49 protein-coding genes and 4 pseudogenes (1 of these 53 running past the window's edge) are annotated in these 55841 nt (G+C 68.7%); 24 read left to right on the top strand and 29 right to left on the bottom strand.

All coding sequences use genetic code 11. The features are described 5' to 3' along the window. Positions 1–20, bottom strand: the start of a protein-coding gene (locus tag FVE89_RS11285) for a hypothetical protein (protein ID WP_116655296.1). It extends 502 nt beyond the left edge of the window; the window shows 20 of its 522 coding nt (coding positions 1–20); the start codon lies at positions 18–20; the stop codon falls past the left edge of the window. A gap of 206 nt (positions 21–226) precedes the next feature. On the opposite strand from FVE89_RS11285, the gene FVE89_RS11280 reads away from it, so the two are divergent. The 4 genes from FVE89_RS11280 (at position 227) to FVE89_RS31090 (ending at position 3989) form a co-directional block, all read left to right on the top strand. Further along, positions 227–1378: a nucleoside triphosphate pyrophosphohydrolase family protein gene (locus tag FVE89_RS11280; RefSeq protein ID WP_116655295.1), complete on the top strand. Its 1152-nt coding sequence runs from the start codon at positions 227–229 to the stop codon at positions 1376–1378. Further along, the gene (locus FVE89_RS11275; RefSeq protein ID WP_116655294.1) at positions 1375–2043 is read left to right on the top strand and encodes a uracil-DNA glycosylase; all 669 of its coding nucleotides are present in this window, start codon (positions 1375–1377) and stop codon (positions 2041–2043) included. The genes FVE89_RS11280 and FVE89_RS11275 overlap by 4 nt, the downstream gene beginning before the upstream one ends. Before the next feature lie 738 nt (positions 2044–2781). Next, complete coding sequence (locus FVE89_RS31095; RefSeq protein WP_246730634.1) at positions 2782–3255, top strand: hypothetical protein; 474 nt, start codon at positions 2782–2784, stop codon at positions 3253–3255. Continuing rightward, positions 3207–3989: a hypothetical protein gene (locus FVE89_RS31090; RefSeq protein WP_246730632.1), complete on the top strand. Its 783-nt coding sequence runs from the start codon at positions 3207–3209 to the stop codon at positions 3987–3989. Before FVE89_RS31095 ends, FVE89_RS31090 begins: the two co-directional genes overlap by 49 nt. Before the next feature lie 16 nt (positions 3990–4005). Here the strand turns inward: FVE89_RS31090 and FVE89_RS11265 are convergent, their stop codons facing one another. Beyond that, complete coding sequence (locus FVE89_RS11265) at positions 4006–4290, bottom strand: hypothetical protein (RefSeq protein ID WP_160534101.1); 285 nt, start codon at positions 4288–4290, stop codon at positions 4006–4008. A gap of 112 nt (positions 4291–4402) precedes the next feature. After that, entirely contained in the window at positions 4403–4645 is a 243-nt protein-coding gene (locus FVE89_RS11260) for a hypothetical protein (RefSeq protein ID WP_116655291.1), read from the bottom strand. A 140-nt stretch (positions 4646–4785) separates the two neighbouring features. Here FVE89_RS11260 and FVE89_RS11255 point away from each other — a divergent pair, with 140 nt between their 5' ends. After that, a complete protein-coding gene (locus FVE89_RS11255) occupies positions 4786–5331 on the top strand; it encodes a PAS domain-containing protein (RefSeq protein ID WP_116655290.1) in 546 nt (181 codons plus the stop codon). A gap of 49 nt (positions 5332–5380) precedes the next feature. On the opposite strand, the gene FVE89_RS11250 is transcribed toward FVE89_RS11255, so the two are convergent. The 4 genes and pseudogenes from FVE89_RS11250 to FVE89_RS11235 form a co-directional block, all read right to left on the bottom strand. After that, the gene (locus FVE89_RS11250; protein WP_116655289.1) at positions 5381–5959 is read right to left on the bottom strand and encodes an SAM-dependent methyltransferase; all 579 of its coding nucleotides are present in this window, start codon (positions 5957–5959) and stop codon (positions 5381–5383) included. 38 nt (positions 5960–5997) lie between these two features. Continuing rightward, positions 5998–6480 (bottom strand): annotated as a pseudogene (locus FVE89_RS11245) (acyl-CoA dehydrogenase family protein); the annotation flags it as partial. A gap of 162 nt (positions 6481–6642) precedes the next feature. Continuing rightward, a complete protein-coding gene (locus FVE89_RS11240) occupies positions 6643–8958 on the bottom strand; it encodes a PAS domain S-box protein (protein ID WP_160534100.1) in 2316 nt (771 codons plus the stop codon). Positions 8959–9083: 125 nt separating this feature from the next. After that, the gene (locus FVE89_RS11235) at positions 9084–9968 is read right to left on the bottom strand and encodes an NAD(P)H-hydrate dehydratase (RefSeq protein ID WP_116655287.1); all 885 of its coding nucleotides are present in this window, start codon (positions 9966–9968) and stop codon (positions 9084–9086) included. 443 nt (positions 9969–10411) lie between these two features. Here FVE89_RS11235 and FVE89_RS11230 point away from each other — a divergent pair, with 443 nt between their 5' ends. The 5 genes and pseudogenes from FVE89_RS11230 to FVE89_RS11200 all read left to right on the top strand — a co-directional run bounded on the left by FVE89_RS11230 (position 10412) and on the right by FVE89_RS11200 (position 18879). Beyond that, entirely contained in the window at positions 10412–11584 is a 1173-nt protein-coding gene (locus tag FVE89_RS11230) for a YihY/virulence factor BrkB family protein (RefSeq protein ID WP_116655286.1), read from the top strand. Between the two features lie 169 nt (positions 11585–11753). Next, positions 11754–15707, top strand: coding sequence for a PAS domain S-box protein (locus FVE89_RS11225; protein ID WP_116655285.1), 3954 nt, complete (start codon positions 11754–11756; stop codon positions 15705–15707). 203 nt (positions 15708–15910) lie between these two features. After that, positions 15911–17326 (top strand): annotated as a pseudogene (locus tag FVE89_RS31085) (GAF domain-containing protein); the annotation flags it as partial. Next, complete coding sequence (locus tag FVE89_RS11205; protein ID WP_116655282.1) at positions 17223–18404, top strand: HWE histidine kinase domain-containing protein; 1182 nt, start codon at positions 17223–17225, stop codon at positions 18402–18404. The pseudogene FVE89_RS31085 and the gene FVE89_RS11205, both read left to right, overlap by 104 nt. A 100-nt stretch (positions 18405–18504) precedes the next feature. Then, complete coding sequence (locus FVE89_RS11200; RefSeq protein ID WP_116655281.1) at positions 18505–18879, top strand: response regulator; 375 nt, start codon at positions 18505–18507, stop codon at positions 18877–18879. A gap of 32 nt (positions 18880–18911) precedes the next feature. On the opposite strand, the gene FVE89_RS11195 is transcribed toward FVE89_RS11200, so the two are convergent. The 4 genes from FVE89_RS11195 to FVE89_RS11180 all read right to left on the bottom strand — a co-directional run bounded on the left by FVE89_RS11195 (position 18912) and on the right by FVE89_RS11180 (position 24351). Beyond that, on the bottom strand, positions 18912–19064 hold the full coding sequence (locus tag FVE89_RS11195) for a hypothetical protein (RefSeq protein ID WP_160534098.1): 153 nt from the start codon (positions 19062–19064) through the stop codon (positions 18912–18914). A 118-nt stretch (positions 19065–19182) separates the two neighbouring features. After that, positions 19183–21408, bottom strand: a complete 2226-nt coding sequence (locus FVE89_RS11190; protein WP_116655279.1) for a CHASE3 domain-containing protein — start codon at positions 21406–21408, stop codon at positions 19183–19185. A 152-nt stretch (positions 21409–21560) separates the two neighbouring features. Beyond that, positions 21561–23396: a sodium:proton antiporter gene (locus FVE89_RS11185; RefSeq protein ID WP_160534097.1), complete on the bottom strand. Its 1836-nt coding sequence runs from the start codon at positions 23394–23396 to the stop codon at positions 21561–21563. A 484-nt stretch (positions 23397–23880) separates the two neighbouring features. Further along, the gene (locus FVE89_RS11180) at positions 23881–24351 is read right to left on the bottom strand and encodes a DUF3597 domain-containing protein (protein ID WP_160534096.1); all 471 of its coding nucleotides are present in this window, start codon (positions 24349–24351) and stop codon (positions 23881–23883) included. A 248-nt stretch (positions 24352–24599) separates the two neighbouring features. Here FVE89_RS11180 and FVE89_RS11175 point away from each other — a divergent pair, with 248 nt between their 5' ends. Next, positions 24600–25595, top strand: a complete 996-nt coding sequence (locus FVE89_RS11175; RefSeq protein WP_116655276.1) for an HWE histidine kinase domain-containing protein — start codon at positions 24600–24602, stop codon at positions 25593–25595. Here the strand turns inward: FVE89_RS11175 and FVE89_RS11170 are convergent. Both FVE89_RS11170 and FVE89_RS11165 read right to left on the bottom strand, forming a co-directional pair. Further along, positions 25592–26041: a low affinity iron permease family protein gene (locus FVE89_RS11170; protein WP_116655275.1), complete on the bottom strand. Its 450-nt coding sequence runs from the start codon at positions 26039–26041 to the stop codon at positions 25592–25594. The genes FVE89_RS11175 and FVE89_RS11170 overlap by 4 nt on opposite strands. Positions 26042–26227: 186 nt before the next feature. After that, positions 26228–27760: a sensor domain-containing diguanylate cyclase gene (locus FVE89_RS11165; protein WP_116655274.1), complete on the bottom strand. Its 1533-nt coding sequence runs from the start codon at positions 27758–27760 to the stop codon at positions 26228–26230. Between the two features lie 230 nt (positions 27761–27990). Here FVE89_RS11165 and FVE89_RS11160 point away from each other — a divergent pair, with 230 nt between their 5' ends. Continuing rightward, complete coding sequence (locus FVE89_RS11160) at positions 27991–28236, top strand: hypothetical protein (protein WP_116655273.1); 246 nt, start codon at positions 27991–27993, stop codon at positions 28234–28236. 453 nt (positions 28237–28689) lie between these two features. Here FVE89_RS11160 and FVE89_RS11155 read toward each other — a convergent pair whose 3' ends face one another. Then, entirely contained in the window at positions 28690–29094 is a 405-nt protein-coding gene (locus FVE89_RS11155) for a CsbD family protein (protein WP_116655272.1), read from the bottom strand. 153 nt (positions 29095–29247) lie between these two features. Here FVE89_RS11155 and FVE89_RS11150 point away from each other — a divergent pair, with 153 nt between their 5' ends. From FVE89_RS11150 to FVE89_RS11145, 4 genes are all read left to right on the top strand, one after another. Continuing rightward, positions 29248–29703, top strand: coding sequence for a hypothetical protein (locus FVE89_RS11150; RefSeq protein WP_133250858.1), 456 nt, complete (start codon positions 29248–29250; stop codon positions 29701–29703). A gap of 67 nt (positions 29704–29770) precedes the next feature. Beyond that, positions 29771–30187, top strand: a complete 417-nt coding sequence (locus tag FVE89_RS30500; protein WP_116655270.1) for a hypothetical protein — start codon at positions 29771–29773, stop codon at positions 30185–30187. A 207-nt stretch (positions 30188–30394) separates the two neighbouring features. Next, complete coding sequence (locus FVE89_RS31080) at positions 30395–30685, top strand: hypothetical protein (RefSeq protein ID WP_246730628.1); 291 nt, start codon at positions 30395–30397, stop codon at positions 30683–30685. After that, positions 30686–31315 (top strand): alpha/beta hydrolase, encoded by a 630-nt coding sequence (locus FVE89_RS11145; RefSeq protein WP_318268979.1) that lies wholly within the window; start codon positions 30686–30688, stop codon positions 31313–31315. It abuts the gene before it with no gap. A gap of 223 nt (positions 31316–31538) precedes the next feature. On the opposite strand, the gene FVE89_RS11140 is transcribed toward FVE89_RS11145, so the two are convergent. The 5 genes from FVE89_RS11140 to FVE89_RS11120 form a co-directional block, all read right to left on the bottom strand. Further along, the gene (locus tag FVE89_RS11140) at positions 31539–31796 is read right to left on the bottom strand and encodes a hypothetical protein (protein ID WP_116655269.1); all 258 of its coding nucleotides are present in this window, start codon (positions 31794–31796) and stop codon (positions 31539–31541) included. A 184-nt stretch (positions 31797–31980) separates the two neighbouring features. Further along, positions 31981–32526: a ferritin-like domain-containing protein gene (locus FVE89_RS11135; RefSeq protein ID WP_116655268.1), complete on the bottom strand. Its 546-nt coding sequence runs from the start codon at positions 32524–32526 to the stop codon at positions 31981–31983. A gap of 144 nt (positions 32527–32670) precedes the next feature. Then, positions 32671–33048, bottom strand: a complete 378-nt coding sequence (locus FVE89_RS11130; RefSeq protein WP_116655267.1) for a response regulator — start codon at positions 33046–33048, stop codon at positions 32671–32673. 74 nt (positions 33049–33122) lie between these two features. Next, positions 33123–35360, bottom strand: coding sequence for a PAS domain S-box protein (locus tag FVE89_RS11125; protein ID WP_116655266.1), 2238 nt, complete (start codon positions 35358–35360; stop codon positions 33123–33125). Between the two features lie 33 nt (positions 35361–35393). Beyond that, positions 35394–36185: a Crp/Fnr family transcriptional regulator gene (locus FVE89_RS11120; RefSeq protein WP_116655265.1), complete on the bottom strand. Its 792-nt coding sequence runs from the start codon at positions 36183–36185 to the stop codon at positions 35394–35396. 217 nt (positions 36186–36402) lie between these two features. Here FVE89_RS11120 and FVE89_RS11115 point away from each other — a divergent pair, with 217 nt between their 5' ends. Then, positions 36403–36675, top strand: a complete 273-nt coding sequence (locus tag FVE89_RS11115; RefSeq protein WP_116655264.1) for a hypothetical protein — start codon at positions 36403–36405, stop codon at positions 36673–36675. A 129-nt stretch (positions 36676–36804) separates the two neighbouring features. Here the strand turns inward: FVE89_RS11115 and FVE89_RS11110 are convergent, their stop codons facing one another. Both FVE89_RS11110 and FVE89_RS11100 read right to left on the bottom strand, forming a co-directional pair. Then, positions 36805–37116, bottom strand: coding sequence for a hypothetical protein (locus tag FVE89_RS11110; RefSeq protein WP_133250856.1), 312 nt, complete (start codon positions 37114–37116; stop codon positions 36805–36807). Between the two features lie 1406 nt (positions 37117–38522). Continuing rightward, a complete protein-coding gene (locus tag FVE89_RS11100) occupies positions 38523–38741 on the bottom strand; it encodes a hypothetical protein (protein WP_160534094.1) in 219 nt (72 codons plus the stop codon). Between FVE89_RS11100 and FVE89_RS11095 the strand changes: the two genes are divergently transcribed. Continuing rightward, positions 38740–40407 carry a methyl-accepting chemotaxis protein gene (locus tag FVE89_RS11095; RefSeq protein ID WP_160534093.1) on the top strand — a complete coding sequence of 556 codons (1668 nt, stop codon included), beginning with the start codon at positions 38740–38742 and terminating at the stop codon, positions 40405–40407. The two genes, FVE89_RS11100 and FVE89_RS11095, sit on opposite strands and share 2 nt — an antisense overlap. 15 nt (positions 40408–40422) lie before the next feature. Here FVE89_RS11095 and asd read toward each other — a convergent pair whose 3' ends face one another. Beyond that, positions 40423–41334: an archaetidylserine decarboxylase gene (asd, locus tag FVE89_RS11090; RefSeq protein WP_160534092.1), complete on the bottom strand. Its 912-nt coding sequence runs from the start codon at positions 41332–41334 to the stop codon at positions 40423–40425. 32 nt (positions 41335–41366) lie between these two features. Here asd and FVE89_RS11085 point away from each other — a divergent pair, with 32 nt between their 5' ends. Continuing rightward, a complete protein-coding gene (locus tag FVE89_RS11085; protein ID WP_160534091.1) occupies positions 41367–43058 on the top strand; it encodes an aminotransferase class III-fold pyridoxal phosphate-dependent enzyme in 1692 nt (563 codons plus the stop codon). Between the two features lie 116 nt (positions 43059–43174). Here the strand turns inward: FVE89_RS11085 and FVE89_RS11080 are convergent, their stop codons facing one another. Both FVE89_RS11080 and FVE89_RS11075 read right to left on the bottom strand, forming a co-directional pair. Continuing rightward, positions 43175–43786: a hypothetical protein gene (locus FVE89_RS11080; RefSeq protein ID WP_160534090.1), complete on the bottom strand. Its 612-nt coding sequence runs from the start codon at positions 43784–43786 to the stop codon at positions 43175–43177. Between the two features lie 50 nt (positions 43787–43836). After that, entirely contained in the window at positions 43837–44523 is a 687-nt protein-coding gene (locus tag FVE89_RS11075; RefSeq protein ID WP_160534089.1) for a methyltransferase domain-containing protein, read from the bottom strand. A gap of 712 nt (positions 44524–45235) precedes the next feature. On the opposite strand from FVE89_RS11075, the gene FVE89_RS11070 reads away from it, so the two are divergent. From FVE89_RS11070 to mqo, 4 genes are all read left to right on the top strand, one after another. Then, positions 45236–46021, top strand: a complete 786-nt coding sequence (locus tag FVE89_RS11070) for a lytic transglycosylase domain-containing protein (RefSeq protein ID WP_202130756.1) — start codon at positions 45236–45238, stop codon at positions 46019–46021. A 358-nt stretch (positions 46022–46379) separates the two neighbouring features. Continuing rightward, complete coding sequence (locus FVE89_RS11065; RefSeq protein ID WP_160534087.1) at positions 46380–47486, top strand: tlde1 domain-containing protein; 1107 nt, start codon at positions 46380–46382, stop codon at positions 47484–47486. 104 nt (positions 47487–47590) lie between these two features. Continuing rightward, positions 47591–47896 (top strand): lipocalin-like domain-containing protein, encoded by a 306-nt coding sequence (locus FVE89_RS11060; protein WP_342389913.1) that lies wholly within the window; start codon positions 47591–47593, stop codon positions 47894–47896. Between the two features lie 581 nt (positions 47897–48477). Then, positions 48478–50205 (top strand): malate dehydrogenase (quinone), encoded by a 1728-nt coding sequence (gene mqo, locus FVE89_RS11055; protein WP_160534086.1) that lies wholly within the window; start codon positions 48478–48480, stop codon positions 50203–50205. Between the two features lie 67 nt (positions 50206–50272). Here the strand turns inward: mqo and FVE89_RS11050 are convergent, their stop codons facing one another. From FVE89_RS11050 to FVE89_RS11040, 3 genes and pseudogenes are all read right to left on the bottom strand, one after another. Continuing rightward, the gene (locus FVE89_RS11050; protein ID WP_160534085.1) at positions 50273–51007 is read right to left on the bottom strand and encodes a DUF3750 domain-containing protein; all 735 of its coding nucleotides are present in this window, start codon (positions 51005–51007) and stop codon (positions 50273–50275) included. A gap of 106 nt (positions 51008–51113) precedes the next feature. Beyond that, positions 51114–51968: pseudogene (mdcB, locus tag FVE89_RS11045) on the bottom strand (triphosphoribosyl-dephospho-CoA synthase MdcB); the annotation flags it as partial. A 102-nt stretch (positions 51969–52070) separates the two neighbouring features. Further along, positions 52071–54053, bottom strand: coding sequence for a malonate decarboxylase subunit alpha (locus tag FVE89_RS11040; protein WP_160534084.1), 1983 nt, complete (start codon positions 54051–54053; stop codon positions 52071–52073). A gap of 472 nt (positions 54054–54525) precedes the next feature. Here FVE89_RS11040 and FVE89_RS11035 point away from each other — a divergent pair, with 472 nt between their 5' ends. After that, the gene (locus FVE89_RS11035; RefSeq protein ID WP_160534083.1) at positions 54526–54792 is read left to right on the top strand and encodes a hypothetical protein; all 267 of its coding nucleotides are present in this window, start codon (positions 54526–54528) and stop codon (positions 54790–54792) included. 484 nt (positions 54793–55276) lie between these two features. On the opposite strand, the gene FVE89_RS11030 is transcribed toward FVE89_RS11035, so the two are convergent. Both FVE89_RS11030 and FVE89_RS31075 read right to left on the bottom strand, forming a co-directional pair. Continuing rightward, positions 55277–55660: a CsbD family protein gene (locus tag FVE89_RS11030; RefSeq protein WP_160534082.1), complete on the bottom strand. Its 384-nt coding sequence runs from the start codon at positions 55658–55660 to the stop codon at positions 55277–55279. An 83-nt stretch (positions 55661–55743) separates the two neighbouring features. After that, positions 55744–55841, bottom strand: a pseudogene (locus FVE89_RS31075) (CsbD family protein); the annotation flags it as partial.

Raw genomic sequence — 55841 nt, 5'->3', positions numbered from 1 at the left:
AGCACGCGAACCTTCGGCATGTGCGGCTTCTCCCCAATGCCCAGGTCCTTCCGTCGCGCATTTCGCCCGGGAGCCTGGCTTACTAAAGTTTAGGTGGTCAGCCGCGGCCGGTATGGCAAGGGTGATTCCGCCGCGGCGTGTGTGGGCACCGGCACCCTGGACTGAGCGCCGAAAAGGTCCGACGATGGCAACCTGAGGATATGCCAACCCGGAGCGGGGAGGGGACATGGATACGGCGCCGCTTAGCCTGAACGGTTATCAAGCCGGGGCGATCCGGACGGACCGGACGCGCGGGAAGGGCACCGGCCTCGACCTGGCCGTGCTCGGCCTCTTCGGCGAGACGGGCAGCCTGCTGAGCGAGACCAAGAAGAAGCAGCGCGACGCGCGGTCCTATCTCGGCTACGAGGCGAGCGTCGTCGAGGAGATGGGCGACGCGCTCTGGTACCTGGCGGTGATCGCCGATCACGCCGGGCTGCGCTTGGGGGATCTCGCCGGCCGCGACGTCGCCGGGGGACCCGAGCCGACCTTCGCGGACGTGCAGCCGCAGCGCGCCTTGCCTTTGCACGTCCCGACCGTCGCCTTCGAGCACACCCTGCTACAGCTGGCCGGGGCCGTGGGCCGGCTGGCCGCGCTAGGGGCGCGGGGCGACCTCGCGGGAAGCCCGGACCTCCCGGAGCGTCTCTCCGCGGTGTTCGGCCTTCTCGTCGCGGCCGCGAACGAGGCCGGCGTCACCCTGGAGCAGGCCGCCATGCGCAACCTCGCGAAGGCCGAGGACCGTTGGCCGGCGACGCGCGTGGCCCCGCCGCTGTTCGACGAGGCGTTCCCGGACGAGGAACGCCTGCCCCGCGCGTTGACCATCGACATCTTCGAGCGCACCGGCGGCAACGACAGGCGGTACGTCGTGCAGCGATGCAACGGCATCTTCATCGGCGATCGCCTGACCGACAACATCATGAAGCCGGACGATTACCGGTTCCACGACGCCTTCCACTATGCCTACGCCGCCGTCCTCGGCTGGTCGCCGGTGACGCGCGCGCTGTTCCGCCTGAAGAGGAAAAGCGAGGCCCGCGTCGACGAGGGGCAGGACGGGGCGCGCGCGATCCTGATCGAGGAGGGCGTGGCGACCTTCGTCTTCGGTGAGGCGAAGCAGCTCGGCTTCTTCGAAGGTCAGCGCCCGGGCGACCTAGGCTTCGCCTTCCTGAAATCGGTGAGGCAATTCGTGCGCGGCTACGAGGTCGAGGCCTGCCCGCTCTGGCTTTGGGAAGAGGCCATCCTCGCCGGTAACGAAGCGTTTCGTTTCTTGCGGGAGAAGCGCCGCGGGCGCCTTCGTCTCGATCTGGTCGGGCGGAAGATGCTGGTCGAGGACCTGCCGACATGACACCTGGCGCCTTCATCGAGGCCCTCGCGGCGCTTCGCTTCAGCGACACCTTCAACCCCTACGCCGAGGCCTGCCCGGACCACGACGGCGTCGATGCGCCTCAGGTCCGGCGGGAGAACCTGCGCCTCGTCCTGGAGGCGGCGCTCGCCGGAGGTGTCGACTCGATCTGGATCGCGCGCGACCTCGGGTACCGCGGCGGGCGGCGCACGGGGCTGGCGCTCACGGACGAGGCCCACCTCTCCGCCCATGCCGGTCTCTACGGACAGCTGCCGCTCGCGCGCGCCACCCGCGGGCCCGCGATGACCGAGCGCACGGCGACGGTGATCTGGCAGGTTCTCCGGGACCTGCGGCGTCCGATCTTCCTCTGGAACGTCTTCCCGCTCCATCCGCACGCGTCGGGCGACCCGCTGTCCAATCGCTGCCACACCCGTCGGGAACGGCAGGCGTCCCGCCACCTCCTCGAATGGCTCGTGTCGGAACTGCGGCCCAGAGCCTTGGTCGCCATTGGCAGGGACGCGGAGGCGGCCCTGGCGGACTTGGGCATGAAGGCCGAGCGGGTCCGCCACCCCAGCTACGGAGGGCAGACCGAGTTCATCGCCCGAATGGGCGAGTTGTACGGCCTACCCGCCAGAGCTCCGCACGCGGTGCAACTCACGCTGCCGTAAGGAAACCGCAGCCGGATCTTCCCGGCGTTGGTCTGGCGGCCCTCCAGGTCAGGCATGATGCACCAGCACGTGTTCGTATGCTGGCCCGGGATGAGACGCCTCGAACCTTCCCATCGCCCCGGCGGTCACGCGCACCTATGCCGGCGAGACTTCCAGGGTGCGACGCACCGGTGAACCCTAGGGGCGGGCAACGGGAAGCCGGATCACCTTGCTTTACCTCAGGCGTGCCTTCGGTCTATCGCCTTGGCGAAGATCCGGCGGACGAAGGGGGCGGTTTGGACGCGGCGGTTCGTGCGCGATTGCTGCCTCCATGAAAGCCGGGCGCCTCGTCTTCCCCTGCGGCGCCGGCCTATCGATGGCGCCGCCGAGTTCCCTGCCGTCGGCCTGAACCGTGGCCGCCAGGTTTCACGACCGCTATGTCATGAGCATCGATCCAGCGTGCCCGCAGGAAGCGCTCCCTAGCGAAAGGGGGCTTACCGGCCGTTGGATTTGCAGGCTTGGCAGGACCGCATCGGGGCTAGGCTTGCCAAACTCACGGGGAAACCCGGTCAACTCGCCCGGTGGCCTTCTGACGAACGAATCGGTACCTTCATCAGGAGCGTTGCCCCTGTTTCCTGCGGGAGGGTGGCGCATACCGGCGGCGAGGGTGCGGGATACTCACAGGCCCACATAAGTCACTCCGAGCCGGCAGGCGCACCACCGCACGCCGGCGTCCCGTCCCGACGCCAGGTGCCTGTCATGTTCGATATGACGAAGGTCGTGGCCAACGCCCTGGGCGAGCACCCCGCGCTCACCTACCGACACACCTTCGGCAGCCGTGACCCGCGCTACGCCGAAATCATCGAGGCTTCCGCGCGCCTCATGATCGAGGGCACCGTCGGCAGCGACGCGCTCTACCACGACGGCGACCATACGACCCTCGTCACCCTCGTCGCCCAGGATAAACTGCGCGGGCGCTTCCTGCAGCAGGGCGTCACGCCGGAGGACTGGCTGCACATGATCGTGGCCGCCCTCTACCACGACATCGGCTACGTGCGCGGGGTCTGCTCGGGCGACCGGGCGAACGCCTTCGTCATCGACGCGCAGGGCACGACCGTGAGCCGTCGCGCGGCGCCTCGGAAGCGGCGTGGGCGCCCTACCACATCGAACGTTCGAAGCTGGCGGTGCGGGAACGCTTCGGCACGCACGACCTCGTCGACGCGGGACGGGTGATCCGTGCCATCGAGCTGACCCGCTTTCCCGTGCCGGAGGACGACGAGCACCGCGAGACCGGCACGGAAGCGGGCCGGCTGCGAGCCGCGGACCTGATCGGGCAACTCGGCGACCCGCTCTACCCGCGCAAGCTGAACGCCTTGTTCCACGAGTTCGCCGAAGTCGGCCTCGACCGCCAGCTGGGATACGGCAGCCCGGCCGACCTGGCAGAGCGTTACCCGGCGTTCTTCTGGGCGAAGGTCGAGCCGGTCATCAGGGACGCGGCCTGCTTCTCAGACCTGACGGTCGAGGGGCGCGGCTGGTTGGCCAACCTCTACGCCCACGTGTTCGCCATCGAGCACGACCGACGCCGCATGGGCCCGCATGCCGGCGGATCACGGAAAGACCGCCCGTGGCCCGCGACGCCAGGGCCGCCCGGCGGCGCTGAGGCCTCTGCCTCGTGCCCCGGACATGTAACGCGTTCCGGGGAACGCTACGCGGCACCCGCTACCCTCGAAATCTTACTCAACCAACTCCCGGCTGTCCCCTGCACTCCCCGGCGAAGCCGCCAATCCGAACCGCCCTGCGTGGGCCGGGGAGGTCCAGAACAGCCAGGCGTCAACAAGGCCCACCGGCCCGACCCATTAGGCCGGGGGTCTGCTCGGACCGGGCCGGCGGGTGTCCCTCGTGAGGACGGTTCAGAGTGCCGCCTTGGCCGGGCGACGTCAAAGGCGGACGCCGCGCCATCGTCATGATGCAGGGCGCTCTAGGCTACTTGCCGCTCGGCGCCGCGCCACTGCCGGTCGCCCCGTTCCCCATGCTGCTGCCGGCCGGGGCGCCGGGCGTGCTGACGCGAGGGCCGCCACTGGTGCCCGGAGCCATTCCCGAACCCGTCGAGCCCGTCCGTTCCGCGGCCTTTTCGGAATTGCTCTTCACGCTGCCGGGATTGTTCATATTGACTTCCGTACGACCGCCGCCGGCGGGCGTCTGCGCAAAGACAGACCCTGAAAGAGCAAGCGAAAACAGCGTTGCGAGGCTGAGTGTCCGCGTCAACATGGGCGTTTCTCCAGGATATAAAGCGTTCTACGTCGATCAACGCCGGGACACGTGAAATCGTTCATCGGCATTCATGGTGTGCGCCGCAATAATCCCCGTCACCGGGGTCTCATCATCGCTCCAGTCGTTTCCGCACGAAATCGAGGCATTCGCCTCGTACCTTCGGGTCGTCGATCCTTTTGAAGAGGTCGGCCAAGACCAGGAGCTGCTCGGCGAGCGTGCTGCCGGCTTGCTCCGTCGGCCCCCCCTCGGGCTCGACGTCGAGGAACATGCCCACCGGGAGATCGAGCGCAGCCGCGATCCGCTCCAGTAGAAGGCGACCGGTTTCGGTGCCGGATAGCGGACGCGAAGTCATCGGCTCAAGCTTGGCGTTGGTCTTCCTGTAAAAGAAAATTCTCCAAATGCGGGCAATCTGAGGCGCGCCGGACTACCGGCTTCCGGGATGGACAGCCTCCTCCGGCAGGTTAATTCTGCCACCGGAAGGGAGACGTCGCCATGATCTGGGCCGCGGAACTCGATAGATGCGTCACTTACATTTGCGAGGAATGGTCCGCCGTCACGGGCCAGCCGCCATCGGAAAGCTTAGGCCTCGGATGGTTGGAGGCGGTGCATCCCGAAGAGCGGGACATGATATGTGGCGCGTTCCTGCAAGCCTTCGAGCACCGATGCACCTTCACGCTGCGCTACCGGCTGCGGCGATACACCGGCGACCACATGTGGGTGGCAGGTGCGGCCGCCCCCTCGTTCGCCCCGAAAGGCGCGGCGTTCATCGGCTTTCTCGGCATCGTCAGCAGGCTGGAGAGCGGGCAGGACCTCATAGCGGGCGCGGAGCTGCGCCATTACCGGGTGGTGCAACCGACAGGCGAGTTCGCACCCATGTCGAAGCTCGACCTGCTCGCGGACCACCTGTTGAGAGCCCGCTCGTCGGCCGTCGATGCCGCCGAATGGCTCCTGCCCCAGATCGATGATGCCCTGTGCGACGTCGGGCGCGAGATTGCGCGTCAGGAAGCCCAGAGGGATGCATCTGGCCTCCTACATTGACCGGTCGCACTCAAGACCTGTTCCGAGCGTCCCGCCGTCAAGCTGAAGCCTAGGGCCGCGCGTCTTCGTGGCGAGCCGGCACATCGAGCCGGTACTTGTCCGTCCTGGACTGGCCGAAGACACGCAGGAACGCTCGCGTGCCATCGATGAAGCGTTCAGCGGCCTCGTCTCCGGTGAGCGGATAATGCGTTTCACCCGTCCGATGAACCAACACCACGTCACCGCCTGGCCGAAGACAGCCTTGGACACGGTCCACCAAGCGCGTTAGGTCCCCTGCATCGAGGTAGTAGACGACCTCCGACAGCAGGATCAGGTCGAACGAGTTCCCCGGCCATTGTCCGGGCACCTGCGCGAGCTCGAAACGTACATGCGACAAGTCCCGGCACCGCTCGCGCGCCCGCGACAGGGCGCGCTCGGCCAGGTCGAGGCTCACGAGGGCATCGCACCGCTCGCCAGACGCCTCGGTCAGTACGCCGATGGAGCAGCCGACCTCCAGCGCGGAAGCGTACCGAGCCTGTGGCAGCGCGGCGCGAGTGGCCGCGTACTTCGCCCGCTCGTAGTCGCTGGTCTCGAACTCCCAGGGGTCCGGGTTTTCGGCGTAGCGCTCGTCGAAGTAGCTCGCCGGCAGGGAATGGACGTACCGGGTCGTCGCGCGGCTCCCGCCTCGAACAGATCTCCCGCAGCGCCGCGGGCTTCCAGGATCTCGGCGGCCGCCGTCGTGAGCGCCCGGTCCGGCGCGGGCTGGCGCAGGTAGGTGGTGAGGTCGCGCGAGAGCCGCTCCAGGGGGTGCTCGCGCAGGAAGCCCTGTAAGCCGACGGAGCGGTGGGCGAGTTGCAGAACTTCTATGCCAGCTCGATCGATGGCCAACCTGGCCAAGTTGACGAAGGCGACAATGCGCTCGGGGGTGAGTTCGTCCTCGGTAACGGTCCGGGCCGCACGCTCGACCCAGCCTCGCGCGCTCTCGACCGCGATGGCACCCTCGCCGAGGCGTGCGAGCTGGTGCGGGTCACTGCCTCGGCCGGTCTCGGCGAGATGCCTCCGCCATGCGTAGAACACCGCCTCGATGCCGCCGAGCTGCACCGCCGCGAAGCGCGAAGCACCGCCCGAGAACGTCGGCTGGCGGTGGTAGTCGTCCCAAGCGCCCAGGATTGGCGCCTGCTCGTTGCAGCCAGCGCTTCACCTCCATGGCGATGAGGTATTCGTCCTCGATGATGAGGACGCGACGGCCATCGAGCGGCAGGGCAGGGTCGGGCGTAAACACTCCTCGCGCAGGCATCTCCCTGAGGCCAACCGAGCTGCACAGATCCCCGTTCACTCAGGTTGGCCGACCGGCATCTCGATCCGGCAGCGCACGCCGTCTGAGCTCAGTTCGTACTCGACATCAGCCTCTAGCACGTAAGCGAGCGCCTCCTGGATCAGCTCGGTGCCGTAGCCGCGCCGCGTCACCGCCTGCGGCCCCACGGCCACCCCGCTCTCAGTCCAGCTCAGCGTCAGGCGCGTCCGCCCACGCCTGTCCTGCACCTCATCCCAAGTGACCGAGAGCCAGCCGTGGTCGTCCTTGAGCGCCCCGTACTTCACGGCGTTGGTGGTCAGCTCATGCAGGGCCAGGGCGAAGTTCTGCACCTGCCGCGCCGTGAGCTTCACCTCCGGACCACCGACGCGTACCCGCACCGATCCTTCCTGTGCATGCGCGGCGAGCTCGGCGCGGACAAGGGCTCCGACTTCGACGGTGTCGCTGCCCTGCTGGCTGAGCAGGCCTTGAGCCCGGCTGAGCGCCTGCAGACGCTCCTCGAACGCCTCGACTGCGCCGCCCTGCTTCATCGTGCGGCTCGCCACGGCACTGACCACGCCGAGCAGGTTGCGAGCACGGTGCTGCAGCTCGTTGACCAGCACTTCCTGACGCTGGGCGGACACTTTCTCCTCAGTGATGTCGCGCCCGACGCCGCCGAGCCAGCACACCCGCCCGGCCGCATCGCGCATCGGGAAGTCGGTGTTGCGCACCCAGCGGACTGCGCCGTCGCCCGGGCGGCGGATGCGGTACTCGAAGGCAACGCGCTGCCCCATGCGCACGCTTTCGATGGCATCGAGAGCGGTCTGACGGTCCTCGGGTACGATCAGGTCGAGCCAGCCCGTTATGTTGTCGCCGCGCAGCGCCGTGTCTCGGTCGAGGCCGTAGATCGTCTCGAAGGCTGGCGTCAGGTAGATCCACCGCAGGGTCTCGGCATCGCGGATCCAGAGGACGTCGGACGAGGCATCACCGAACATTCGCAGCCGCTCCTCGCCCGCACGCATCGCCGCTTCGGCGCGGGCACGCTCCGCCGCTGCCCAGGTGCGTTCGGCCACCTCTCGAACAAGCGATAGCTCGTGGTCGGTCCACGCACGCGGCATCGCGCTGTGCACGCCGAACTCGGCCACCAGTCGCCCGCCCTTGACGAGCGGCGCAACGATGGCGGCCCGCACGTTGGCCGCAGCCCAAGCAGCCCGCTCGCACACGTCAAAGCCAGGGACGGCGTCGATGTCGGCGACCACCAGGAGGTCACCGCGATAGCGCCCCGGCATCGTGCGCTCGCCGTAGGGGCGATAGGCGAACCGCTCCGGGAACGGGGTGACCGACGGCAGGCCGCCATTGGCAGGCCGCACGTACTGACCGCGGATCGTTCCGGACTCGTTGCCGAGTTCGCCATCGACCTCGGCGTACATCGCCCGGTCGAGGTTAAGGTGCGTGCCGAGCAGCCGGGTCGTGGTGGACTGGATCTCGACCGCATCCGCGAGCGGCCGGAGGGCGTCGCTCAGCTTGAGCAGGAACGCCTGCCGCTCCTCACTCTCGCGCAGCGCCGTCTCGGCCTTCTTGCGTGCGGTGATGTCGGTGAAGACAATCGAGACGCGCGGTTTGGTCGTGTCGCCCAGTCGACCGACGTGGACGTCGTACCAACGGCCCGTAGGTTCGTGATAATCCTGAAGCCGCCTGCTCTCGCCAGTTCGCGCGACCTCAGCATAGAGTTCGATCCACCGCGGCTCGGTTCCTGCGATTTCCGAGTCGAGCCGGCCCGTCACGTCCGTGAGGCCCGTCTGCCGCTCGAACGCCGGGTTCACCTCGATGATGCGGTAGTCCGTCGCGTTTCCGTCCGCGTCATGGATCGGCTCGACGACGCAGAAGCCCTCGTCGATCACTTCGAATACCGTCCGGTAGCGCTCCTCGCTCTCGCGCAACCGCGCCTCGGCGCCCTTACTGGCGTCGATGTCGATGTTCATGCCGGCCCACTTCTCGATGTTTCCTCCCGCGTCGAACACGGGAGCGGCGCGGACATTGGTCCAGCGCCACCCTCCGTCGGGCGCGCGAAGGCGGAACTCGGCGTTGACAAGGCCATGCGCGGCGACCGCCTCCCGCCATTGCCGCTCGGCGTAGGCGCGGTCCTCCGGATGGATCGCGTCCAACCAGCCGTAGCCGAGCCACTCCTCCAGAGCCTGCCCTGTATAGGCGCGCCAGCTCAGGCTGTCGGCGACGACGACGCCCTGGGCATCCGTCTCCCACACTGCCTGCACCCAGCTCTCGATCAGGAGGCGGTGCCGCGTCTCGCTCTCTGTGAGCCGACGTTCGAGATCGGCGATGGTCGTACGCTCATCCATCCGTCGAGTGAGCATGGCGCTGCGCCGATGCGCAACCCGAGGTCGGCTTTCGGGCGACAGCCCCAAAACCGCTTGCCACCCTGAACGGCCTCCACGAGTGGGTACCAGGGATCGGATTCGGGCCCCTAGGCCGCCGTCTCGCGGAGCAGGTGCGGCACCTCGCCGGGGAGCTCCCGGGCGAGGAACCCGACCGGGCCGACGGAGGCTGCCAGGCGCCTGCCGGCCTCCCCGTGGAGGAACACGCCCCACAGCGCCGCGGCCAACGGCTCCAGACCGCGCGCGAGCATCCCGACGACGATGCCGGCCAGGGCGTCCCCCGAACCGGACGTCGCGAGGCCGAGGCCGCCGCCCTCATAGAGCCAACGCGCGCCCTGCGGGTCCACGATCCAGGTCTTGGCGCCCTTCATCACCACCACGGCTCCCAGCAGGTCGGCCGCCTTCAACGCAGCGTCGAGTGGGTCCGCCTCGACCTCCTCCCGACCGCGGCCCAGCAGTTGCGCCATCTCGCCGGCATGCGGCGTGATCACCATACGGCCCTCGTGCCGGCGGACGGCTTCAGCATAAGCGCCCAGGCCACAGACCGCGGCGGCGTCGAGGATGGAGGACGCATCCGGCAGCGCCTCCAGCAGGTCCACGGCCAGCTTCGTGGTCGGTTCGTCCTCGACCAGCCCGGGGCCGACCAAGAGCGCGTCACAGCCCTTCGTCACCTTGAGCAGGCAGTCCGTGCCGCGCGCGCCGTCGACGCCGCCCGCCGGTGTCTCGGGAAGATCGATGACCATGGCCTCGGGCACCACCAGCCCCATGCGGCCGGCCCTGCTTTCGACGGTGGCGATCTTGAGCTTGCCCGCGCCCGCCCGCAGGGCGGCGACGCCGGCCAGCAGGGCGGCACCCGGGGCCGACCTGGAGCCCCCAAGCACAAGTGCGCTGCCGCGCTCGTCCTTGCTGCCCTCGTGCGGCACCGGAAGCGGGAACGCCTTGAGGCTCTCCGCGGTGAGGACCTCGTGCGTCATCGGGCGGCCACGTTCGCGTCGGGTTCGGAGGTGACCGGCGCCCCGGCCTCGGCGACGGGCGCCACGAAGTTGTAGCGCACGAGCGCCAGCTTGCCGGTGCTGCCCTCGCGCGGCCAAGTTCACGGGTGGTGACGGCCGCGTTCCCGCCCGGTCATCGCAGCGCCCCGTGCACGGGCCTGCCTGCGTCATGCCTCCATCATGTGCCGGATGCGTGAGGTCAGGTCGTCCATCGCGCAGGCACAGTCGTCGGGGCGGCCGGGCCCCTGGCCTGCCGCGGCTGAACGGTCCGGGCCCTGGATATTGCGGCCCCGTGCGAACGACCGCTTCCCCCCGGAGGCCGCATCGGGAAGCAGAATTTCGGCGACCGACTGGCACCAAAGCGTGTCCATTCCCGTTGTGACGATGCCCCAGGGCCGCCCGCGTGCCCTGCGTCTCGATGAGCCATGACGGACCAGCCCGCTCCACCTCCTTCCCCTGCAGCCACAACGCCGACCTCCCCGACCTTGTGGACCGCCTTCCTGGGCGTTGCGCTTGTCGGCCTGGTCGCCCTCCCGAGGCGACGCGGAGGCCCCTCTCGCATTGCGAGCGGATCCGGAAAGGGCGACCGCAAACTCGGCTCTGAGGACGAACCCGTCTCGCACGAGGGCGCGGCGGCCGAGCACGTGGCCGAGCGTGAGCCGGAACGCGGCCGCCAGGCGGACACGCCGTCCGAGATCCCGGCCAAGGGCTGGAAGGACATCGCCCTGCGCCTCTACCGGGAGTTCTCAAACGACCGCATCCTGCTGGTCGCGGCCGGCGTCACCTTCTACGCCATCCTGGCCCTGTTCCCGGCCATCGCGGCGCTCGTCTCCATCTACGGCGCGGTGTCCGACCCCAGCACGATCAACGCGCACCTGAACGAGTTGCGCGGCATCCTGCCGGACGGGGCCATCGACATCGTCGGCGGCCAGGTGAAGCGGCTGGTGGACAAGGGCGACACGGCGCTCGGCCTCACCGCCATCGTCAGCATCCTGATCTCGCTCTGGAGTGCGAACGGCGGGATGAAGGCGGTCTTCGACGCGCTCAACATCGCCTACGAGGAGGAGGAGAAGCGCTCCTTCGTCATGCTGAACCTGCAGTCGCTGGCCTTCACGCTCGGCGCGCTGGTGTTCGTCGTTCTGGCGCTCACCGGCATCGTCGTGGTGCCGGCCGCGCTGCAGATGCTCGGGCTCGACCAAAAGGCTTGGTACATCGCCCTGCTTCGATTCCCGGCCCTGCTGCTCCTCGTGATCGGCAGCCTGGCGGTGCTCTACCGCTTCGGCCCCAGCCGCCGGAAGCCGAAATGGCGCTGGGTGACCTGGGGCAGCGCAGTGGCCGGCACGCTGTGGCTCGTCGCGTCGGGCCTGTTCTCCTGGTACGTGGCCCACTTCGGCAGCTACAACGAGACCTACGGCTCGCTGGGCGCTGCCATCGGGTTCATGACCTGGATCTGGCTGTCCACGACGGTGGTGCTGCTGGGGGCCGAACTCAACGCCGAGATGGAGCATCAGACAGCCCGCGACACCACGGTCGGCGGCGGGAAGCCTCTCGGCGCGCGGCAGGCCCGCATGGCGGATACCGTCGCTGCGTCCGCTTGACTGCGGACGCCAGCCCGGGACGCGGTCCGGCCCATGGCAACTGCGTAACCGGATGGGTTGGCCTACGGCTCGCCTCAAATAACAGGCAAGCGGCTTCCACCTTCGCCGGTCGCCCGCCTTCTCCTCGAACACTCCGCGTAACCTTGCCTTGAACACCTCCTCTCGACCCATGCGCGGCGAGCCGACCCCGGCCATATGCCAGGCGATCTTCAACAGCGCCGTCGACCTCGCCATCATCACCACCGACCACGAAGGGCGCGTCACCGCCTGGAACCCGGGCGCCGAGCGCATCCTGGGCTGGTCGTCCGAAGAGATGGTCGGGCAGCCGGCGGCGAGCTTCTTCACCCCCGAGGACCAGGCAGCTGATCGGCCCGCTACCGAGATGCGATGCGCCTTGCAGACGGGGCGCGTGGCCGACGAGCGCTGGCACATGCGCAAGGACGGCTCGCACTTTTGGGCCAACGGCGAGATGATGCCCCTGCGTTCGCCGGCCGGTGGCGACCTGGGCTTCCTCAAGATCCTGCGCGACCGCACCGAGGCCACAGACACGGAGGGGGCGACGCGGCGGAGCCGCGACGAACTTCAGGTCGTGACCGACGCGCTGCCGGTGCTGATCTCCTTCATCGACAAGGACCACGTCTACCGTTTCGTGAACCGTCACTATGAGACTTGGTTCGGTCTCCCGGCCGGCGAGATCCTCGACCGCCCCATGCGCGACGTCGTCGGCGAGGAGGTCTACCGGGCGCGGCTGCCCTTCATGGCACGGGCCCTGGCCGGGGAGGAGGTCACCTTCGACGCGCTGATGCCGTACCGGGACGGCGCCACCCGCCAATCGGAGATCCGCTACATCCCGCGCCGGACCGCGGATGGGGTCCTCGACGGCATCTTCGTCATGGTCACCGACATCGCCGAGCGCCACCGCGCAAGGGCCGACCTGCAGGTGGCGGAGGACCGGCTCCGGCTCGCCCTGGAGGCGGCTGGCACCGGCACCTACGATTACGACCTCGTCACCGGCACGCTGACCTGGGACGCGCGTACCCGCGCCCTGTTTGGGCTCTCGGACGACGACCCGGTCTCCTACGAAGGCGCCTTCCTGCCCGGGGTGCATCCGGACGACCGAGAGAGGACCGACCGAGCCGTCCGGGCCGCCATCGGCTCGCCCGAGGGTTTCGACATCGAGTACCGCGTCGTCGGCCGGCGCGGCGGTGTGGAACGCACCCTTGCCGCACGGGGCAACACCGTCTTCCGGGATGGCGCGCCCATGCGCTTCGTCGGAACCGTGCTCGACATCACCGAGGCCCGGGTTGCCGAAGCGCAGGCACGCCAGCTTGCTGCCCTCGTCGAGCAATCGAGCGACTTCATCGGCATAGCGGACCTGGGAGGGAAGGCCGAGTTCCTGAATGAGGCCGGTCGCAGGCTCGTGGGGTTGGAGAGCCTGGAGGAGGTGCGCCGCTATGCCATAAAGGACTACTTCGAGCCCGGGGACAGGCCGACGGTGGCGGACGAGGTCCTGCCCGCCGTGGGCGAGGCCGGCTTCTGGGAAGGCGACCTTTCGTTCCGCAACTTCTCGACCGGCGCCGCCGTCCCGGTCCACTACACCATCTTCCCGGTCCGTGACGCGGCGGGCACCGTCACCGGCTACGGCACCGTCACGCGCGACCTGACGGAGCGCCGCAGGCAGGAATCCTTCCGTACGGCCCTCATCGCCATAGGCGACCGCCTCCAGGGATGCCGGGACACCGCCGAGATGGCAGCGGCCGGGGCCGAGATCATGGCGCGCACGCTGGGTCTCGACCGCGCCGGATACGGCACGGTCGACGAGACGCTGGAGCACGTCGAGATCGAGCGCGACTGGACGGCGCCGGGCATTCCGAGCGTCGCCGGTCGCCATCGTTTCGCCGATTACGGCGATGTCCGCGCGGGCCTGGAACTAGGACAGGAGGTCGTAATCCGGGACGTCACCGCCGACCCGCGGACCGCCGGCAACCCGGGTCCCCTCCTCGCCATCGGCGCCCGGGCCCTGATCAACGTGCCCGTGATGGAGCGTGGGCGCATCGTGGCGGTGTTCTTCCTGCACGACCGGCAGGTCCGCGACTGGCGCACCGACAAGCTCGCCTTCGTCCGCGACGTCGCCGAGCGCACCCGCGCCGCCATCGAGCGCTTCCGCGCCGAGGCGCGCCGGCGCGAGAGCGAGGAGCAGTTCCGGGTCTTCGCGCAGGCTATTCCGAACCAGGTCTGGGCCGCATACCCGGACGGGTCGCTGTACTGGTTCAACGACCAGTTCTACGCCTATTGCGGCGAGCCGAAGGGCAGCCTGCTCGGCACCGATGCCTGGGCCCGCATCGTCCATCCGGACGACGTGGGACCGGTCACGGCCGCCTGGGCCCAGGCTCGCGCCGCCGAGTTCGTCTACGAGACCGAGTACCGGGTGCGCCGCGCCGATGGCGCCTACCGCTGGTTCCTGGTCCGGGGCGAGCCGGTGCGCGACGATGCCGGCCGGATCCTGCGCTGGGTCGGCACCAACACCGACATCGACGACCGGAAGCGGGCCACCGCCGAGTTGGAGCACTTGGCCGCCACGCTGGAGGAGCAGGTCGAGGAACGCACGCGCGACCGCGACCGAATGTGGCGCCTCTCGACCGACGTCATGCTGGTGGCCCGCTTCGACGGGACCATCGTCGCGGTGAACCCGGCTTGGACCGTTCTGTTCGGCTGGAGCGAAGCCGAACTCATCGGGCGCTCCTTCATGGACCTGGTGCACCCGGACGACGCGGCCTCCACCGCGGCTGCGGCCGGCGACCTCTCCGTCGGCTCTGTCATCCCGCGCTTCGAGAACCGCTACCGGCATAAGGACGGCAGCTACCGCTGGCTATCCTGGACGGCGGTGCCGGACGAGAGCTTCATCCACGCGGTCGGTCGCGACGTGCAGGCCGAGAAGGAGGCCGCCGAGGCGCTCGCCAGGACCGAGGAGGCTCTGCGGCAATCGCAGAAGATGGAGGCGGTGGGCCAGCTCACAGGCGGCATCGCCCACGACTTCAACAACCTGCTTACCGGCATCTCCGGCTCACTGGAGCTGATGCAGACCCGCATGAGCCAGGGCCGCCTGACCGACCTCGACCGCTACATGACGGCGGCCCAAGGTGCGGCCAAGCGCGCGGCCGCACTCACCCACCGGCTGCTGGCGTTCTCGCGGCGGCAGACGCTCGACCCTAAGCCGACCAGCGTGAACGCCCTCGTCCACGGCATGGAGGAGCTGATCCGCCGGACTGTCGGGCCCGCCATCCACATCGAGGTGGTTGGGGCGGCGGGCCTCTGGCCGGCGCTCGTTGACCCGCCGCAGCTTGAGAACGCGCTGCTGAACCTGTGCATCAACGCGCGCGACGCCATGCCGGCGGGGGGTCGCATCACCATCGAGACCGCCAACAAGTGGCTCGACGACCGTGCGGCGCGAGAGCGCGACCTGCCGCCGGGCCAGTACCTGTCCTTGTGCGTCACCGACACCGGCACCGGCATGACCCCGGAGGTCGTCGCGCGCGCCTTCGACCCCTTCTTCACGACCAAGCCCATCGGAGAGGGGACCGGCCTGGGCCTGTCCATGATCTACGGGTTCGCCCGGCAGTCGGGCGGGCAGGTGCGGATCTACTCGGAGGTCGGCCAGGGCACGACCATGTGCATCTACCTGCCGCGCCACTACGGCAACGCGGAGGACATCGAGGGAATGCCGGACCTCGCTTCGGCCCCGCGCGCCGAGCAGGGCGAGACGGTGCTCATCGTCGACGACGAGCCGAGCATCCGCATGCTGGTCACCGAGGTGCTGGAGGATCTCGGCTACACGGCCATCGAGGCGGCGGACGCGGCCGCCGGGCTGAAGGTGCTGCAGTCGGACGTGCGCATCGACCTGCTGGTCACCGATGTCGGCCTGCCCGGCGGCATGAACGGCCGGCAGATGGCCGATGCCGGGCGCGTGAACCGCCCGAGCCTGAAGGTGCTGTTCATCACCGGCTACGCGGAGAACGCGGCGGTCGGCAACGGCCACCTTGAGCCCGGCATGGCGGTGCTGACCAAGCCATTCGTGATGGAGGCGCTGGCCACGCGCATCAAGGATCTGATCGCGGCATCCTAACGGCCCCGCGATGGCGACCGGTCGAGGATCCCGTGCCTTCTCGGCATCTGGCGCCGGCATAAGCTGCACCGCGCGCCGATTTCGCGCTATCGGGACAGGGTCAAGCGTTGCCTGAACGAAGCGAATGGGCGACGCATGGCCGTATATCCCAGACGCTCCGCGCCCGTCGGTTCCGCGCGGGGCCCCGTAGCGCCGGCCTCTCCATGACCGTATCTGCACCCGCCTTGGATACCCTGGTCGACCCGACCCGGCTCGCGGCCCTGGCCGCTTACGACATCCTCGACACCGCCCCGGAGAAGGACTTCGACGATATCGTCCTGCTCGCCCGCAACAACTGCGAGAATCCGGTGGCCCTGGTCAGCCTCGTCGCCGGCGACCGCCAGTGGTTCAAGGCACGCCTCGGCTTCCCGGAGTGCGGGACGGACCTGAACGCTTCCGTCTGCGCCCACGCACTCGTCGAGCCGGACCTGCTCGTCATCCCCGACCTGAGCCGCGATCCGCGCACCCGGGCTACCCCCCGGTCACCGGTGGGCCCCGCATCCGGTTCTACGCAGGCGCGCCCCTTCGCACGCCGGGCGGCAAGGCGCTGGGGAGCCTCTGCGTCATCGACGTCGCTCCGCGCCCGTCCGGGCTGACGGCGGGGCAGGCCGAGTCCCTGCGGGCGCTGGCCGACCAGGTCATGGCGCAGATGGAGCTACGCCGCGCGTTGGCCGAGCAGCGGCGTCTGCTCGACCGGAGCGAGGAGTTGATCCGCACCCAGGCCGCCATGTCCGTGGCCAAGGGCGACATCGGGGCCATGCTGGACGCCTTGGTCGTGGGCGCGATGGTGGCCGTGCCGCATGCCGAGGGTGCCGTCATCGAGACGCTGGACGGCGAGGAGCTGGTCTACCGTGCCACCAAGGGCGTGCTCGTGGTCCACGCCGGCCTGCGGCTTCCGCTGCGAAACAGCCTCGCAGGGGCATGCCTGCTCTCCGGCGAGCCCATTTTGGTGCCCGACGTTCTGGAGGACCCCCGGGTCAAGCGGGATCTCGTCGCCTCCCTTCGCCTGCGCTCCTGCGCGCTGGTGCCGGTCAGGCGAGCCGGTGAGGCAATCGGGGTGCTGAAGCTAATCAAGCCGGCGCAGCGCCTTCACCGCCTTGGACCTCAAGCTGGCCCAGGTTCCCGCCGGCACCGTGTCGGCCGGCCTCGCCGAGATCGGCGAGGCCGCTGCCCGGCGCGAGGCCGAGACCCGGCTGCGCCGGGCGCAAGAGGCTGGCGGCGTCGGCGTGTTCGCCAACGGGCTGGACGGCATCCTGCACGCCTTGCCCGAGTTCTGCCGTCTCTACGGCCTGCCTCCGCGCGACAGCTACCCCTCCACGGCCTTCGAGCACCTCATCATCCCCGAGGATGCGCACCTCATCTCGACGGCGGAAACGCGGCGGAGCGGTCAGGCCCCGCGGGACGTGGAGTACCGCATCCGCCGGCCCGACACGGGGGAACTGCGATGGATCGCCCGCAAGGGCGAGCTCGAATACGATGAGGCCGGCCGACCGATCCGCTTCGTCGGCGTGGCCCGCGACATCACCGGGCAGAGGGCAGACCGGGACGCGTTGGCCGAAAGCGAGCGGTACAAGGGCGTTCTGCTGGAGCTCGGGGACCGACTGCGACCTGACCGGGGTTGCCGAGGTGACGCGGGCGGCGGCCACGGTCGCCGGCACCGCGTTGGGCGCAAGTCGCGCCGGCTTTGGCGGCCTCGACGCGACGGGCGAGCACGTGACCATCGAGCCGGACTGGACGGCGCCGGGTCAGGCGAGCATCGCCGGCCTCCACCGCTTCGCCGATTACGGCGATTTCCACCATGATTTCATGCGGGGCGAGCCCCTGGTGGTGCACGACGTGGCAACCGATCCGCGCACCGCCTCGTTCGTGCGAGCGCTGCAGGAAATCGACCTAGCGGCCTTCGTCGATACCCCGCTGCGCGAGCGTGGGAGGACCGTGGCGCTGTTCTTCGTGCACGACCGCGTGCCCCGGACATGGACCGCACAGGAGCTGGAATTCATGCGAGCGGTGGCGGACCGCGTCGAGGTCGGCGTCGCCCGGCTGCGGGCCGAGGAGCGGCAGCGCCTGCTTAACCACGAGCTCTCGCACCGCATGAAAAACCTGTTCTCCATGGTGCAGGCCGTGGTGACCCAGACCCTACGGGGCGCCACCGACGTGGACGACGCGCGCGAGGTGCTCTCCCGACGCCTGATCGCGCTCGGTAAGGCGCACGACATCCTGCTCGGCGGCGTTGCCGAACGCGCCTCGCTCGCGGCGGTCGTCCGGGAGGGCATCGGCGTTCTGGAGGGGGCGTCGCAGCGTGTGCGGGTCGACGGCCCCGAAATCGAGGTCGGCGCGAAGGCGGCGCTCTCGCTCGCGCTGATGCTGCACGAGATGACCATCAACGCCGTGAAGTACGGCGCGCTTTCCGTCCCGGACGGGCAGGTCGACCTGTCCCGGTCCGTCTCTGCGCCTGACACCGGCCCGGCCCTGCGGTTTACTTGGCGCGAGCGCGGCGGTCCCCCAGTCGAGCCGCCGGCCCGCAAGGGCTTCGGGACGCGCCTGATCGAGCGCGGCCTGATCGGCCAGGTCGGCGGCGTCCTTTCGCTGGATTACGCGCCGACAGGGGTCACCTGCGCGGTCGAGGCACCCCTGCGCAACTTCCAGGACGAGGGCTGAAGCCGTAATCGGTCGCGGCTACGCAATCTGCTGCCAAGCTGAAACGCACCGCCCGACCTGCCCGTCACGAAGCGCCCCATCTCACCCTGGCCATTTCCGGATGTCCCACCGAACGACCACCGCACGCCCTGCCGTACTCGTCGTTGAGGATGAACCGATCATCCGCATGGTCGCGGTCGACATGCTGGAGGAGGCCGGCTTCGACGTCATGAAGGCGCACACGGTTGACGAGGCATGGGGGATGCTTGAGCGCGAGCCGCAAGTCGACCTGCTGTTCACCGACATCGACATGCCGGGCACGCTGGACGGGCTGGCGCTCGCCGGGCGCGTAGCCGAGCGCTGGCCGCACATCCGGCTCCTCGTGACCTCGGGACGGTTCGCACTGCGGGACGAGGACCCGCCCGACGACGGGCGCTTCCTGCCCAAGCCCTACAGGCAGTCCCAGCTCCTCGACGCCGTCCGGGCGCTGCCGTGACGGACGTGTCCCCCGCCTGCCCGGCGAGCGCCCTACGTTCCGCGTTCGGCCTCTGCCCTCGCCAGATGGGCCTCGTGCTGGCGCTGGCGGTCCTCGAAGGTGGCGAGCAGGGCCTCGGCCTCCGCGACGGGAAGGTTCTCCGCCCTCAGGCGGTCGACCAGCGCCGTCTGCCGGGCGACGTTCATGCCGCCCTCTCGGAGGTGTCGCCTGACCATTGCGAGCTCGGTTTCCTCGGCGACCATGGGGCCAGCATAGCCTGCGGACCGGTGACGCGTCCCGCGCTTGCAGGTGCGCCGGTCCGCCTTAGGTATCCCGCTTCGGCCTGAGCTCCACCACCTTGCCGGAGCCTTCCGGAGCGGTGATTGGGGCTCCGAGGACCTCCGCGACCTTTCGAGCGAGTTGCTCGCGCTTGAACGGCTTCCCGATGAGCTGGACGCCGTCGTCGAGGCGGCCGTGGTGCACGATGGAGTTCTCGGTGTAGCCGGACATGAAGAGCACCTTCACCTCGGGGCGCACCATGCGGACCCGTTCGGAGAGTTCGCGTCCCCGCACCTTTCCCGGCAGCACCACGTCGGTGAGCAGCAGGTCGACGGAGGCCGTGTTCGCCCCGAACACCAGCATGGCCTCCTCGCCGTCGGCCGCCTCCAGCACCCGGTAGCCGAGGTCGGTGAGGATCGCGCAGGCGATCTCGCGCACCGCCGCCTCGTCCTCGACGACCAGGACCGTGCCCGTGCCACGCGGCAGTTCGACGGGCGCGCCGGTGCGCGGAGCCGCGGCGGCCGCCCCGACAGCACGCGGCACGTAGATCTTCACCGTTGTGCCCTCGCCGGGCTCCGAGTAGACCTTCACGTGCCCGCCGGATTGCTTGACGAAGCCGAACACCATCGCGAGGCCGAGCCCGGTGCCCTTGCCGTCCGGCTTCGTCGTGAAGAACGGCTCGAACACCCGAGCGACCACCTCCGGCGTCATGCCGTGGCCGGTGTCGGAGACAGCCACCAGGGCGTAGTCGCCGGGAACGACTTCGGCGTGGTCGCGCGCATACTCCTCGTCCAGCACCTTGTTGCCGAGCTCGATGGTGAGCCTGCCGCCGCCCGGCATGGCGTCGCGCGCGTTCAGCGCCAGGTTCAGGACCGCGGCTTCCAGCTGCGCCGGGTCGGCCATCGCCGGCCATAGGCCCGCCGTCTCGACGTAGCGCACCTCGATGTGCTCGCCGAGCGTGCGGCGGAGCAGCGGGATCAGGTCCGGCATGGTTGCGGCGAGGTCGATGGCGGCCGGCGCCAGCGGCTGCTTGCGCGCGAAGGCGAGGAGCTGGCCGGTCAGGGTCGCGCCGCGTTGCGCCGCCCACGCCGCGCGCTCGATCCGCTGTTGCAGCCTGGCGTCGTCCGTCAGCTTGGCGCGGACGAACTCCAGGTTCCCGAGGATGACCTGGAGCAGGTTGTTGAAGTCGTGCGCGATGCCCCCGGTCAGCTGCCCGATGGCCTGCATCTTCTGGGCTTCCCGGAGCACGCCTTCGGCCTGGGCGCGCTTGGTCATGTCCGAGATGGTGAGCACGAAGCCGCCATCCGGCATCGGCGTGCGGCGGATCTCCAAGTGGTGCCCGTCGGCGCGCTCCCGCTCGTAGGTGACCGCCTCGCGCGGGTTTCGTCTCCCGTGCCGGATCTGGTCCTCGGTCTCAAGGGAGGGTCGGTCGGGCTCGCTCGTGTGCTCGACGAAGGCGGAGTAGGTCGTGCCCGGGCGCAGCATGGCCTTGGGCAGGTCGAGCAGGACCACGAAGCACTCGTTCCAGCTCGCGAGCGTGCGGTCGGGCCCGAACACCGCGACGCCCTGGCTCAGGCTGTCGAGGGTGGTGCGCAGGCGCAGCGCCAGCGCCCGCTGCTCGGCCTCGGTCTCGTAGGAGCGGGACCAGGCCTGATTGAGGAGGCGGGCGGCCCAGAGCAGGGTCAGGACGGCGAGCGCCGAGCCGGCGATGACGAGCCAACGCACCCACGCGGCGCGGGCGTCATTCTGGGCGAGGCGCTCATCGAGCAATCGCTGCTCGTCGGTGAGCATGGCGGCGAGCACGGTTTCCGCCGCGCGCATGTGGCCCCGACCCTCGTCGGTGTTGACGATGCGCAAGGCGGCCTCAAGGCCGCCGTCGCGGCGGGCCTGCACGGTCTGCGCGAGTTCCTCCAGCTTGTGCTGGACAGCCGGCGAGAGGGCGCGCAGGCGCCCCTGCTGGGCGGGGTTGTCGGCGGTCAGCTTCTGGAGCTCGCCTTGGAGCAGGCCGAGACGGTCGCGGGCGGCGTGGTAGGGGCCCAGGTACTCGTCGCGGCCGGTGAGGAGATAGCCGCGCTGTCCGCGCTCCGCGTCGCGCAGCGCGATGGCGAGGTCCTTCATCGTGGAGAGCACGGCGTAGCTGTGCTGCGACCATTCGCGGGCGTCGCGCGAGGCGTTGAGCCGCTCCCAACTGACAACCCCGATCACGCTGAGGAAGACGAGTGGGACGACGAGGACGAGGACGTTGGCGCGCCTGACGAGATATTGGCTCATGCTCACCGTGTCCGTGCCGTGCCCACCGACGGCCGCGGTGACGTCGCCGATGCACGTGGCTTCAGGGATTCGGTCGCGGCGGCCAAGTGGGCAGGCCGGGGCGATGCGGCACGATTGCGGGTGAATTGCGGACGTCGGGCGCGTTGGACCGCCTAGCCGGTGAGTGCATCGGCGCGGGACCGAGCATCGGACGCTGGCCGGGTGTCCCTGCAGGGCGCCGACAGCAGGACCAGCCTGTCACCCTGCTCCGGTTCGCCGAGCTCGTGCTCAGGCGACAGGAAGTCGAGGCGGCCGCCGGACCGGATGACCAGTAGACACGGGTTGGCCAGAACATCCCCTGCGCCGGCGGGCGCGACCGAGAAGCGCCAGCCGGCGCCATGCCGTTCGGCCAGGGTTTCGAAGTCCAGACCGCCGTCCGAGAGCACCTTGCCGCGCAGGTCCCGGCTCACGCCGGTCTCGGCGTGCAGGAGGTGGTTGGCCGAGGGCGCCAGCTGGTACACCCGCTCCCGCCCGAGCTCGGGGCCGAGCCGGGTGCAGACCAAGGCGTTGTAGAGCTCGTCCCGGGTCGCCGCGAGCAGGTAATCCGGCGGCTGATCGGCCAAGCCCTCCTCCGCGTGGCGCGAGAGAAGCTCGGCCTGCAGCGTCGGCACGCCCGCGGACCGGGCCGCGCGCAGGGCTCCGGGATAGGTGTCGACAAGAAGCACCGGAACGCCGGCCTGGTGGAGCGTCACGGCGAGGTCGCTCGACCAGGGCGAGGCGCCCACAATGGCCAGGCGCTCCGCGTCGGCCGCGACCGAGAGCCCAAGCCGACGCGCGAGCGGCGCAAGCGAGAAGCCGTGGGCGAACACCGTCGCGACGATGACGGCGAACACCGTCGGCTGGATCAGGTCGCCGCCGGCGTAGCCCGCCTCGCTCAGTCTCGGGCCGGCCAGTCCGGCGACCGCCGCCGCCACGATGCCGCGCGGGCCGATCCAGCCGACGAACAGGCGCTCGCGCCAGGTCAGGTCGCTGCGCCAGGTCGCCAGCCAGATCGACGCCGGTCGCACCACGAACAGCGTCGCGGCCGTCAACGCCAGGATCGGCAAGGACAGCTTGCCGAGGACCGCGAGGTTCAGGTCGGCCGTGAGGACGACGAACAGGCAGGAGACCAGGAGGACGACGAGGGCTTCCTTGAACCGCCGCAGCTCCCCGATGCCGGGGACGTGGAGGTTGGCCAGCGCGATGCCTAACACGGTCGCGCCGATCAGCCCGGCCTCGTGCATCAGGAGGTTCGGCACGGCATAGGCGACGAGGGCGAGCGCCAGGAGCACGGGCGTCTTCAGGGTCTCGGAGACGAGATCCCGTCTGAAGGCCCAGGCGACCAGAAATGCAAAGCCGACACCCAGGATGGCTGCTGCCACCGCTCCCTCGGCAAGGTGCAGCACCAGGTCGGTCACGGCTTGTTCGCCCGACCGGTGACCCGAGCCGACCAGGATCTCGATGACGATGGCGGTCAGAATGGCTCCGACCGGATCGTTGACGATGGCCTCCCACTTCAGGAACGCGGCCGAGCGCCGCTCCAGGCGAGCATGGCGCAGCAGCGGCAGGATGACGGTCGGACCGGTCACCACCAGAATCGCGCCGAACACGGCCGCCGGTCCCCAGAGCATGCCGCCGATGAGGTGGGCGGCGAGCGTGCCCAACACGAAGTTGATGGGCAAAGCGATAGCCGTGAGCCGGAGCACGCCCGCGCCGGCGGCCCTGAGCTCGCGGAAGTCGAGGGCGAGGCCGCCCTCGAACACGACGACGGCCACGGCGAGGCCGATCAAGGGGCGAAGGTTTGCACCGAAAGCCTCGGAAGGATGAAGAAGCCCAAGCACGGGGCCGACGAGGTATCCCAGTCCCAGCAGGAGGACGATGGCCGGGACGCGGAACCGGGCGGCAAGGACCTGCGCGGTGACCCCGCCGGCGACGATGCACAACACCGCCGTCGCCACACCTTGTTCCATACGCAACGCTCCGGGAATGCGCCGGTTGCGACCGACCCGGTACAACGCTCCCGGACGGTTAGGGTCCCGTGCTTATTACGACTCGGGCAACGCCGGCCGGCTCGGTGCCCGCGTGGCATCGGGAATTGGCGGTGCAGAATCGCGAGGCCCATGCGGCAGTCGCTCGGAAATCGCGGTGAGACGCCGCGGACGACGACGTGAGGCGGCGACGTGCGCGCTCCGTTGGCGTCCTCGTGGTGGCGAGCCGGCAGCGCCTCGACGCCGCGCGGTACTCCTACTTGCTCTTGCCGCCTGTCTTGCCGAGCTCGGCCTGGGCCGACGACGAGGTCCGCGGGTCGGATTTGCCCTCGTGACTGCCTTTGCGTTCGCCTTCTTGGCCGTCGCGCCCCTGTGGCCCTTCTTCTCGGTCATGCTCTACTTCGTCGGTCGGTGACCGGGAAGTCCCCGGCCACCCCACGGTTCCCTATGTCGGCTTCCGACCCGGTCAGGCGTGCCTGAGGTCGTCCGGCACCTTGCCGCCGTTCTCGGCGAGTTTCTGCACCACCTGCTTGTGCAGCCAGACGTTCATCGTGGCCGAGTCCTCCTTGTCGCCTGTGTAGTGCAACTCGTCGGCGAGCTGCTTGCGCGCCTGCAGGCTGCTGTCGAGGTCGAGCAGCTTCAGGAGGTCGACGATGGAGCGCTTGTAGTCGAGGGTCTGGCCCTTCTCGGAGGCGAGGTCGGCGACGACCCGGCCCACGTCGACGCTTGCCTGACCGGCGCCTGAAGGACCGGCCGCGACCGGGGACGGGGCGCCGCTCATCGAAGGCGCAGCGGCGCTGCTGGCCGAGCCGGTCGGCCCGTCCGAGCGCTGCGCCGCTGCCGACACGCTCGGCGCCTTTGAGGCGTGCGGGGTCGCCGCCTGGGCGCTCGCGCCGCCGCCGAAGATCTTTGATATGATCGACCCGAAGATGCTCATGGGTTCCTCCGTAGTCCTGGGCCCTTGCCCGGGGCGAGCGCTCGACAACGGGATGGGAGCAGGGCGTTCCGGATCGAGGTTGCCGGCGTCACGCGGCCCTGGGCGCAGGGGTTGCGGCGACGGGGCGCGGTATGAGCGTCTGTCGCCGAACGCCCGGTCGGCAACCGGCGGAATCCACACAAGTTAAGTGCAGCCTCGCGGCACCGACACCAACTCGGGGCGCGGCCTTGGAGGTGGGTGAGGATGCGATGGTGGCGCTGCCCGAGATGGAAGTGTTCAAGGCCGCGGTCGAGGTGGCTGGCGAGGCCATCCTCATCACCTCGGCCGAACTCGACGAGCCGGGCCCTCACATCGAACACGCCAACTCCGCCTTCACCCGCATGACCGGCTACGAGGCGCATGAGGTTCTGGGCCGTTCGCCGCGCCTCCTCCAAGGGCCCCGCACGGAGCGGACCGCGCTAAACCGGCTGCGCGCCTCTCTCGAAGCCGGCGAGTGCGCCCAAGGCGAGGCGCTCAACCACCGCAAGGACGGCACGACCTACATGGTCGAGTGGCTGATCACGCCGATGCGAGACATGGACGGCTGCATCACGCGCTGGGTCTCGGCGCCGCGAGACATAACCGAGCGGCGCGCGGCCGAGGACCGCCAGAACCTATTGGTGCGCGAGCTCCGCCATCGGGTAAAGAATACGCTCGCCACCGTACAGGCCGTGCTCGACGCCAGCCTGCGCTCGTCGCTCGGTCTGGCCGAATTCCGGCAAGCGTTCACGGGAAGCATCGCCTCGCTCGCCCAGACGCACGCGCTGATCACGGACGACCGCGCCCAGGCGGTCTCGTTCGAGGGGCTCCTGTCGACGGCGCTCCGCGCCTACGACGAGCCCGGACGGACGCGCATCTTCCTGAGCGGGCCACCGGTCGTGCTCGCGTCGGAGCTGGCGGTCCCGGTCGGCATGGCTCTGCACGAGATGGCCACGAACGCCATCCGCCACGGTGCGCTCGGCGACCCGGATGTGCGCCTGGAGGTGAGATGGTCGGTCGAGGACGGTCCCGACGGCCGGTTGCTCCACTGGACCTGGAACGAGCACGACGGGCCACCCGTCGCGTTGCCGACCCGCGAGGGCTTCGGCTCGCAGCTCCTCAAACGCGTGTTGACCCTCCAGGTCGGCGCCAAGGTCGATATCGCCTTCGACCCGGACGGTTTGAGGGTCGCCGTTGCCATCCCTCTGCCCGGGCCTAGGGTCTAGCCGCCTCCCGCCTCGGCCGCGGCACGAGCCGCCTTCTCATGGGCGCGGGCCTCGGCGGCGTCGGCGGCCTCCCGGGCGTCGTCCAGGCGCTCGGCGCGGGCGCGCGTCTCGCAGCGCCGCCGAAGCTCGGCGAGTTCCTCCTCGGTGAGGTTCTCGATGCCGATGTAGCGGTTCTGGGCCGCGCTCGACCGAATGAGCTCGTCGAGCTTGGCCTGGATGGCCGCCCCGTCCCGGTTCTGCGAGTTCTGGATCAGGAACACCATCAGAAAGGTCACGATGGTGGTGCCCGTGTTGATGACGAGCTCCCAGGTGTCGGAGAAGTGGAAGTACGGCCCGCTCGCCGCCCACACGACGAGTGAGGCCGCCCCGAGCGCGAAGGCGAGCGGGTGCCCGGCCCACTTGGCCACCTTGCCTGCGAAGGTCGTGAAGACGCGTGAGGCCGACATAACCGGAACCCTGCGCCGGCTTTCGGCCGAGCTCGGCATCCGGAACGCCGAAGGTTCGATCCGGGATCCTCGCCGCGCGGTGAAGGCAAGCCTGCCCGGATCGCGTATCTCAGCCTCTCCTCCCGCTTCGGTCGCGAAGGCGTCCCAGGTCGCCGCCCTCGGAAAGCCTCTTCCGCCGATCTTGGTTCAGGAGCCGACCAGACGAAGCGCTTCGACCGGCGCCGCGGTTCGACGGGCACCTCCGGCGCGGCAGGTTCGGTTGCGGCCGCTTTCCTTGGCGGTGTAGAGCGCCGCGTCGGCATCGCGGTAGAGACCGCCGCCGTCAACGTCGTCGCCGAAGCCGCTCGCCAAGCCGATGCTCACCGTGACGGCCCCGGCGCCGATACCGGCCGAAGCAACTGAGAGGGTCGCGACGCCTTCATGCACCTTGTCCGCGACGCGCAGCGCCCCGGCCCCGTCCGTCTCGGGCAGGAGGATGACGAACTCCTCGCCGCCGACCCGCGCCACAAGGTCCTCAGGCCTGTGCACGCTTGTCGAGAGGCAGCGGGCGAGCCCCTTGAGCACCTCGTCCCCGACCGCATGGCCGTAGCGGTCGTTGCAGCGCTTGAAGTGGTCGGCATCGACGACGAGCAGCGACAGCGGCTTGCCCGTTCGCCCGGCCTCCCTCCAGGCGCGCTCGAACACCCGCTCGAAGCGGCGCCGGTTCGGCAGCCCGGTGAGGACGTCGGTCAGGGAGAGCCGGGCGAGTTCCGCCTGCAGCGCGTCCCGCCGGCGCAGGTCTCGCCCGTACAGGAGCGACAGGAATACGGTCACGCCGCACAGGACCAGGACCGTCGCGCCGAGGACGGCGGCCTTGGCGCGCCAGCCGGCCTCGATGTCGGCGGTCGCGAGGGCGACGTTGAGCACGAGCGGCAGGTCGCCGACCTGGGAGAAGGCGTAGTGCCGCTCGACGCCGTCGCGCGCCGAGGTGCCCACGAAGGTGCCGCTGCGCTCGCGGACGAACCGCTCGAAGTTCGGCGTCCCGGCGATGCTCGCGCCGATGTCGGCCTCGGCGTAGGGATGGCGCATCACGCGGCTGCCGTCGCGCAGATAGAGGTTGATCGCACCCTCCGGCCCGAGGCCGATCTGGTCGAACAGGCGGCTGAAGTAGCTGAGCCTCAGGGTGGCCAGAACGATGCCGCCGAAGGAGCCGTCCGCCTTGTCGATGCGGCGGCTGAGCACGATCATGCGGTCCCCGGTCAGCCGGGAGACGAGCGGCCGGCTGATGTAGAGCCCGAGGCCGGCGCTCGCCCGGTGCGCCTGGAAGTAGTCCCGGTCCTTGTAGTTCACCTTGCGGGCGGGGACCTGGGCAGCCTCTACGACGCTGTCGCCGTCCTCGTCGAGCACGAACATCACGCCTAGATCGCGGGCCGTCGCGGCCCTGTCGAACAGGATGAGCTGGCGCATCTCGGGCGTGGCCTCGGCCACGCCGGGTGCCTTCAGGTTGTCTACGACGGCGTGCAGCGACAGGTCGACGATCTCGACGTTCCTGGCGATGTCGCGCTCGATGACCTGAAGCAGGTTCCTCGACGTTTGCTCGGCCTTGTCCCAGGCGTCCCGCCGCAGGTCGAGCAGCATCAGCCCCGAAACCGTGAGCATCCCGATGGGGGCGAGCACGCCCGTCGCGATCCAGGTGCGGGCGGAACGCAGCCGTCGCGCATGACGGAGCGGAAAGGCCATCGGGGCGTCCCCCAAGCGTTGTCGTTGCCTGTTTTATGGCTGCGGATGCCTTACGCGGCGTTTTCGTCGGAGGTTGTCCCTGAACGGTTCGAGGGATCATCCTTAATGCCGCGTTGATGTGGCCGGGAGCGCCCCCGGGCGCCAGGGGCGGCGCCGTCTACGTAAGCGTCCGCCGTCAACGCGGTGACTCCCCTCGCGTTGTCGGTTGCGTCGCCCCCTTCGGAGACCCCATGCTGAACCCCTTCTGTGCCGCGTTCCTGCTTCCCGCGGAGGCGCAGAGAGTCATCGAGTTGCGGCTGGTGCGCATCGCCTGGGGCGGCGCTGACGCGCAGGCCGAGATAGTGTCGATGGTCGGCGAGAAGGTCGTCGCCGCGATGGAGGCCGCCAACACCTTGATGATGGGTGGATCCCACGATCAGGTTGTCGCGCGCTACCGGGAGTTGGTCGCCGCCGACACCCGCCGCCTCATGGCCTGAGCCGTCGGACGCACGGGATCATGGTCAAGCCGGTCGAGTGCCGCATCGTCGACATGCCCGACGGGCTATTTGCGGTCATCGCGGTGCTCGCCTCCGGCAAGGTCTTCCGACGCGTAAGCTTGGGACCCTGGCCGAGGTCGAGGAGAGCGTGGCCATCCTTCGCGACGTGATGGCCGCGTGCGGGACCTGGGTCACGGTCGCGAGGGGCGCCGGCTTCGGGTCACTTGCCGACCGGTCGCGACAAGCGGCGGCCGTGCGCTCCTTGCACTGACGCGGCGATGAGTGGGACGGCCACCCATCGGCGATGCACGGCAGCCGTTACGCCATATCCGCATGCTTCAGCCCGGCTCGGCGGTTCGCGCGGCTACGGGTGCCCGAAGCGTCGGGCACTCCGGGCCCCGTCGGCGGCACGCCTGAAGCATGAGCCTGGCGAGCGATGGCCGCCCCTAAGTCTCAGTCCCGCCCGTGGATGAGCAGGCTGAGCAGGTATCCCACGCCGAGCGCTGCCAGAAGCGCGACCAGCGGTGTCTCGCCCACGTGGCCCCGGACGGCCTCGTTGCCGCGTCGGTAGGCTTCGCTGCCGCGCCGATAGACCTCGTCACTGCCCGGCAGCCTCTCGCGGCCGGTCCGCAGGGCCTCGCGCGCGATGTCGCCCGCCTGTCCGGCGGCCTGGCTCGCCTGGCCCGCGAGGTCGCTTGCCACGTCCTTGGCCTGCCCGGCCAGGTTCTCGACGGTGCCGCGCAGCTCGGTCGCCTGCCCCTCCGCCTTGGTCTGCCTGTCGCCGGTCAGGTCGCCTACGGCGCCCTCGACCTGGCCCGCCACTTTCCTGACCTCGCCGGTCACACGCTTCTCGTCCATGGCTTCCTCCATTGGCGCGATGCGCCTTCGGCGGCTTAACGCGGCAGAGGCCCGTTCGGACCACCGCGGCTCGGGCGTCGGTTTGCGGAACCCACTCGGCGGCTTGCCGTTTCCGACGGGCCTGCCGTCCGCTCGCGTGGAGGAGCCTCACTCATGCCGGACCACTCTGGGGACCCTGCGGCCGCTGCCTTGGAGCACGAACCGGCGCCGGGCGTCGGCCTCGCCGGGGCCATCCGAGAGCAGGTCCAGCGCTACGCCGCGAACCGGAAGCAGGACGCGGTTGGGGCGGTGTCGGACGTCGCTGCGGGCATCCACGAGGCGGGCGCGGTCTTCACCGATGCGCCGCGCCTGAAGGCGTTCTTCGACAACGCGGCGGAGGGCGTCGAGGAGCTCTCCGGGGATATCGGACGTCGCACGGTCGGCGAGCTCTACGACGAGGTCGAGGCTGCCGTCCGACGCAGGCCCGGTGTCGCCCTGGCCGCCGCGGCGTTGGCCGGCATCGCGCTCCTCCGCTTCCTCAAGGCTTCCGCGCTTCGGCCGGTCCCGCGGCCGCACGCGGTGGTCCCTGTCGACGTCCTGCCCGTCCCGGACATCGGGGGCCGTCCGTGAGCGAACCCGCCCGGCGAAGCGTTGCGAGGCTGGCTGGCGAAGCAGTCATCACCGAGCGCGTGAACGGATGAGCAAGTCGGCAGACGCGTTGGAGTACGATGTCGAGGCGGCCCGGGGCAGGCTGGAGACCACGCTCGCCGACCTCTCGGCCCGCTTCAATCGGTCGAGCCTGGCCGACGACCTGATCGGGATCCGCAACCCGGACGGCATCACCGCGACGACGGAGCACCTGGCCGCGACGGTGCGGGCGAACCCGCTTCCCGTGCTCCTCATCGGTGCGGGTTTCGCCTTCCTCGCCTACGAGGTCGTGCGGCAGGGCGGTGAGCGACGGCGGCTCCGCATCCTCTCCGACGAGGCGATGCACATGTCCGTGGACGGGGCGTCGCCCGGCGACCATCCGGACCGTCTTGAGGAAAAACTCGACGAGGCGCTCGAAGAGACTTTCCCGGGCAGCGACCCCGTCTCGGTGAAGATCACGAAGTAGTCGTTCGGATCCTCCGACCGACCCCCGCGTCGCGGCCGCGCGCTGCAAGCCTCGCGCGCGCCCGTGCGGCCGAACGACGGTGTAGGCGTCATTCCCGGCTGAGCGGAATGGACCGAATCTGACGTAGGATCGATGGCGAGGTGCCCGGCGCCCAGCGTCCGCTCCGACATGGGATTTGCTTGGCAGGGACTTCTGTCAGGAAGTGTCATGCCGCTTGACCGCCGTACGCTCCTCGCCGCCGCTGCGACTACCATCGCCGTTACCTCCCGCGCCGAGCCCGTGCCCGAACGCCTCCGGCTCTGGCCAGGAACCCCGCCCGGCGGCGGTGGCCCGACGGGACCGCTCCACGAGAGGGACGGGGTGATCACGAACGTCGCCGCATCCTTCCTGGAAACGTTCGTACCGGCCCGGCCGAACGGCACCGCGATGCTGGTCGCGGCGGGCGGTGGCCTGTCGGGCATCAGCCAAGCCTCGGAGGCCTACCCGGCGGCGCGCTGACTGACGGATCTGGGCGTCACGGCATTCGTGCTGACCTACCGCCTCCCGCGGGAGGGATGGCGCGATCACACTCCGGCGCCGTTGCAAGACGGTCAACGGGCCATGCGGACAGTGCGCGCCGCGGCGGCCCGCTACCGCCTCGATCCAAGGCGCGTCGGCGTGCTCGGCTTCTCGGCGGGGGGCTACGTCCTCGGGATGGTCGCGGTTCGCGGCGAGACCCGCTCGTACGCCGCTGTCGACGCCATCGACGACCAGTCGGCCCGCCCCGATTGCGTAGTGCTGGCTTACCCTGTCGCGACCCTGGACGCACCCTCGGATCGGACTGCGACCGCCCGTGCCGAGGTGGGCGATCACGCGACCCGTGAGACGCGCGATGCTTTGTCGGTGGATAGCCAAGTGCGCGCGGGCGACCCGCCGATGTTCATCGTGCAGGCCGGGGACGACGCGACCGTAAGCCCCGAGAACGCGAGCCTGCTCGAAGCGAGCTGCCGGGCTCAAGGTGTGCCGGTTGAGGTGCATCGGTTCGGGACGGGCGGTCACGGCTTCGGCATGGGCCGACAGGGGACCCCGACGACGGATCGGCCGAACCTATGCCGCGCATGGCCGGCCAGGCAGGGTTTCGTGCGCTGAACTGCCAGGCGGGGTTGCCGAAGAATGGCTAGGGTGGATGCTCGGACGTGGCGCTACTCATCGAGCCTGCAAACCGGCTCAACCGGTGACCTTCATTCGTAAAGGAGCATCAACCGGCACAGGCATCGTACGGACAACACCCTCAAGCCGTATCACGGGGGCGGCAACTTCGACCTCAAGGGATTTGGGTTAGGAACGCGCCACGCCAGCAGATCGATTCCGCTCAGCCGGCAGCGCTGGGTCCTGAGGCCTCCGTATTATCGGGCTGAGCTAACATGTGTTCGAGAAGAGCGAGCGTAGCGCGCATCTCCAAGCCGCGGACGCGGTACTCCCGGCCCACGCACCGCATCTCGTCGGCGAGGACGTGCTGGCCATCCCGTTCGCACCAGTAGGCCGCCCCGGACATGTCACGCGCGTAATCCTCAAGTTCGAGGATGTCGTTCATGGTCTGGTACATCAGCCGTCGGAGCTGGCGCCGCATCCGTCATCCGCGTTTGAGTGAAGTGCAGCAGATGGCAATGCCATGTCTCTGGACAAGATGGAGACGAATGCCCCTTGCTCGGGAGCGGATTGTGCTACGTGCGCACCGCATTGAGCAACGCCACCCGCAGGGGAGAGGACGGCGAGAGGCGCCCACCCAAGTTCGGCAGACGATTTGGTTTGATTCAGGCGGTCTTGCGGCCGCTCTTGCCCTTGGCGGGGCCTTCCTCAGCCTCTTCCCCTGAGCTCACGACGTTGATGCGCTCGGCAATCTGCGAGAGGAGCTGATCGGTCTTCTTCTCCTCTTGCAGGGTCTCATCGAGCAGCTTGGCGGCATCCTCGTAGCCGAGTTGGTACGCCCAGGTCTTCAGCGTGCCGTAGCGGGCGATCTCGTAGTGCTCGACCGCCTGCGCGCAGCCTGCCAGCACGGCATCCGCGGCCGGCGTGCCACCGAAGTCCTCCAGGTCCTCCTCCATCTCCGAGGTCAATCCCTGCATCGCCTCGCAGGTCTTGGCGCGGGCCGGCTTGCCGATGATCTCGAACACCTGCTGCAGGCGCTCAACTTGGTTGGCACTCTCCTCAGCGTGGGTCTCGAACGCTTGGCGCAGCTCCTCGTGCTCGGCCGCCTTGGCAGACTTCTTCAGCGCGCGTACGGATTGCTTCTCCGCGTAGTACACGTCCTTGAGGGTCGCGTAGAACGCGTCCTGCAAGGTTTTCTGCTTGGTGGCCATCTGATCCCATCTCCCTGTTGTCGAATATCCCGGCCGCGGGAGTGGTCTCACCGGGGCCAGCCTCAGAGGAACGTTGTTCCGTATGGCTGGGTCCAAGCTTTATCTTGGGGAAAGCTGCAAAGTTTCGGGAACCGTACGCACCGCTCAGCCCGCGCGCAGCTCGCGAACGACCTCGTGAACCAGGGCGGGCGAGTACGGCTTGTCTATGAACCGAGCCTTGGCGGGCAGGTCGCCGGGTGAGGGCTTGGCTGCGCCTGAGCAGACGATGATGGTGATCCCTGGCCAGCGTAGGGCAACCTCACGGGCCAAACCAAAGCCATCGAGGCGACCAGGCATGTTCACGTCGGTGAACAGCAAGTCGACGCCATCCTTGTCTTCCAGGAAGCGCAGCGCGTCGTCGGCGCTCGCCACCTCCAGCACCGTGAACCCAGCATCGCTCAGCGTGTCCGCGGCCTCCATGCGAAGGAGGAACTCATCCTCGGCGACCAGGGCGACGGCGGGCGGCGGGGTGGTCTGATCCATGTTAGTCCAATCGCGGAGGCGGGCGGATGGTTTCAGCGCTGGTGGGCACGACATGCCGGCGCAGGATGCCGCCACTAGGCCGCGACGGCCTCGCGCGGCTCCTGCATTGAGGCGAGTGGCGCCTCCAAACGGCATACGAGACCCGTCGGCGCGTATGTCAGCCTTACCTCGCCGCCGACCTCGGACGCGAAGCTGCGCTCGATCAGCCGCGAGCCGAACCCCCGACGGGTGGGTTGGCTCAGGATCGGCGGCCCGCCCTGCTCGGTCCAAGTCAGGCAGAACCGCGGCTGCTCGCCCTCGTGCACGACGTGCCAGCGCAGGTCGACCGCGCCATTTGCGGTCGAGAGCGCCCCATACTTGGCAGCGTTGGTGGCGAGCTCGTGCAGCGCCAGCGCCAGGGACAAGGCCGGCTTGGCACCCAGCAGCACGTTGGGTCCGTTCACCCGGATCCGGGACGCGTCCGCCTGCCGGTGGACGCTGAGGGCGCCCTCAACCACGTCGACTATCGGCGCGGCGGTCCAGCTCGCCTGGGTCAGGATGTCGTGCGCCCTCCCGAGCGAGATCAGGCGCGCGGAGAACGCCTCGCGCGCCTCGTCGATGTCCGTGGCGCCGCGCAAGGTCTGGCTGGCAATCGCCTGGACCATCGCCAGCGTGTTCTTGACCCGGTGCTGCAACTCGGCGGTGAGCAGGCGCTGGTGCTTCTCGGCCTTCTTGCGCTCCGTGATGTCGAGCATGGCGCCGATCATCCGCACCGCCTTGCCACCCTCGTCACGCAGGACGTAGCCGCGGTCGAGGATGTCCGCATGGGAGCCGTCGGCCCGCAGGAAGCGATACTCCTCGGTCCAGTTCTCGGTCGCCCCGTCGATGGCTGCGTGGATGCTGGTCTTGATGCGTTCACGGTCGTCCGGATGGATGCGCGAGGTCCACCATTTGCCGCTCGGGCCGACCTCCTCGGGCGCGTAGCCGAACAGCGTCCGCACCGCATCGTTCCAGCGGATGTGGTCGGTGTGCAGGTTCCAGTCCCAGATCGCGTCGTTGGTCGCGCGAGCCGCCAGACGGTAGCGCTCCTCGGTCTCCCGCAGCGTCTGCTCGGCCTGCCGGCTCTCGGTGATGTCGCGGACCGTGCCGATGAAGCGTACGGGCCGTCCCTGCTCGAAGAAGGCCTGTCCCTTGGCCGAGATCCAGCGCTCCACGCCGTCGGTCAAGCCGATGGTGCGGTACGCGATATCGTAGGTGCCGTCACCTGCGGGATCGAGGGTGGCCTTGACCGCTTGGTCGACCCAGTCCCGGTCGCCGGGATGCAGGCCGGCCAGGAACACCTCGTAGCCAACCTCCGCGTCCGGCGGCAGCCCGAACAGGGCGCACACGCGGGCGTCCCAGCCTAGGTCGCCCGTAGCCAGGTCGTAGTCGAAGATGCCGATGTCGGTGGCCGCGACCGCCAGGTGCAGTTGGTCCTGAACCTTGTGCAGCGTCGCGTCGTCCGCCCGCTGCTTGGTACGGTCGCGCACGATCTTGAGGAAGCCCTGCGTCGTGCCGCGCTCGTCCCTCAGCGGCATCATCTCGCCGTTGGCCCAGAACCGCTCCCCGCCCTTGCGCAGGTGCCAGCGCTCGTCGGGGGCGCTGCCGTCACGAAGGGCCAGCGCCATCTCCGTCTCGGGCCGCCCTGCCATGCGGTCTTCCGGCGTGAAGATCACATGGGCTGGGTCGCCCAGGATCTCGTCCTCCCGCCAGCCGAGGACGCGTTCGGCTCCGGCGTTCCAGCGCGTCACATGGCCGTTCCGGTCCATCGCGATGATGGCGTAGTCGGTCGCGCTGCCGAGGATGCGTTCCTGCAGCAGTTTCTGGTCGCGGTACCGCTGCCCGGCTCGCCGGAGCTCAAGGAGCGTCACGACCTGGCGGCCCAAGCCACAGAGGCACTCTCCCTGCGCCTCGGTCAGGCCTTCCGGCCGCGGCGCTGGGTCGAGCAGGCAGAGGGTGCCCAGGACTTCGCCCTGCGCAGTCTTCAACGGAACGGCCGCGTAAAATCGCGTACCGGCTTCGGCGCGAGCCAGCGGGCCGTCGCGATACGCCGGGTCCAGCCGCAGGTCGGGCACGACGAGCAGCCGTTCCGGCACAGGCACCTCGGCACACGCGACCGGCGGGAGCCGTCGGCTCGCCTCCGCGACGGTGTAGGAGGCGTGCACCTGAGGGATTCCGGCATCGTGCAGGCAGATGACCGCCTGCGCCGTCCGGCACAGTTCGGCGGCCAGGCGCGCGGCATCTTCGAAGCTTTGCTTCGGGACGTTGTTGAGGGGATCGTCGGACCAGGGCACGGCTACCGGACCTTCAAGCGAAATCCCTCTCGTTCAAACAGCCTGGCACAGCGGTTTACCGTCGGACGGCAGCGGGCGGAGCGATATTAGCGTGCCGCCGGCGCTGTAGACGGCCCCCAGCACGGCCTCGAAGTGCCGTTTGACTGCCCCGTGGCACTCGCATGCCGACGCCTCCACGGCCGGGCGACTCACGATGATGATGCGCCCGCGCCGGACCTGGATCAGTCCCTGCTGCTGCAGCGTCCTCAGCGCGCGCGACAGATAGGAGCGCTGCACGCCCAGGAGCTCGGCCAGCACCTCGTGGGTGATCGGCAGGACGTTGCCGCCCAGCCGGTCCTGAAGGCCAAGAAGCCATCGTGCGCAACGCGCCTCGATGGTATGGCTGGCGTTGCAGGCCACGGATTGCAGCACCTGGGCGAGCAGGCAGTCGGAGTAGCGGGTGATTAGGTTGCGCAGGCCGGGCGAGGTCTGCTTGATCTTCTGCAGCACCGCCGCCTCGATGCGTAGGACCGAACCGGGGATCTGCACGACGGCACGGCTGAACGCCGGCAGCGAGCCTTGGCTGACCACGCCACCGATGGCACCCTCATGGCCGACCGTGGCTGTCTCTACCGCGCGTCCATCCTGCAGGCCGATGACCAGGGCGGCCACGCACTGCCCAAGCGGGAACGCGATGTGGCCGACGTCCTCACCGGCCTCGAACAGCGCCTCGCCGCGTCCGTACGCTTTCAGTTCCAGATGCGGTTTCAAGAGCGCCTGATCGGGCAGGCGCAGTGCGCTGAGGAGCAGGTTGCCGCTGAGCAGTGCGTCGACGTCGGGTAGCATGTGGGTAGCGGCAGTTCGGTCCAGATCGGCTTGCGTGCAAGCGTTATCGCAACGCTTGCACCGCTGTCTGGTCACAAGTGCTCATACCCGGGCAAGGGCGGCGCATTCTGCAGGCTTGCCCAACCGGCGCGTGCGCGAAATCCAACATATGCAACTTTGGGCGAGCGAGGGGTTTCTAGGTTCGAAACCGCTTGCGTCACGGAGCCCGCGTAGTCCGATGCCCCGTTATTTCCTAGACTTCCAGGACGGCCCGGTTTGGCTGGAGGATGTGGAAGGCCAGGAATACGATAGCCTGCGTGAAGCGCGTGACGCTGCCATCGCCGCCTTGCCCGACATCGGCCGCGAAGGCCCGCCGAGCGACGGCAAGCGCACCTTCGTGGCCTTCGTCCGCGACGAGATGGGCAGCGAGCGATGCACCGTGCGCCTGAACCTGGACGCGGAGTGCCACCCCGAGCCCGATCTACGAGCCATCGACGGCCGCAATGGCTGAGGGCGCCGTCGGCCGGACGCAGCCATGGTCGCCTCGCGCGTTTTCGATAGTCGCGGCAGCTTGCGGGCGGCCAACCGTGGCTAAGGACGCCGGCGTTCCGATGCCCCTCGCACCGAGGTGTTCAGGGCTTCACTCCGCCCGCCCTCGATAGACTGCGACCGGGTCGACTACCCAGTCGAACAGCGGCAGCTCGCGCGGCCGCGTCGTCTCTTGTACCGAGCTCGCTTCAAAAGGACGGTGCCTGACGGACTTCATCGTTAGGCTCGCCACCCTCTCTCCTAGCATCGCCTCCGTGCATGCATGCGGTATCTCCGCAAAGCTCGCCTGCCCGGCACGGATGATGGCGATAATCTCCGCCCGCGTGAGCGGGACTTCCCTTCTCTTGTTCACGAACGACCTCCAGATGAGGCCGGACCGGATCGCCTGTGGCTTGATCGTCACGCGTCGCCATGCGATCACCGCCGCAGACCTGAGCGCGGCGAGCTGAAACGGCCTCGACGACCGACGGTGTCGGGGCTGGACCCGCCCCGGACCGGTGTTTCGACCTGCGGTCCCTGATTTCATGACCTCGATGAAGGAAGAAGGCAGGGAGCTCGACGACCGCCTCGCAAACGCTCCCAGCTCTCCGCAGACCCCGTCCGACGTGGGCGGCGCCCTGCCCGTCGAAAGCGGAGAGCATTCCTGCGCGCGGCAATTCCCGTGAGTGGATGCCCGATCAGGCCGCGAAACCGAAAAGGTTTCGTCCCGGCCAACGGTCCTGGCTCACGCCCGCCACGGGGATCATCATGCTCGCAGAGGGGCGCGCGGTCACGGGCGCCCCTCTGCGGAGGCCACCGGCTTCAAGCACATCCCGGGGCGTGAGGACAGGCTTCCCTGACAATCGGGACAAGCTCTCTTGAGTGCGTACCATTGGCAGGGCCTCAAATCGGGACAGGCTTTCCTGATAGTCTGCCTCGGCTGTCCCAGCCGTCCGGCTCGCCTCGTCCCGAGGCGGCTTCCTCGTGCGAGCCGGGCCGCCGTCCAGATCATCATGGAGCGGACGATCCGACCACGTGAGGACCGCAGCGACGGTTCGGCGAAGCCAGCCGAGCCGACCGCCAAGGCGCCTTCGCGGGCCTGACCGATCAGGGCGCTCGACCGGATGGCAGCCCCCGGCGTTGGGGGCCGGTGGTGTCCTCGCGGCTGATCCGAAAAGAAAGTACGGCAACCCGAAGGGCATGGCCCGGTCCGCAGATCACGATAAGGATGCGGTCTGGACCCATCGACACCATGATCGGGCCGGCATCGGGTTTGATGCCGGCCTCTGTTTCCAAGGGTTGGAACAGGCATTCACGCTTGGGCATGACGGGTCTAGGGAGCGAGGCGGAATACGTTCCCTGCAGATCGAGATAAACTTTAATGAGACCGCCCCTCCGGGAGTAAGAGAAATCGAGACAAATTCTCACGTTAGCTTGCGCCAAGGCGGGTTGTCGGTTCTGCTGCGGACTGTGCTGCGGAGACTCTTTTCCCGAACCAGACTGTGGTGCAGCCGCCTCAATCCGAAAAACTGTGCCGGCGTGACGATGAGACGAGGGCAATCTGTTATCCTCCGAGCCATCGCGGAAGCCGCAGTCGGTCGAGAACGCGGAAACGCAAAGCTGAGCGGACGTGAGGGGCCGTTCGCCAACAAGGTCAAACTTCTCTGTAAGCACGGACCTGTAAGGACAGAGTTCCGTGTGCTTTAAGTCAAACTCATTTGAGAGCACTCCCTGGGGGGATACCTCAAACCAGGACAAGCTTTGCCGAGAAATGACATCGCCCGATGCCCGACGAACAACCCGCGATGCCGACATCGCGGGTTGTTCGGATCAAGCCGCGGGCATGGCAAAAAGAACAAAGACCACGACATCTCGCAATCTCTCGATTTTTGATTTTGATTGATCTATTAGATTATCCATTAATTCAGCGACACCGTTGTAAATACTTAATATCACTCTTAAAACTGCAGGATAATTGTTTGCGTTTGCTTGGCTGCGCGCTAGCGTCACTTCCGGATCCACGGTCGCGGACTCGGAATCCTCTGCCATGCATATGTCCCTCAAGACGCGCCTCGTCATTCTCTTGTTCGTGTTGGGCGGTTTACTATTCGGATCTTCTGCATTTGGCCATTACGCTCTCCGGAACATGCATCAAAATCTTCAGACGATGTATGCGGACCGGGTTGTTTGTCTGGGGCAGTTGAGCAGCCTCCGCGATTCCTACAATGCGATGCTCGTTGCTTTGCGAAAGGTGATCAGCGGAGAGATCGATGCGCGTGCAGCGGGTGGGACCCTCAAACAGGAACTCACGCGCAGTCAGCAGACATGGGCCGCCTATCTGACGACCTATCTCACGCCGGACGAGAAGGCTCTCGCAGCGAATCTTCAGACCCATCTCACCCGGGATGACGCCATCGTCGAAGAAGTCTTGCGGCGGCTGGACCGGGACGAAACCGTGGATTTCTCGACGGCACGGCTGAAGCTGATCGAGGAGGTACAGCCGACGAACGCGGGTCTCACCGAACTGACGAGCCTGCAGATCCGGGAAGCGCGCAGGGAGTTCGAGGAGGCCGATGCGACAGCGATCTGGCTGCGCTATCTCAACTTCGGCGCCCTGGCGCTCGCCGCCCTGGCGGTCGGGTATGGCCTCTACGTGATCCTGGTGCAGGTGACGCGCCCGCTCAGCGCGACGACGGCCGCCATGGGCCGGCTCGCGGCGGGGGACCTCGCCGCGGATGTCGGCGGCGCGGACAGGCGGGACGAGATCGGTGCCATGGTCAAGGCGCTCCGTGTCTTCAGGGATGCACTCGTGGCCAAACGCAAGGCGGACGAGGCGGCAGCCGCGGAACAGGCCGTGAAGATGCGCCGCGCGGAGGTTCTCGACGGCGCCACGCAGGCGTTCCGGAGCCAGATCGAGCGCATGATGCGGGCCCTGGTGAGCGCCGCGACCGAAATGGAAGCGGCCGCGCGGCTGATGAGCCGCAACGCCGACCAGACCGCGGCCCAATCGTCCACCGTCTCGGCGGCGGCCGAGCAGACCTCGGCCAACGTGCAGACCGTCGCCGCGGCCAGCGAGGAGTTGGCGACTTCGATCGGCAGCATCAACGTCCAGATCGCCCACTCTTCCGACATAGCCGAGCGTGCCGCCGCCTCGGCCGCCGAGACCAACACCCTCGTGATGGGCTTGGCCGAGGGCGCCGAACGGATCGGCACCGTGATCGGCCTGATCTCCGGGATCGCCGCGCAGACCAACCTTCTGGCGCTCAACGCCACGATCGAGGCCGCCCGCGCCGGAGAGGCGGGCCGCGGCTTCGCCGTGGTGGCGAGCGAGGTGAAGGAATTGGCCGCTCAGACGACCAGGGCCACGGAGACCATATCGGCGCAGGTCTCGGCGATTCAGGGGGAGACGAACCGCGCCGTGGAGGCCATCCAGGCCATCGCCGCCACAGTCCTGGAATTGCGCACGATATCGGTGGGCGTGGCAGCCGCAATGGAGCAGCAGGGCGCCGTGACCCAGGAGATCGTTCGGAACGTCACCCAAGCAGCGGACGGGACACAGGCGGTCACGGCCAATATCGGCTCCGTCACGCAGGTCGCCGGCGAGACGGGGAACGCCGCGAGCCAGGTCCTGCAGGCCGCGACGGATCTGGCGCGCCAATCCGATGCGCTCAACGCGGCGGTGATCGAGTATCTCGCGACCGTCCAGGCCGCCTGATCCCGACGCCGTCTGTCAGCGGCCCCCGGATTCCGAAGGGGCAGGCAGGCACATCAGCGGCTCGCCCATGCGCAGCCGTGTGCCCTCCTGCAGGGACGGCCACAGCGCAAAGCCCGGCGGCGTCAGCACCACGATGGTGGAACCATGCTCGAACCAGCCCATCTCGTCCCCCTTGGCGAGGCGGGCCGTGCAGGGCAGGGTCCGGCCTCCCAACCGGCGCAGGGCCGTGCCCTCCGGCAGGAAGCGGAGGCGCAGGCCCGCCACCAGGATCGCCGCCACCGGGACCAGCGTGAGCGCGTGGCCGCCCTCGGCGCACCGCAGGCGCAGGACCGCACGCTCGTTCCGGCAGAACAGGGCTTCGACGCGCTTCAGCGCGATCGGGTTCACGTTCCACGTGTCGCCCCAGATGTGCCGCACCGACTCGACGCGCAGGTCATGCGGCGCGTGAAAGCGATGGTACATCCCGGCGGTCAGCCTGAGGGTGGCGTAGGCGCCGCCCTCATGCGCGCGCGCGAGGTCCGCGTCGCCACCGAGCAGGTCGGCGAGCCGGTAGGAGAGGCCCTTGACCTGAAACAGGCGTCCTGCCTCGATCCGGCCATGCGCCCCGAGGATCGCGTCGCTCGGGCTCGTCAGGATCGCGGGATCGGCTGCGATCGGCCGCGCGCCGGGCCTCAGCGCCCGGATGAAGGCGGCGTGGAGGCTGGCAAATTTCGCCTCCCGTGCGTCGCTGAGATCGACATCGCAGAACAGGCGCCATGTGGCGATTGACAGATCGCGGACAAGCGGCTGCTCGATCCGGCTGAACCAGCCCATGAATTGGGTGGCGAGCCGGCGCGGCAGGCGGTTCGTGAGGAGGAAATTCAGATCCTCCTGAGCGCCGACCCGCGCCAGCGCCCGCCGCAGCGGCGATCCGGAAACCGTCATCATGCCGTGAAGTGCCTCCGATAGGGCGCGAAGCGATGTCCGCACTCCTCACCACCCTGTCCGCTACCGTCGCCGCTGCGGTCCTTGCGCTGCCGCGGGCCGCGCAGCGCCTGCAATTGTCCCGGGCGAAACACCCCTCGCTCACGGGCCACGCCCGGATGGCCCGGCGCGTCGCCGGGCTGATCCCGCACTACGCCTATTCCGAGCGCGCGTTCTTCCGCTCGGACGATCCGGACGAGGCGGTTGCGGCCCGGCGCGAGAACGGCTTCGCCCGGCTCTCCGAGTTGTTCACGACGCGCTACGCGCGCACCCGCGCCGAGACCGAGGCGGTGCGCGACGGCCTGTCGGATCTGCAATTCACCGGCCTCTACCGGGTGCCGTTCCAATACGCGAAGCACGTGCGCGCGCATCTCGGCACCGGCGCCTTCGCGGCCGCCTCCGAGGGCGTGACCCTCACCGACCTCGACGGCAACGTCTTCTACGATCTCGCCGGCTCCTACGGGGTGAACCTGTTCGGCGTGGATTTCTACCGTGCCTGCCTGGAGGAGGGGGCGGCGCTCGTCTCGGCCCTCGGCCCGGTTCTCGGTCCGCTGCACCCGGTGGTCACCGGCAACGTCACGCGGCTGAAGGCGCTGTCCGGCCTCGACGAGGTCTCGTTCCACATGTCCGGCACCGAGGCGGTCATGCAGGCGGTGCGGCTCGCCCGCTACCATACCGGCCGGCGCCGGATCGTGCGCTTCTGCGGCGCCTATCACGGCTGGTGGGGCGACGTTCAGCCCGGGATCGGCAACCCGGTCCCGACCCGTGATACCCTCACCCTGGCCGACATGTCGGACCGGACGCTGCGCGTCCTCGCGAGCCGCCGGGACGTCGCCTGCGTGCTGGTCAATCCGCTCCAGGCCCTGCACCCCAATGCCGGGGCGCCGTCCGATTCCGCCCTGGTCGACAGCAGCCGCCGGGCCGTCTTCGACCGGGCCGCCTATACGAAATGGCTGCACGACCTGCGGGCGGTGTGCACGGCCCGCGGCATCGTGCTGATCCTCGACGAGGTGTTCCTCGGCTTCCGCCTCGCCCGCGGCGGTGCGCAGGACTATTTCGGCCTCCGCGCCGACATGGTCACCTACGGCAAGACGCTCGGCGGCGGCCTGCCGGTCGGCGTCCTGTGCGGGCGCGCCGACCTGATGCGGCGCTACCGGGACGACCGGCCGGTCGACATCTGCTTCGCCCGCGGGACGTTCAATGCCCATCCCTACGTGATGGGCGCCATGGGCGCTTTCCTGGACCGGCTCGACACGCCGGAGGTGGCCGCGCTCTACGCCGATCTCGACGCGACCTGGGACCGGCGCGCGGCGCGGCTCAATGCCATGCTGGCGGAGGCCGACCTGCCGGTGCGCGTGGCCAACATGTCCACAATCTGGACGGTCCTGTACACCAAGCCGTCGCGCTACAATTGGATGCTGCAATTCTACCTGCGTGCGGAGGGGTTGGCCCTGTCCTGGGTCGGAACCGGCCGCCTGATCTTCAGCCTCGCCTATGACGACGCGGCCTTCGAGGCCGTGGCCGCGCGGTTCGTGGCGGCCGCCGAGACCATGCGGGCCGACGGATGGTGGGAGGCGGGGGCGCCCAGCGACAAGGCGATCCGCCGCTCGATCCTGCGGGAGGTCGCCGCCGTGCGCTTGGGCAAGCTGGGCGTCCGGCTCGGCCTGCGCGCGCCGGACCAGGGATGATCCGGCTGCTCTAAGCCTTCGTCGCAACGCGCTCTCGTGCGCCGAACCGGCGTCCACTTCGGCGGAGAGCGCTCTAAGCGCGCCGGGCGGCTCACCGCCCGGCGTCCGGTCCGATCTCAGGCGCCGCGCTCGTGCGGCTCGTGATCCTCGACCAACTCGCCCTGAAGCAGCGCGAGCGGCGCCTTGTGGTAGAGCTTGATGTCGTGGAACGGGTCCGTAAGGATCTTGGTGACCCAGACGATCCCGGTCTGCACGTCGCGCTGGAAGAACAACTGCACCATCCGGAACAGCAGGCCCGCGAAAGCCAGCCAGAGCCAGATCCAGCCGATGTTGCGGATCAGATCGGCCGTGCTCTGATGCGGCGAGATCAAGCCGAACAGGCTCGGATCGAAGTAGAGCGGCAGCGGCGACAGCGCCCAGATCGCCAGGAGCACGATCTTGCGCTTGAGGTTGTAGCCGACCTTGATCTCTTCCTTGTGCTCGTGGCTGGCGTCGTTGACGTGGTCGTAGCCCTTCGGCTCGAAGAACAGGTGGCCGGCCTGCCGGGAGGTCATGGCGACGAGCCAGCCGATCAGCGCCGCCGTTGCCGGGTCCTTGAACGCCAGGGCGTAGGAGACCAGGAAGCTGATCGCACTGACGAAGTGCAAGCTCTGGTTGACGCGATTGTGGTGATAGTACCGGTGATCGTCCCAGCGCTGGATGCGCAGAGCGTCCAGAAAGCTCGCCATGGTGTGCTTCCTCATCGAACGATGGTGGGTGGGCAAGAGTTTGCGGAACCTCAGGCGCCGTGCTTGCGCAGGCGGACGAGGGAGAAGTGGCCGAGCGGCGGCAATGCCCGGCGCTCGACGATCTCGACCGGAGCGCCGGCCGCCCAGGCGGCGTAACGGTTCCAGGCGAACTCGGTCCGCCAGCCGAGGCGGCTGGTGATCGGCGCCAGGGCGTGTTCGACGGTCCGACGGAGGCCGTCCTCGGCGCCGATGCGGGTGGTGATGACGATCTCGCCGCCGGGGCGGAGCACCCGGGCGAACTCATCCAGTGCGGCCTCGGGGTTCGGCACCGCCGTGACCACGTACTGCGCGACGATCACGTCGAAGGACGCGTCGGGGAAGTCCAGGTGCTCGGCGTCCATCACGGCGAGGCGCTCGACGTTGCGCAGGCCGAGCCGCGCCACGCGCTGGCGCGCCTTCTCAAGCATCGGCGCCGAGATATCGATGCCCACGATGCTGGCGGCGCGACGATAGGCGGGCAGGGACAGGCCGGTCCCGACGCCGACTTCGAGGATACGGCCGCCGATCCGCTCCGCCGCAGCCGCCGCCAGGGTCCGCCCCTGGGCGAAGACCGGCCCGAACACCAGATCGTAGACCGGCGCCCAGCGCCCATACGCCTTGGCGACACCGTCGCGGTCGAGATCGGGGCGGAGCGCGCCTGCGCGCGATGAGCCGGTGCCGTGCATTCCGATAGCCATGGGTGTTCAGTCTCGCTGTGTGGCAGGTCGAAGGCTGGTGGAATGAATCGTGACGGCGTGAAGCGTCGGCGGCCCGTCCGCGTCCGGCGGCTCCAGCGCTCGCCCCGGTTCAGGTCCGCTGGTGTGATCGCGGCGCGCGTCGTCCGGTCGATCGCGGCGATCCCGCATCCGCGCTGGGTGCGGTCGGCGCGGCCGCCGTCAGAATCGTCGACATCGCGGAACGCAGATCAGGAGACGCAGAGCTGCGGTGGGCGTCGAACAGCCCGGTTCGTCATGAGCGCCACACCGCTTCTCCGAAGACCTTTTTCCGCCGGCAAAGCTATGACCGTCGTTTGACAGCGTTGTGACGGCATTAACAAGCGCTGAAATGGCATGCCATTCGTCGGCAAATCAGTTCGCTCGGATGCGATGCCCATTCGAAACTGCATTGCCGGCTTGAATGCGCCAGGATAATCTTGCCGGCAAAGGGCTCGCGCGCCTTCCAGTCCAGCCTTGCGGCGTCCCGGCCAAGTGAGGCGAGCAGCCGGCCCAGCCGGCAGAGGAGGGGGCGTCACGTGCAGCGATCGTTAGCGAAAGCGCAATGATGTGAAGGCGAGAAGCCAGCGTTCGCGGCTTGGACATTTTCTCGCCCTGATATCGCCGAGATGTGGCGGGGTATCGCCGGGCGGATGAGGCGCGCTGAAGCGCCATAGGAGTGTTTCGCGTGATCGACATGATGCGGCGTCAGACCCTCGTGATGGCGGCAATCGCCGGGCTTGCCTTGAGCGCCGGGCAGGCGCGCGCCGCGCAATGCGGCAACACCGCCGCCGGTTTCGAGACATGGAAGCGTGAATTCGCCGAAGAGGCGCGGGGCCGGGCCAGCGCGGCGAGCCTCGCAGCCCTGCAGAACACGAGCTATTCGACCGCCACGATCTCGGCCGACCGCGGCCAGCACAGCTTCAAGCTGTCCCTCGACCAGTTCCTGGCCAAGCGCGGCGGTCCCGCGATCGTCTCTCGCGGGCGGGCGCTCAAGCGTCAGAACGCGGCTCTGTTCGACTCGATCGAGCAGCGCTACGGGGTTCCGCCGGGGCCGCTCCTGGCGATCTGGGGCATGGAGACCGGGTTCGGCGCGGTGCGCGGCAACGTCAACACGCTCTCGGCCGTGGCAACCCTCGCCTACGATTGCCGACGCTCGGAGTATTTCACCGACCAGCTCTACGCGGCGCTGACCCTGATCGACCGCGGCCTGCTGACGCCGAGCACCCGCGGGGCCGCGCACGGGGAGGTCGGCCACACGCAGTTCCTACCGAAGAACGTGCTCACCTACGGCACCGGCGATCTGAACAATGTCGGCGCGGCCCTGTCGTCCACCGCGAACTTTCTCAAGGCGCATGGATGGCGCGCCGGCGCGGGTTACCAGCCCGGCGAGCCGAACTTCGCCGCGATCCAGGGCTGGAACGCGGCCCCCGTCTACGAGCGGGCCATCGCGCTGCTCGGGCGTCAGATCGACAACGATTAGGCGTGAACCCGGTCGCCCTGCCTTCGGGCACGGCGACCGGTGCCGGCTCGCGCGCGCTCCCGTGTCGAACGGGTCTTCCCGCCCGTTCGAGATGTCCTCCCCCGCCGCACTGGATGCGGCAGTATAACAGACGTCGCCGGCCCCGACGAGGCGCCGAAGACTTGAGAACGAAGCTCTTCGCGCCCGAAAATGGTCTCGATCGATCCCAGATCGACCATCGACTTGCCGCAGAAAAGCCTATCCGGACCCGTTGTTTCGATCCGAGCGGAGCAGGTCTGCCGATCGCGCGATATCCGCAGCGCGGATCGACGATCTTCGACTGGCCTGCCTTCGCTCGACGAGGAGCATGGGCATCTGCATGGCGATCGATTCCGTGCCACAGGACGGCCAGGACAGCAGGCCGTCCCGGCGTTCCTGTCTCGCACCGCTGGCGGTGCTCACCGGCGCTCTGGCCATGGCCCTCGTCGGGTCCGGCATTCGGGATCGGGATCCGCGCCTGTCCTCCACCCATGTGGCAACGGCCAGCCGGCCCACGGTGCCGGAGGCGGCAAATCTCCCGGCTCCTTCGCAGGGGACCGACGAGGCGTCGAACGCCGAACCCGTCCCGTCCCAGACGGACACGAACGGGCTCGCCGACGGTCCGCCACCGCATTGGGCCTGGATGCCGCTAGCGCCGATCAATCCCGCCCTGAATCCGGAAGCGCCCTCCATAGGCGGAGCCGCTGAGGCCCCGCGCACGGCCATGACGGTGCCGCTTCCGGTTCCACGCCCGCCTGAATTCCGGGGGCAGCCGGGTGCGACCGCGCTCGCCCGGAGAGCCGGGCGGCGCATGGCCCGACGCGATATCGTGCCGGCCCAGCCGACCGCGCAGCCGGCGGACGAGCGCTCGTTCCTGGAAAAGCTGTTCGGCATCGAGCAGCAGGCACCGGCGCTGGCCTACACGGCGCTGGAGAGCAAGCCGCTTGAGGTGGCCCCGCAGCGGCGGATCTCGCCCCCGCTGGCCCTGTCGCGCGAGCCGAGCCCGACCCCGGGCGTCGCCATCTACAACATTACCGCCCGGACCGTGACGCTGCCCAACGGCGAGCGGCTGGAAGCCCATTCGGGGCTCGGTGAGGGTTTGGATGACCCGCGTCTGGTCAACGTGCGGATGCGGGGACCGACGCCGCCCGGGACCTATGATCTGACCGAGCGCGAGCAATTGTTCCATGGCGTCCGGGCCATCCGGTTGACCCCGGTGGGTGGCAGCGAGGTCGTCTACGGCCGTGTCGGATTGCTGGCCCATACGTTCATGCTGGGCCCGCGCGGCGATTCGAACGGCTGCGTCTCGTTCCGCGACTACGACCGGTTCCTGCAGGCCTTCCTTCGGGGCGAGGTCCAGCGCCTCGTCGTGGTGACCGGCACGCAGGATCCGCTGCCCGCGGTCGCGGATGGCGGACGCACGCGCATGGCGCGTAACGGCGGTTGACGGTCTGAGAGAAAGGCGTGCGCCGACCGCTCGTCTCCCGCTATAGAGCCGGCGCGACGGGCAGCACGCCCCGCGGACGCGCGATCTCCACCCGCGATGGCTGAGTGGCGTTCAATCGGAAGGACAGCGATCGGAAGCCGGCCTCCACGGACGCCGTGCGCGCCGAACGGATGAAGAGCGTGGTCGCCTCTATCAGCCATTACCGGATCGAAGGAAACGAGTGGATCACCTCGGTCGAGACGGCTTGGGCACCCGACTGGGTCGGTACGGAGCAGCCGCGCACCGTTCGGCTCACCGGTGATGTCGCCGAGGTCATGCCCCTGTGGCGCGCCATGCCGAATTGGGGCGCGGGCCACCTGTCACGCAGCCGCGTCCGGTTCGAACACATCGCATCGGTGCGTTCGTCGTGAACCGGAGCTTCATACCCGGTGTCGACCAATCTGTGCCGGTCGATGCTGCTGACGCGAATGCTCGGCGCTCGCATTCCCTCATGTCGAAGGAAGCATCGTTGAGTAGAGACGATAACGAAAATCGGGCCGATATCGCCGTTGTTGAGAACGGCGGCGCCAGTTCGCGCGCCGGGATTTCGGAGATTGTCCTGCCACGCTTCATCCTCTAAGAGGACGCCCATCAGCGGCCGAGCTGACCCGGCCGATGCGTCGGACCCGCCTTGGTCGCCGATCATGGTGCGGCCGATCGGATCTGGGCCGCATGCGCCCCTGACGCTCGGGTCACGCTCCGGTGCGGGCAATAACAAAGCAAGCGATCCAGCACGCGAACGATCGGATTCGCGCTCGAACCTGCCTTGCGCGGCGGTTGAGCGCGAAACCGAAACGCCTGAGCGCACCAGGCCAGCGCCGGGCGTGTCTCGCGAAGGTCCCGAGGAAACGATCCGGAAGGCCGGCACGGGACGTCCCCGTCGCCGACTTTGTCCGTGTCCATTCCGCGGACGTGCTGACCACGCACGTCCGCCCGTCAATCGGGATCCGCCATGCGTGCCGACGATCAGACCGTGCCCTTCCACCACCGGCATCCGCAGACCGCGGCGCCGCTGAGCCGGAGGCAGCTCCTCGGAACCGCGGCTTTCGGACTGGCGGCGGCTTCGCTGCCGACGTCGCTGGCGCTGGCCGAGGCAGCTGACAGCAAGGTCGATGTCCTGCTGATCGGCGGCGGCATCATGAGCGCGACGCTGGGTCTCTGGCTCAACGAACTCGAGCCGACGTGGTCGATCCAGATGGTGGAACGCCTGGATCAGGTCGCGCTGGAGAGCTCGAACGGCTGGAACAATGCCGGCACGGGCCACTCGGCCCTCGCAGAGCTGAACTACACGCCCGAGAAGAACGGACAGGTCGAAATTCCAAAGGCCGTTGAGATCAACGAAGCCTTCCAGGTCACGCGCCAGTTCCTGGCCTATCAGGTCAAGACCGGCGTGATGACGAATCCGCGTTCCTTCATCAATCACACGCCGCATATGAGCTTCGTCTGGGGCGACGACAACATCGCCTATCTGAAGAAGCGCTGGGAGGCATTGAAGGCGAGCCCGCTCTTCGCCGGCATGGAATATTCGGAGGATCCGGAGCAGCTGCGCAAATGGGTGCCGCTGATGATGGACGGGCGCGATCCCAAGCAGAAGGTCGCCGCCACATGGTCGCCGCTCGGCACCGATTGCGAGTGGGGCGAGGTCACCCGGCAATACGTCGCCTATCTGCAGAAGCAGCCGAGCTTCAAACTGCGGCTCTCGACCGAGGTCGAGAGCATCGTCAAGAACGCGGACGGGTCCTGGCGGGTGACCTCCAAGTATCTCAAGGACGGGTCCCGGCAGAGTGTCGACGCCAAGTTCGTGTTCATCGGCGCGGGCGGCGGCGCGCTGCACCTGCTGCAGAAATCCGGCATCCCGGAGGGCGACGACTATGCCGGCTTCCCGGTGGGCGGCTCGTTCCTGATCAACGACAATCCCGACATCGCGACGCTCCACCTCGCGAAGGCCTACGGCAAGGCGTCGGTCGGCTCACCGCCGATGTCGGTGCCGCACCTCGACACACGGATGCTCGGCGGCAAGCGCGTGATCCTGTTCGGGCCGTTCGCGACCTTCTCGACGAAGTTCCTGAAGGAGGGTTCGTATCTCGACCTCCTGTCATCCACCACGACCAGCAACATCTGGCCGATGATGCGCGTCGGCCTGGATGAGTTTCCACTGGTCGAGTACCTCGCCGGGCAGCTCATGCTGTCGGACGACGACCGCATCGCGGCCCTGCGCGACTACTTCCCGAAGGCCAGGAAGGAAGACTGGCGCCTCTGGCAGGCGGGCCAGCGCGTGCAGATCATCAAGCGCGATCCGCAGAAGGGCGGCGTGCTGAAGCTCGGCACCGAGATCGTCAACGCCAGGGACGGCAGCATCGCGGCTCTCCTCGGGGCCTCGCCGGGCGCCTCCACGGCGGCGCCGATCATGCTGCAGGTGCTGGAGAAGGTTTTTCCCAAGAACGTCGCCACGCCGGAATGGCAGGCCAAGATCCGCGCGATCGTCCCGAGCTACGGCACCAAGCTCAACGACGATCCGGATCGCGTCGCGCAGGAATGGGCCGACACCAGTGCCGCCCTCGAACTGCCCGCGCCGCCGCAGATCGACCGCGCGGTGCTGAAGCCGGTCTCCACCGGCAGCACCGTCCTGAACAGCAATCCCGCGACGGTAAAGGAGCCGGTTCACGACCTCGCGCCCTGAGTGGTGTGGTCCGCGTCCGGAGCGGCCCGGCACCGGGCGGCTCCGGCGCAGGATGCAGGGATCGACCCTAGATCCCGACCCGCCCCAGGGCCGGCAGCTTGAGTCCGGGCCGGCGCAGATCGATCCCGGCGACGCCGCCGAGCAGATTCAGCTCGATCCCCTCGACCCAGCCGATCGTCAGCCCGGCATAGCCCCCAAGATTGATCCGAATGCCGGTCCCGGAGGGCGTCCGGCCGATCCATCGACCGTCATAGGGAAAATCCTTGCCGATCGCCGTTGTCGGCAGGCAGGCCTGGATCTCCGGCACGGCCGCCATGACGGCGGCCACGAAGGTGTTCGAGTTCGGCCCCGGCCAGACGACGTAATCGCCGGGCCGGGCATAGCGGTACTCGGCGACGGCTTTCCGAATACGCGGCAGCATCGCCTCGGCCGCCGCCCCGTCCGCCGCGAAGATTGTCTCGGGCGGGTTTCCGAACCACCGCCCGTCCGGGACGAAACGGTCGATCCAGATCGGCTGCCCCCAGGCCGTGTAGTCGAAGCGCCGATAGGCGCGCTCGCCCGGCCCCTTGATGACGATCCAGCTATGCGTCGCCACGATCCCGCGCCAGCTCACCGTGCGCGCCGAGAAGATCCGGACGACCGCGCCCGGCTCGGCCTCGGCGGGTGGGAGCAGCCCCGCACTCGAACGGTCGGCGAGCCGCCAATCACCGCTGGCCCGTAGCCAGTAGAGCGTGGCGGAGATCGCGACGGGCACGACGAAGAGAACAACGAACGCGAGGAGCGCGATCCGGATCAAGGTCACGGGGAGGCCGGGGCAGGGGAGGCGAGAACCACTATCTGGGTATCGCCGAGCCTCGGGAGAATGCGACCGATGCGGCGCGCCGCAAGTCCAGCGACCGATGCTGCGTCGCCCCGAGTGAATCGAGCAGGAGTGTCGCCGCGAGGAGATCGGCACAGCCCCCGGGGCTGAGCCGCGCCGCCACGAAGGCGTGGTGCACGGCGGCGGCCCGATCGCGCCAGCCCGGCGCGGCGACCCCGCCGGCTTCCCGGAAAGCCTCCGCGCGCGCCCGCGCGGTCGCCAGACCCTCCGCGCCGCCGCGATGGAGAAGATTCGTATCGTCGACGACGGCGAGCAGGGCGAAGAAGCAATCGACGCGTGCGGCTTCCGGGTCGTCGGGCGCGCGGGCACGGCCCAACCGAAGGGCCGGTAGCCCGACCGAGCAGAGCGTGGGAAAACCCGCCGCCGCCTGGGCGCTGGCACCGCCGACCCCGTAACGCCGAACGGCCCGGCCCCCATGGCTGACGGGGGATGCCGGCACGCGGGCAATCTCCGCCCCCCAGCGGGTCCCCACCGCCTCCGCGTAGGCTTCTGCAGCGGCGGGGGACCCGCCGATCGCGCCGGCCGCGGCGCAGATCAGGCCCAACGAGAAGATGGCGCCGCGATGCGCGTTGATCCCGCCGGTCGCGCGCATCATGGCGGCCTCGGCCCGGATCCCGATCGCGCGGAGATCCGCCATGGCGGCGCTCCGAGCCCCCGCCACGACGAGTTCCGCAAAGAACGGCCGGAGCGCCGCCGCGCTCCGCCGCAGGGTATCGGCATCCATATCGTCGTGGCTTCCGGAATCGACCGGGCTGACGAGGCCCGGCTTCGGAAAGGTCTCCAGCTCGGCGATCAGCGCGGCATGCGCGAGGGCCGCGACGTGCCCGGCGCGCCGCGCGACAGCGTCGGCATGCGACGTGACGAGGTGATCGGACTGGCGCAGGTTCGCGGCTCCTGGCGACGCGTGGCGGCGGTGCCCGCATGGGACGGGTCCGGCCCGTATACCAGATCACCACCCAGCCGTATGCGCGCGGACCCGCAGCGCCTACGCCGCCGACGCCACCGCGGGCGAGATCCGCTTGCGCGCCTTCTTGTCCGCGGTGCTGCTCAGGAAGGCCTGGGCCTCTTCCTTGCGCTCGAAGACGTGGGGGGCGACACCGCGTCTGGTCAGCGCCTCCTCCATCTTCAGGCGCAGGAACGCGCTGGTCGCGTAGCGCGTCGTGGTAGCGTAGTAGTTCGCCTGCAGATACTGCAGCACGCTGGCGTAATCGTCGACGAGGTTCTCGTTGAGCCGGAAGCCGTCGTGGTTGATGACGGCGTTGACCCGCTGGCCGGCCTTGCGACAGGCCTCGACGATGGTCATGCGCAGCTCGTCCATGTCGCCCTTCACCCGGCAGTACCAGCCTTCCAGGTTGATGAAGAGGATGTTGCGCTCGCCGTCGTAGCTGACGCGGGACTTCAGATCGAGGTTGAGCAGGTCCGCGATCAGATCCATCGGCTCGTCGCGGAAGATGCGGGGATCCATTGGCACCGGATTGCGCACCACGGGGGCGAAATCCATGTGGGCGAGGATGTCCCGCTCGATGTCGATGCCGGGCGCAACCTCGATCAGTTCCAGCCCCTCGGGCGTCAGCTGGAACACGCAGCGCTCCGTGACGTAGAGGACCGGCTGCGAGCGCTCCACCGCGTAGGGACCCGAGAAGGTGTTCTGCTGGACGCAGGCGACGAACTTCCGCGCCTTGCCCTCGCTGACGATCCGGACCTGCCCGTCATCGGCGGCGATCTCCAGCCCGCCCGCCGTGAAGGTGCCGGCGAAGACGACCGTCCGGGCGTTCTGCGAGATGTTGATGAAGCCGCCGCAGCCGTTCAGCTTGCCGCCGAACCGCGAGGTGTTGACGTTGCCGGCGGCGTCGCACTCGGCCATGCCGAGGCAGGTCATGTCGAGGCCGCCACCGTCGTAGAAGTCGAACATCTGGTTCTGGTCGATGATGCAATCGGCGTTGGTGGCGGCGCCGAAGCTGGAGCCCGACGCCAGTACGCCACCCACCGCCCCCGCCTCGGTGGTCAGGGTGATGTAGGGGGTGATCTTCTCCTCGTTGGCCACCGACGCGATGCCCTCCGGCGCGCCGACCCCGAGATTGACCACGCCGTTCGGCGGCAATTCGAACGCGGCGCGGCGCGCGATGATCTTGCGCTCGTTGAGCGCCATCCGCTTGATGCCGGTGACCGGCACGCGGATCTCCCCGGCAAGCGCGGCGTCGTGCATCACGCCGTAGTTCATCCGGTGCATCTCGGGTTCGGCGACCACGACGCAATCGACCAGGATGCCGGGTACGCGCACGTCCTTGGGCAGCAGGTAGCCGTCATCGACGATGCGCTCGACCTGAGCGATGACGATGCCGCCGTTGTTGCGGGCCGCCATGGCCTGGGCCAGGCAATCGAGGGTCAGCGCCTCCTTCTCGTAGGAGAGGTTGCCCGACGGGTCCGCCGAAGTGGCGCGGATGAAGGCCACGTCGATCCTGGTGGCGGTGTAGAACAGCCACTCCTCGCCATCGACCTCGACCAGCTTGACGATGTCGTCGGTCGTCAGCTCGTTGACCTTGGCGCCGCCGTGACGCGGATCGACATAGGTCTTCAGGCCCACCTTCGAGAACAGCCCCGGCTGGCCGGCCGCGCAGGCCCGGTAGAGCTGCGAGATGACGCCCTGGGGCAGGTTGTAGCCGCGGATCAGGTTGTCCTGCGCGGCCTTCGCGACCTTCGGCATGCGGCCGAAATTGGCCGCGATCACCCGCGACAGCAGGCCGTCATGGTGCAGGCGGCCGGTGCCGAGGCCTTTGCTGTCGCCGGCGCCCGCCGTCATGATCAGCGTCAGGCCCCGGGGCGAGCCGGTCTCGACGAAGCGCGCTTCAAGAGCGGCGTGAAGCGCCTCCGGGATGCAGCTCTGGACGAAACCCGTGGTTGTGAGGACATCGTTCTCCCGGATCAGCGCGATCGCCTCCCGCGCCGAGATGACCTTGTTCTTCCTCATGGAGCCCGTGATCCTCCCCGACTTCCGTTCGCTAAACGGACCAGCTTCGACATCGTCGCTTGCCGATTGCGCATGGCCGGAACGAAACCAGGCGCGGGACCAGCTGAGTTTTTCGTTCGCATTCTATTGCATCGCATCAATATATGCGGCGCCGCGGCACGCTGCTCGTCTGCGGTTGCATGGTAATCTATTATCGGCATGCAGGGCCTCTGAAAAACTCTTCGCTGCGCGGTCAGAAAAATTGCGGCTGCGAGCGGCCGGCGACGATGCCGAAGGCGGGGATGCTGCGCGCCGGAACGGATGCAGACCTGCCGTTTCCGCCATGGCCGACGATCATCATGTGTTAAATCTTCGGCCTCGCCCATCGGCGCGAGGCACAGATTCCGCCCCCTGTTTCTGATAGTTTTGCAATCTATAAGGAAACATATATAAGATCATCGGCATGGGGAGCGTGTTTGTTCAGGAGCACGCGATGACCAATATGACACCGATCGCGGATGAAGCCGCGACGCGCTTCGCTTTCAGCCTCCTGCGGAGCGCTTATCTCGACCTCGCGCAGACGCTGCTGCGCATCGAGGCGGAGCCTGCGCGCGAGTTGCTGCAGGCGGTGGAGCACAGGATTGTCTACAGGCTGGGTTCCCTCGCGCGGACCGATCCGGATGCTGTTCCGGAGGAGACCGCACTCTCGGTTGCGGCCGGACAGGTTCGGGCTGTTCTGCGCGACGCCCAGGGATGTTAGGACCTTGCGCAAGGGTGGTGCGCAGGCACTGGCCACGCATTGCGCCCAAGGCGCCGGTATCTCCAGTGATGGCGGTCAGGTCCTGCATAACCGGCATGCCGCCCGGATTTGACCGCGTCGTTGAAGACGTCGGCGGCCCGCTGGGCACAGCCTCCACGCGGCGCGGATTGAACCTCCGCCTCGTCGGTTAGGCACAGGCCGCCGCGGCGGGACCCGCGGACATCGAGGATTACCGCCGCAGCGTCGTGGTTATGCTGGAGGCGCCGAAATTCGATTCCGTGCCGGCCGCGCTGGCCGCGGCCGCCCCCCGGCTCGTATTGCAGCGGGTCCGAGATGGGACAGCGAAAGCCGACAGGCGCGGCGGTCAGTAGCCCCGGCGCGGCGGGGTGGCCGCACGGCCGGAAAGGCGACGCGTGACGAAGGCGATGAGCCTCGGCAGCACGAGGGCTGTGAGCACCTTGCGGATCATGAAGATCTCCTGATGTCAGCGGGCGGAGCGGGCGATCCAGCCCAGCGCGAAGGCCACGCCGACGAAAGCCAGCAACGTGGTGGTGCGGTTGGCGTCGGCGTAACGGATGGCCCGCTGGCCGTGGGTCGTCACACGGCGGCGGGCCTCATCGGCATAGTGGCGGCCTTCATCGATGAGATGGTCGGCCCGCTCCCGCGCCTCGTGTGCGAGGTGGTGCCCCTCTTCGGCGAGGTCCTCGGCCCGGTCCCGGGCACGGCCATAGGCGTATTGCGCGCCGCCGGCCACTTGGTTCACGGCGCCGCGGACTTGGCGGACCGGATCACCGCCCAAGCCGCCGAAGGCAGTCTGGGCGCGCCCCTTGAGGTGACGGGACGCGCCACGGATCTGGTCGCGGTTCATGTGTATCTCCTGTATTGGTACGGTTGAACGTCGTGTCGGGGCGACGTCCGGATCGGTGCCGCCCCGTCGCCATCGGTGCGGCGTCAGCGCTTTCCGGTGATCGTGTCGGCGAGGTGCTTCGCGCCGTCCTTGACGTCGCCCACCGCCTTCTGCGCCTCGCCCTTCAGCTCCTGCGCCTTGC

Origin of the sequence: Methylobacterium sp. 2A (genome assembly GCF_009806555.1) — a bacterium.
GTDB lineage: Bacteria > Pseudomonadota > Alphaproteobacteria > Rhizobiales > Beijerinckiaceae > Methylobacterium.
This window is presented reverse-complemented; position numbering and strand designations above follow the sequence as displayed.

What these genes read in the sequence shown, in the direction of transcription:
- FVE89_RS11150 (WP_133250858.1), top strand. Translation starts at nt 29,248, where the DNA reads ATGCCGGACCACTCTGGGGACCCTGCGGCCGCTGCCTTGGAGCACGAA.
- FVE89_RS11095 (WP_160534093.1), top strand. Translation starts at nt 38,740, where the DNA reads ATGCATATGTCCCTCAAGACGCGCCTCGTCATTCTCTTGTTCGTGTTG.
- FVE89_RS11040 (WP_160534084.1), bottom strand. Translation starts at nt 54,053, where the DNA reads ATGAGGAAGAACAAGGTCATCTCGGCGCGGGAGGCGATCGCGCTGATC.
- FVE89_RS11225 (WP_116655285.1), top strand. Translation starts at nt 11,754, where the DNA reads ATGCGCGGCGAGCCGACCCCGGCCATATGCCAGGCGATCTTCAACAGC.
- FVE89_RS11235 (WP_116655287.1), bottom strand. Translation starts at nt 9,968, where the DNA reads ATGACGCACGAGGTCCTCACCGCGGAGAGCCTCAAGGCGTTCCCGCTT.
- FVE89_RS11260 (WP_116655291.1), bottom strand. Translation starts at nt 4,645, where the DNA reads ATGACTTCGCGTCCGCTATCCGGCACCGAAACCGGTCGCCTTCTACTG.
- asd (WP_160534092.1), bottom strand. Translation starts at nt 41,334, where the DNA reads ATGATGACGGTTTCCGGATCGCCGCTGCGGCGGGCGCTGGCGCGGGTC.
- FVE89_RS11255 (WP_116655290.1), top strand. Translation starts at nt 4,786, where the DNA reads ATGATCTGGGCCGCGGAACTCGATAGATGCGTCACTTACATTTGCGAG.
- FVE89_RS11120 (WP_116655265.1), bottom strand. Translation starts at nt 36,185, where the DNA reads ATGCTACCCGACGTCGACGCACTGCTCAGCGGCAACCTGCTCCTCAGC.
- FVE89_RS11165 (WP_116655274.1), bottom strand. Translation starts at nt 27,760, where the DNA reads ATGGCCTTTCCGCTCCGTCATGCGCGACGGCTGCGTTCCGCCCGCACC.
- FVE89_RS11175 (WP_116655276.1), top strand. Translation starts at nt 24,600, where the DNA reads ATGGTGGCGCTGCCCGAGATGGAAGTGTTCAAGGCCGCGGTCGAGGTG.
- FVE89_RS11065 (WP_160534087.1), top strand. Translation starts at nt 46,380, where the DNA reads ATGGCGATCGATTCCGTGCCACAGGACGGCCAGGACAGCAGGCCGTCC.
- FVE89_RS31095 (WP_246730634.1), top strand. Translation starts at nt 2,782, where the DNA reads ATGTTCGATATGACGAAGGTCGTGGCCAACGCCCTGGGCGAGCACCCC.
- FVE89_RS31080 (WP_246730628.1), top strand. Translation starts at nt 30,395, where the DNA reads ATGCCGCTTGACCGCCGTACGCTCCTCGCCGCCGCTGCGACTACCATC.
- FVE89_RS11280 (WP_116655295.1), top strand. Translation starts at nt 227, where the DNA reads ATGGATACGGCGCCGCTTAGCCTGAACGGTTATCAAGCCGGGGCGATC.
- FVE89_RS11075 (WP_160534089.1), bottom strand. Translation starts at nt 44,523, where the DNA reads ATGGCTATCGGAATGCACGGCACCGGCTCATCGCGCGCAGGCGCGCTC.
- FVE89_RS11100 (WP_160534094.1), bottom strand. Translation starts at nt 38,741, where the DNA reads ATGGCAGAGGATTCCGAGTCCGCGACCGTGGATCCGGAAGTGACGCTA.
- FVE89_RS11135 (WP_116655268.1), bottom strand. Translation starts at nt 32,526, where the DNA reads ATGGCCACCAAGCAGAAAACCTTGCAGGACGCGTTCTACGCGACCCTC.
- FVE89_RS11265 (WP_160534101.1), bottom strand. Translation starts at nt 4,290, where the DNA reads ATGTTGACGCGGACACTCAGCCTCGCAACGCTGTTTTCGCTTGCTCTT.
- FVE89_RS11185 (WP_160534097.1), bottom strand. Translation starts at nt 23,396, where the DNA reads ATGGAACAAGGTGTGGCGACGGCGGTGTTGTGCATCGTCGCCGGCGGG.
- FVE89_RS11230 (WP_116655286.1), top strand. Translation starts at nt 10,412, where the DNA reads ATGACGGACCAGCCCGCTCCACCTCCTTCCCCTGCAGCCACAACGCCG.
- FVE89_RS30500 (WP_116655270.1), top strand. Translation starts at nt 29,771, where the DNA reads ATGAGCAAGTCGGCAGACGCGTTGGAGTACGATGTCGAGGCGGCCCGG.
- FVE89_RS11200 (WP_116655281.1), top strand. Translation starts at nt 18,505, where the DNA reads ATGTCCCACCGAACGACCACCGCACGCCCTGCCGTACTCGTCGTTGAG.
- FVE89_RS11115 (WP_116655264.1), top strand. Translation starts at nt 36,403, where the DNA reads ATGCCCCGTTATTTCCTAGACTTCCAGGACGGCCCGGTTTGGCTGGAG.
- FVE89_RS11140 (WP_116655269.1), bottom strand. Translation starts at nt 31,796, where the DNA reads ATGCGGCGCCAGCTCCGACGGCTGATGTACCAGACCATGAACGACATC.
- FVE89_RS11240 (WP_160534100.1), bottom strand. Translation starts at nt 8,958, where the DNA reads ATGGATGAGCGTACGACCATCGCCGATCTCGAACGTCGGCTCACAGAG.
- FVE89_RS11275 (WP_116655294.1), top strand. Translation starts at nt 1,375, where the DNA reads ATGACACCTGGCGCCTTCATCGAGGCCCTCGCGGCGCTTCGCTTCAGC.
- FVE89_RS11190 (WP_116655279.1), bottom strand. Translation starts at nt 21,408, where the DNA reads ATGAGCCAATATCTCGTCAGGCGCGCCAACGTCCTCGTCCTCGTCGTC.
- FVE89_RS11180 (WP_160534096.1), bottom strand. Translation starts at nt 24,351, where the DNA reads ATGAGCATCTTCGGGTCGATCATATCAAAGATCTTCGGCGGCGGCGCG.
- FVE89_RS11030 (WP_160534082.1), bottom strand. Translation starts at nt 55,660, where the DNA reads ATGAACCGCGACCAGATCCGTGGCGCGTCCCGTCACCTCAAGGGGCGC.
- FVE89_RS11130 (WP_116655267.1), bottom strand. Translation starts at nt 33,048, where the DNA reads ATGGATCAGACCACCCCGCCGCCCGCCGTCGCCCTGGTCGCCGAGGAT.
- FVE89_RS11035 (WP_160534083.1), top strand. Translation starts at nt 54,526, where the DNA reads ATGACCAATATGACACCGATCGCGGATGAAGCCGCGACGCGCTTCGCT.
- FVE89_RS11205 (WP_116655282.1), top strand. Translation starts at nt 17,223, where the DNA reads ATGAGGCCGGCCGACCGATCCGCTTCGTCGGCGTGGCCCGCGACATCA.
- FVE89_RS11070 (WP_202130756.1), top strand. Translation starts at nt 45,236, where the DNA reads ATGATGCGGCGTCAGACCCTCGTGATGGCGGCAATCGCCGGGCTTGCC.
- FVE89_RS11085 (WP_160534091.1), top strand. Translation starts at nt 41,367, where the DNA reads ATGTCCGCACTCCTCACCACCCTGTCCGCTACCGTCGCCGCTGCGGTC.
- FVE89_RS11080 (WP_160534090.1), bottom strand. Translation starts at nt 43,786, where the DNA reads ATGGCGAGCTTTCTGGACGCTCTGCGCATCCAGCGCTGGGACGATCAC.
- mqo (WP_160534086.1), top strand. Translation starts at nt 48,478, where the DNA reads ATGCGTGCCGACGATCAGACCGTGCCCTTCCACCACCGGCATCCGCAG.
- FVE89_RS11155 (WP_116655272.1), bottom strand. Translation starts at nt 29,094, where the DNA reads ATGGACGAGAAGCGTGTGACCGGCGAGGTCAGGAAAGTGGCGGGCCAG.
- FVE89_RS11170 (WP_116655275.1), bottom strand. Translation starts at nt 26,041, where the DNA reads ATGTCGGCCTCACGCGTCTTCACGACCTTCGCAGGCAAGGTGGCCAAG.
- FVE89_RS11160 (WP_116655273.1), top strand. Translation starts at nt 27,991, where the DNA reads ATGCTGAACCCCTTCTGTGCCGCGTTCCTGCTTCCCGCGGAGGCGCAG.
- FVE89_RS11195 (WP_160534098.1), bottom strand. Translation starts at nt 19,064, where the DNA reads ATGAACGTCGCCCGGCAGACGGCGCTGGTCGACCGCCTGAGGGCGGAG.